The sequence below is a fragment of the Longimycelium tulufanense genome, from assembly GCF_014645795.1.
Lineage (GTDB): Bacteria > Actinomycetota > Actinomycetes > Mycobacteriales > Pseudonocardiaceae > Longimycelium > Longimycelium tulufanense.
Map to the genome: position 1 here is coordinate 1 of NZ_BMMK01000023.1, position 48629 is coordinate 48629.

The 48629-nt window shown below is 69.6% G+C and carries 44 protein-coding genes, 1 tRNA gene and 1 pseudogene; 25 read left to right on the forward strand and 21 right to left on the reverse strand.

Annotation, left to right across the window (positions count from 1 at the left end):
* Positions 1-318: 318 nt before the first annotated feature.
* From IEY55_RS21225 to IEY55_RS21245, 5 genes are all read left to right on the forward strand, one after another.
* Positions 319-1971 carry a peptide ABC transporter substrate-binding protein gene (locus tag IEY55_RS21225; protein ID WP_229686604.1) on the forward strand — a complete coding sequence of 551 codons (1653 nt, stop codon included), beginning with the start codon at positions 319-321 and terminating at the stop codon, positions 1969-1971.
* Between the two features lie 71 nt (positions 1972-2042).
* Complete coding sequence (locus IEY55_RS21230) at positions 2043-2969, forward strand: ABC transporter permease (RefSeq protein WP_189060277.1); 927 nt, start codon at positions 2043-2045, stop codon at positions 2967-2969.
* Positions 2962-3903, forward strand: coding sequence for an ABC transporter permease (locus tag IEY55_RS21235; protein ID WP_189060278.1), 942 nt, complete (start codon positions 2962-2964; stop codon positions 3901-3903). Before IEY55_RS21230 ends, IEY55_RS21235 begins: the two co-directional genes overlap by 8 nt.
* Positions 3904-3918: 15 nt before the next feature.
* Complete coding sequence (locus tag IEY55_RS21240; protein ID WP_189060279.1) at positions 3919-4917, forward strand: ABC transporter ATP-binding protein; 999 nt, start codon at positions 3919-3921, stop codon at positions 4915-4917.
* On the forward strand, positions 4910-5929 hold the full coding sequence (locus IEY55_RS21245; protein ID WP_189060280.1) for an ABC transporter ATP-binding protein: 1020 nt from the start codon (positions 4910-4912) through the stop codon (positions 5927-5929). Before IEY55_RS21240 ends, IEY55_RS21245 begins: the two co-directional genes overlap by 8 nt.
* Positions 5930-6005: 76 nt before the next feature.
* Here IEY55_RS21245 and IEY55_RS21250 read toward each other — a convergent pair whose 3' ends face one another.
* Entirely contained in the window at positions 6006-7493 is a 1488-nt protein-coding gene (locus IEY55_RS21250; RefSeq protein ID WP_189060281.1) for a S10 family peptidase, read from the reverse strand.
* 44 nt (positions 7494-7537) lie between these two features.
* On the opposite strand from IEY55_RS21250, the gene IEY55_RS21255 reads away from it, so the two are divergent.
* The 7 genes from IEY55_RS21255 to IEY55_RS21280 all read left to right on the forward strand — a co-directional run bounded on the left by IEY55_RS21255 (position 7538) and on the right by IEY55_RS21280 (position 13094).
* Positions 7538-8290, forward strand: a complete 753-nt coding sequence (locus IEY55_RS21255; protein ID WP_308424773.1) for a uracil-DNA glycosylase — start codon at positions 7538-7540, stop codon at positions 8288-8290.
* A 234-nt stretch (positions 8291-8524) separates the two neighbouring features.
* Complete coding sequence (locus IEY55_RS21260) at positions 8525-8731, forward strand: hypothetical protein (protein ID WP_189060283.1); 207 nt, start codon at positions 8525-8527, stop codon at positions 8729-8731.
* Positions 8732-9015: 284 nt separating this feature from the next.
* On the forward strand, positions 9016-10344 hold the full coding sequence (locus IEY55_RS21265) for an NAD(P)/FAD-dependent oxidoreductase (protein WP_189060284.1): 1329 nt from the start codon (positions 9016-9018) through the stop codon (positions 10342-10344).
* A 196-nt stretch (positions 10345-10540) separates the two neighbouring features.
* A complete protein-coding gene (locus IEY55_RS32610; protein ID WP_268239343.1) occupies positions 10541-10663 on the forward strand; it encodes a hypothetical protein in 123 nt (40 codons plus the stop codon).
* Between the two features lie 2 nt (positions 10664-10665).
* Positions 10666-11799, forward strand: a complete 1134-nt coding sequence (locus IEY55_RS21270; RefSeq protein WP_229686605.1) for an ATP-grasp domain-containing protein — start codon at positions 10666-10668, stop codon at positions 11797-11799.
* Complete coding sequence (locus tag IEY55_RS21275; protein ID WP_189060285.1) at positions 11780-12883, forward strand: SagB/ThcOx family dehydrogenase; 1104 nt, start codon at positions 11780-11782, stop codon at positions 12881-12883. Before IEY55_RS21270 ends, IEY55_RS21275 begins: the two co-directional genes overlap by 20 nt.
* Positions 12884-13020: 137 nt before the next feature.
* Positions 13021-13094: transfer RNA gene (locus IEY55_RS21280), tRNA-Leu, on the forward strand.
* 275 nt (positions 13095-13369) lie between these two features.
* Here IEY55_RS21280 and IEY55_RS21285 read toward each other — a convergent pair.
* The 4 genes from IEY55_RS21285 to pqqA all read right to left on the reverse strand — a co-directional run bounded on the left by IEY55_RS21285 (position 13370) and on the right by pqqA (position 16201).
* Positions 13370-14068, reverse strand: coding sequence for a hypothetical protein (locus tag IEY55_RS21285; RefSeq protein WP_189060286.1), 699 nt, complete (start codon positions 14066-14068; stop codon positions 13370-13372).
* A gap of 168 nt (positions 14069-14236) precedes the next feature.
* A complete protein-coding gene (pqqB, locus tag IEY55_RS21290) occupies positions 14237-15136 on the reverse strand; it encodes a pyrroloquinoline quinone biosynthesis protein PqqB (protein WP_189060287.1) in 900 nt (299 codons plus the stop codon).
* 137 nt (positions 15137-15273) lie between these two features.
* On the reverse strand, positions 15274-15975 hold the full coding sequence (pqqC, locus tag IEY55_RS21295; protein ID WP_189060288.1) for a pyrroloquinoline-quinone synthase PqqC: 702 nt from the start codon (positions 15973-15975) through the stop codon (positions 15274-15276).
* 100 nt (positions 15976-16075) lie between these two features.
* Positions 16076-16201: a pyrroloquinoline quinone precursor peptide PqqA gene (gene pqqA, locus IEY55_RS21300; protein ID WP_189060289.1), complete on the reverse strand. Its 126-nt coding sequence runs from the start codon at positions 16199-16201 to the stop codon at positions 16076-16078.
* A 335-nt stretch (positions 16202-16536) separates the two neighbouring features.
* Here pqqA and IEY55_RS21305 point away from each other — a divergent pair, with 335 nt between their 5' ends.
* Positions 16537-17601: a PQQ-dependent sugar dehydrogenase gene (locus IEY55_RS21305; RefSeq protein ID WP_189060290.1), complete on the forward strand. Its 1065-nt coding sequence runs from the start codon at positions 16537-16539 to the stop codon at positions 17599-17601.
* Between the two features lie 307 nt (positions 17602-17908).
* On the opposite strand, the gene IEY55_RS21310 is transcribed toward IEY55_RS21305, so the two are convergent.
* Positions 17909-18655 (reverse strand): class F sortase, encoded by a 747-nt coding sequence (locus IEY55_RS21310; protein ID WP_189060291.1) that lies wholly within the window; start codon positions 18653-18655, stop codon positions 17909-17911.
* Positions 18656-18675: 20 nt separating this feature from the next.
* Positions 18676-20112, reverse strand: a complete 1437-nt coding sequence (locus IEY55_RS21315) for an MSCRAMM family protein (RefSeq protein WP_229686606.1) — start codon at positions 20110-20112, stop codon at positions 18676-18678.
* A gap of 415 nt (positions 20113-20527) precedes the next feature.
* Here IEY55_RS21315 and IEY55_RS21320 point away from each other — a divergent pair, with 415 nt between their 5' ends.
* Positions 20528-21328, forward strand: a complete 801-nt coding sequence (locus tag IEY55_RS21320) for a Bax inhibitor-1/YccA family protein (protein ID WP_189060292.1) — start codon at positions 20528-20530, stop codon at positions 21326-21328.
* 657 nt (positions 21329-21985) lie between these two features.
* Here the strand turns inward: IEY55_RS21320 and IEY55_RS21325 are convergent.
* The 3 genes from IEY55_RS21325 to IEY55_RS21335 form a co-directional block, all read right to left on the reverse strand.
* Positions 21986-23203 (reverse strand): acetyl-CoA C-acetyltransferase, encoded by a 1218-nt coding sequence (locus IEY55_RS21325; protein WP_189060293.1) that lies wholly within the window; start codon positions 23201-23203, stop codon positions 21986-21988.
* Between the two features lie 112 nt (positions 23204-23315).
* A complete protein-coding gene (locus tag IEY55_RS21330) occupies positions 23316-24245 on the reverse strand; it encodes an SGNH/GDSL hydrolase family protein (protein ID WP_189060294.1) in 930 nt (309 codons plus the stop codon).
* Between the two features lie 171 nt (positions 24246-24416).
* Entirely contained in the window at positions 24417-25055 is a 639-nt protein-coding gene (locus IEY55_RS21335; RefSeq protein WP_189060295.1) for an NADPH-dependent FMN reductase, read from the reverse strand.
* Between the two features lie 249 nt (positions 25056-25304).
* Between IEY55_RS21335 and IEY55_RS21340 the strand changes: the two genes are divergently transcribed.
* The 4 genes from IEY55_RS21340 (at position 25305) to IEY55_RS21355 (ending at position 30518) form a co-directional block, all read left to right on the forward strand.
* Positions 25305-25637: a hypothetical protein gene (locus IEY55_RS21340; protein WP_189060296.1), complete on the forward strand. Its 333-nt coding sequence runs from the start codon at positions 25305-25307 to the stop codon at positions 25635-25637.
* 742 nt (positions 25638-26379) lie between these two features.
* Positions 26380-27750, forward strand: coding sequence for a cystathionine beta-synthase (locus IEY55_RS21345; protein ID WP_189060297.1), 1371 nt, complete (start codon positions 26380-26382; stop codon positions 27748-27750).
* Positions 27751-27962: 212 nt separating this feature from the next.
* Positions 27963-29180, forward strand: a complete 1218-nt coding sequence (locus tag IEY55_RS21350) for a hypothetical protein (protein WP_189060298.1) — start codon at positions 27963-27965, stop codon at positions 29178-29180.
* A gap of 198 nt (positions 29181-29378) precedes the next feature.
* On the forward strand, positions 29379-30518 hold the full coding sequence (locus IEY55_RS21355; RefSeq protein ID WP_189060299.1) for a cystathionine gamma-synthase: 1140 nt from the start codon (positions 29379-29381) through the stop codon (positions 30516-30518).
* Between the two features lie 91 nt (positions 30519-30609).
* On the opposite strand, the gene IEY55_RS21360 is transcribed toward IEY55_RS21355, so the two are convergent.
* Positions 30610-30879 carry a hypothetical protein gene (locus IEY55_RS21360; RefSeq protein WP_189060300.1) on the reverse strand — a complete coding sequence of 90 codons (270 nt, stop codon included), beginning with the start codon at positions 30877-30879 and terminating at the stop codon, positions 30610-30612.
* 124 nt (positions 30880-31003) lie between these two features.
* On the opposite strand from IEY55_RS21360, the gene ilvA reads away from it, so the two are divergent.
* A complete protein-coding gene (gene ilvA / locus IEY55_RS21365; protein ID WP_189060301.1) occupies positions 31004-32218 on the forward strand; it encodes a threonine ammonia-lyase in 1215 nt (404 codons plus the stop codon).
* 162 nt (positions 32219-32380) lie between these two features.
* Here the strand turns inward: ilvA and hppD are convergent, their stop codons facing one another.
* On the reverse strand, positions 32381-33580 hold the full coding sequence (hppD, locus tag IEY55_RS21370; protein WP_189060302.1) for a 4-hydroxyphenylpyruvate dioxygenase: 1200 nt from the start codon (positions 33578-33580) through the stop codon (positions 32381-32383).
* A gap of 171 nt (positions 33581-33751) precedes the next feature.
* Here hppD and IEY55_RS21375 point away from each other — a divergent pair, with 171 nt between their 5' ends.
* Complete coding sequence (locus tag IEY55_RS21375; RefSeq protein WP_189060303.1) at positions 33752-34255, forward strand: Lrp/AsnC family transcriptional regulator; 504 nt, start codon at positions 33752-33754, stop codon at positions 34253-34255.
* 408 nt (positions 34256-34663) lie between these two features.
* Here IEY55_RS21375 and greA read toward each other — a convergent pair whose 3' ends face one another.
* Together greA and IEY55_RS21385 are read right to left on the reverse strand one after the other, a co-directional pair.
* Entirely contained in the window at positions 34664-35152 is a 489-nt protein-coding gene (greA, locus tag IEY55_RS21380; protein WP_189060304.1) for a transcription elongation factor GreA, read from the reverse strand.
* Between the two features lie 177 nt (positions 35153-35329).
* Positions 35330-35797 (reverse strand): DUF4307 domain-containing protein, encoded by a 468-nt coding sequence (locus tag IEY55_RS21385; RefSeq protein ID WP_229686607.1) that lies wholly within the window; start codon positions 35795-35797, stop codon positions 35330-35332.
* A 145-nt stretch (positions 35798-35942) separates the two neighbouring features.
* On the opposite strand from IEY55_RS21385, the gene mca reads away from it, so the two are divergent.
* On the forward strand, positions 35943-36827 hold the full coding sequence (mca, locus tag IEY55_RS21390; RefSeq protein WP_189060305.1) for a mycothiol conjugate amidase Mca: 885 nt from the start codon (positions 35943-35945) through the stop codon (positions 36825-36827).
* Positions 36824-37141: a hypothetical protein gene (locus IEY55_RS21395; RefSeq protein ID WP_229686608.1), complete on the forward strand. Its 318-nt coding sequence runs from the start codon at positions 36824-36826 to the stop codon at positions 37139-37141. Before mca ends, IEY55_RS21395 begins: the two co-directional genes overlap by 4 nt.
* 260 nt (positions 37142-37401) lie before the next feature.
* On the opposite strand, the pseudogene IEY55_RS21400 reads toward IEY55_RS21395, so the two are convergent.
* Positions 37402-38706: pseudogene (locus IEY55_RS21400) on the reverse strand (AAA family ATPase); the annotation flags it as partial.
* A gap of 58 nt (positions 38707-38764) precedes the next feature.
* Between IEY55_RS21400 and IEY55_RS21405 the strand changes: the two are divergent.
* A complete protein-coding gene (locus IEY55_RS21405; protein ID WP_189060307.1) occupies positions 38765-40774 on the forward strand; it encodes a thioredoxin domain-containing protein in 2010 nt (669 codons plus the stop codon).
* A gap of 243 nt (positions 40775-41017) precedes the next feature.
* Positions 41018-41767 (forward strand): class I SAM-dependent methyltransferase, encoded by a 750-nt coding sequence (locus IEY55_RS21410; RefSeq protein WP_229686609.1) that lies wholly within the window; start codon positions 41018-41020, stop codon positions 41765-41767.
* Between the two features lie 199 nt (positions 41768-41966).
* Here IEY55_RS21410 and trhA read toward each other — a convergent pair whose 3' ends face one another.
* Positions 41967-42656, reverse strand: a complete 690-nt coding sequence (trhA, locus tag IEY55_RS21415; RefSeq protein ID WP_229686610.1) for a PAQR family membrane homeostasis protein TrhA — start codon at positions 42654-42656, stop codon at positions 41967-41969.
* Positions 42657-42937: 281 nt separating this feature from the next.
* On the opposite strand from trhA, the gene IEY55_RS21420 reads away from it, so the two are divergent.
* On the forward strand, positions 42938-43717 hold the full coding sequence (locus tag IEY55_RS21420) for an isoprenyl transferase (protein ID WP_189060308.1): 780 nt from the start codon (positions 42938-42940) through the stop codon (positions 43715-43717).
* A gap of 626 nt (positions 43718-44343) precedes the next feature.
* On the opposite strand, the gene IEY55_RS21425 is transcribed toward IEY55_RS21420, so the two are convergent.
* From IEY55_RS21425 to IEY55_RS21445, 5 genes are all read right to left on the reverse strand, one after another.
* Positions 44344-44613 carry a hypothetical protein gene (locus IEY55_RS21425; protein WP_189060309.1) on the reverse strand — a complete coding sequence of 90 codons (270 nt, stop codon included), beginning with the start codon at positions 44611-44613 and terminating at the stop codon, positions 44344-44346.
* Positions 44614-44985: 372 nt separating this feature from the next.
* A complete protein-coding gene (locus IEY55_RS21430; RefSeq protein WP_189060310.1) occupies positions 44986-45288 on the reverse strand; it encodes a hypothetical protein in 303 nt (100 codons plus the stop codon).
* Between the two features lie 400 nt (positions 45289-45688).
* Positions 45689-45988 carry a hypothetical protein gene (locus tag IEY55_RS21435; protein ID WP_189060311.1) on the reverse strand — a complete coding sequence of 100 codons (300 nt, stop codon included), beginning with the start codon at positions 45986-45988 and terminating at the stop codon, positions 45689-45691.
* A 400-nt stretch (positions 45989-46388) separates the two neighbouring features.
* Positions 46389-46697 carry a hypothetical protein gene (locus IEY55_RS21440; protein WP_189060312.1) on the reverse strand — a complete coding sequence of 103 codons (309 nt, stop codon included), beginning with the start codon at positions 46695-46697 and terminating at the stop codon, positions 46389-46391.
* A gap of 386 nt (positions 46698-47083) precedes the next feature.
* Entirely contained in the window at positions 47084-47353 is a 270-nt protein-coding gene (locus tag IEY55_RS21445; RefSeq protein ID WP_189060313.1) for a hypothetical protein, read from the reverse strand.
* Positions 47354-48629 lie beyond the last annotated feature (1276 nt).

The following is a 48629-nucleotide window of genomic DNA, read 5'->3' on the forward strand; positions in this document are numbered from 1 at the left end:
CTTTCTGACCTTGGCCGCCGCCCTCACCTGCTACAAGAGACTCACCAAGTGAGACACGCTCTAAGGAGCAAGGCATTCGGCCCACCACGTCGCCCCCGAAGGACGAAATTCCGCCGAACGTTCTCACGGTGCGACCCAATCAGCCTACGACCATCTACGGGTACCCCCGATCGTGACTAATTCGTGACGACATCTCCTATGACTGCCCTCACCCGGAATGACTAGGTTCCTCTCGCGTGCGGGCACCGAATCCCGCAGGGCTCGACGTGGCGCCCGGGCGACCTCGGGCTGGCCACCGACGGGGAGGGACGAGGGAACTTGGGCAGGAACACAGGTGCACGGAAGCCGTGGTGGCGCAGCATCTCCGTAGCCGTCCTTCCGGTTGCGCTGGTCGTGGCCGGGTGCGGCGGGGGCGGTTCCACCGGTGGTGGCGGGGCCGGTGACGGTGCCATCTCGGTGTTCGGCACCGAGCCGGAGAACCCGCTGGTGCCCGGGAACACCAACGAGGTCGGCGGTGGCCGCGTCGTGGACGCGTTGTTCACCCGGCTGTTCAGCTACGACAGTGAGAACGCGGAGCCGCGCAAGGCGATGGCCGAGTCGGTCGAGACCACCGACTCCAAGGTCTTCACGATCAAGATCAAGCAGGGCTGGAAGTTCCACGACGGCACCGAGGTCAAGGCCAAGAACTTCGTCGACGCCTGGAACACCACCGCCTACGGCCCGAACGGCTACCAGAACGCCAGCTTCTTCGAGCAGGTGCAGGGCTACGACGACGTGCACCCGGCGGACCCGGACGGCCGCAGCGGTCCGCAGCAGCCGCCGGAGCCCAGGGCCAAGGAGATGTCCGGCCTGAAGGTCCTCGACGACTACAGCTTCGAGGTCACGCTGAAGGAGCCGTTCTCGGTCTTTCCCACCAAGCTCGGCTACTCGGCTTATTCTCCGCTGCCGGACGCGTTCTTCTCCGACAGGGAGGCGTTCGAGAAGCACCCCATCGGCAACGGGCCGTTCGAGTTCGTCTCGCGCCAGGTCAACGCAGAGATCAAGCTGAGGCGGTTCGAGGGCTACCAGGGCGAGGACAAGCCGAAGGTCAAGGACCTGACGTTCCGGATCTACCAGAGCATGGAGTCCGCCTACCAGGACATCCTCGCCGGCACCCTGGACTTCATGGAGCAGGTGCCACCGGCCGCGCTCGCCGGCGGCAAGTACCGCACCGACCTGCCCGACCGCTACCTGGAGAAGGACACGCTGGTGATCGCCAACCTGTCCTTCCCGCAGTACCGGGACGAGTTCACCAATCCCGACCTGCGCAGGGCCATCTCCATGGCCATCAACCGCAAGGAGATCACCGAGCGGATCTTCGAGGGCACCCGTAAGCCGGCGACCGGCTGGGCGGCGCCCGGCCTGAAGGGGTACCAGCCCAACCAGTGCGGGGAGTTCTGCGAGTACGACCCGGAGAAGGCCAAGGAGTACCTGGCGAAGTCCGGGTACAGCGGCAAGATCACCATCCAGTCCAACTCCGACGGCGGGCACAAGGAGTGGATCGAGGCGACCTGCAACAGCATCAAGAACACTCTCGGCCTGGACTGCGTGTTCACCCCGACCACCAGCTTCGGTGAGTTCCGGCAACTGGTGAACTCGCACCAGATGGTCGGTCCGTACCGCACCGGCTGGAAGGCCGACTACCCCTCGATCGAGAACTTCCTCAACCCGCTGTACCGGACGGGTGCCTCGTCCAACGACAACGGCTACACCAACCCCGAGCTCGACGCCAAGCTGGCCGAGGCCGACCGGGCGACCGACGAGGACCAGGCGACCAAGCTCTACCAGGAAGCCGAGCGCATGCTGGCCAAGGACATGGCCACGATCCCGCTGTGGACCTACACATCCACGTCCGGCTTCTCGGACCGTGTCACCAACGTCAAGGTGAGTCCCCTGAACGAGCTGGACCTGGGCGCAATCCAGGTCAAGTGAGCCATGGTCGGCGGCCGGCCCGCGACATGCGGGCCGGCCGCTCGACCACGCCAAGCCGAAGGTGAGAGTGCATGGGTCGCTATGTCCTGCGGCGGCTGCTGCAGTTCATTCCCGTCTTCCTGGGCACGACGTTCCTGATTTACACGATGGTGTGGGCGGTTCCCGGGGACCCGTTCGCCGGCAAGTGCGGCGAACGTCCCTGCCCGGACGCCTTCGTGACGGTCATGACGGAGCGGTTCAACCTGAACGACCCGCTCCTGGTGCAGTACGTGAAGTACCTCGGCCAGCTGCTCCAGGGCAATTTCGGGGAGACGTTCTCCGGGGTCCCGGTGGGGCAGCTCATCGTGGACGCCTATCCCACGACGGTGAAGCTCGCCGTGGTGGCACTGGTCATCGAAGCCGTCATCGGCATCAGCGCCGGCCTGCTGACCGGCCTGCGTGGCCGGGGTTTCCTGGACAACCTGGTGCTGGTCTCGACGCTGTTCCTGATCGCGATCCCGACCTTCGTCACCGGCTACGTGCTGCAGATCCTGCTCGGCCTGAGGTGGGGAATCATCGACCCCACGGTGTCGTCCGAGGCCGCGTGGGGTGAGCTGCTCGTGCCCGGGTTCGTGCTGGGCAGCCTGTCGATGGCCTACGTGGCCCGGCTGACCAGGACCAGCATCGCGGAGAACCTCCGCGCGGACTACGTACGAACCGCGGTCGCCAAGGGCCTGCCCCCGCGCCGGGTCGTGGGGATCCATCTTCTGCGGAACTCGGTCATCCCGGTGATCACGTTCATGGGGACCGACCTGGGTGCGCTGATGGGTGGCGCCATCGTCACCGAGGGCGTCTTCAACATCCGGGGCATCGGTGGGCTGCTCTTCCGCTCGATCCTGACCAAGGAAGGCGTCACCGTCACGGGCGTGGTCACCTTGCTGGTGATCGTCTACCTGCTGATGAACCTGCTGGTCGACGTGCTCTACGCCGTCCTGGACCCAAGGATCCGCTATGACTGAGCCGACCGACGCCATCTCCAGCACGACGAGTCGTGGGGCCTACGCCGCCGCGACGACGGAGGGTCGGCAGCGCGGCCTGTGGTCGGACGCGTGGCGGAACCTGCGTCGCCAACCCACGTTCCTCATCTCGGCGGGGCTGATCCTGCTCGTGCTGGTGATGGCCGCGTTCCCGCAGTTGTTCACCTCGGTCGATCCGACCTACGGCGACCTGTCCCGGCAACGGCAGCTTCCCTCCGTCGACGCCTGGTTCGGCTACGACAACCAGGGCGCGGACATCTATGCCCGGGTGATCTATGGGACTCGGGCATCCGTCGTCGTCGGTGTACTGGCCACGGCAGGGACCGTGTTGATCGGTTCGACGCTGGGAATTCTCGCCGGGTACTACGGAGGATGGCTCGACGCGTTGATGTCACGGGTCGCCGACGTGTTCTTCGGTCTTCCCTTCGTACTCGGTGCGATCGTCATCCTCACCACCCTCAACGCGCCCGGTAGCACCCCGGGACCTGTGCGCATCGTCGCGCAGGTGGTGTTGTCGATCGCCCTGCTGTCCTGGCCGGTGGCGATGCGGATCATGCGTGCCGCGGTGATCTCCGCGAAGCAGAACGACTACGTGAAGGCGGCGCGGGCGCTCGGCGCGAGCTCACGCCGGATCATCTTCCGACACCTGCTGCCGAACTGCCTGGCTCCGGTGCTGGTGTACGCGACCATCGCCTTGGGCGCCTTCATCGGAGTGGAGGCCACCTTGTCCTTCCTGGGACTGGGCCTGCGATCGCCGGTGGTCTCCTGGGGCGTGATGATCAGCGATGCGCGGGACTACGTACGGATCGCCCCGCACCTGCTGCTCTTCCCGGCCGGCTTCCTGACCATGACCGTGCTCGCCTTCGTGATGCTCGGCGACGCCGTGCGCGAGGCGCTGGACCCGAAGCTGAGGTGAAGGATGTCCGCAAGCATGTCCAGAGTGGACGACCAGCCGTTGCTCGTGGTCTCCGACCTGCAGGTCGAGTTCCGGACCTCCGACGGTGTGGCGAAGGTGCTCAACGGGGTCAGCTACCACGTCGACGCCGGGGAGACCATGGCCGTGCTGGGCGAGTCCGGCTCGGGCAAGAGCGTCACGGCCCAGACCATCATGGGAATCCTCGACACCCCACCGGCCCACGTGACCGGCGGTTCGGTGCGGTTCCACGGTGAAGATCTGCTGACCGTGTCCCCGGAGCGACGCCGCGAGGTCCGCGGCAGCGGCATCGCGATGATCTTCCAGGACGCGTTGTCGGCGCTGAACCCGGTGTTCACCATCGGATTCCAAATCGCCGAACAGCTCCGGCTGCGACAGGGAATGACCCGGCGGGAGGCGCGGCGGCGCACCATCGAGCTGCTCGACCTCGTCCGCATTCCGCACGCGGCGCGGCGGGTGGACGAGTACCCGCACGAGTTCTCCGGTGGGATGCGGCAACGCGCGATGATCGCGATGTCGCTGGCGCTGGACCCGGAGGTGCTCATCGCCGACGAGCCCACCACCGCACTGGACGTCACGGTGCAGGCGCAGATCATGGACCTGCTCAAGGAGATCCAGGACGAGCGGCAGATGGGGCTGATCCTCATCACCCACGACCTGGGTGTGGTCGCGGAGGTCGCCGACCGGATCGCGGTGATGTACGCCGGGCGGATCGTGGAGGAGGCGGACGCCCGGTCGCTGTATCGTAGGCCCGCACACCCCTACACCGAGGCCCTGCTGGACTCGATCCCACGGCTGGATCTCAAGGGACAGCAGCTACGGACGATCCGCGGTACGCCACCGAGCCTGTTGAACGTGCCGCCGGGGTGCCCGTTCCACCCGCGGTGCCCGCGGGCGGCCGAACCGTGCCGCACCACACTCCCCACCCGCGTCGCCCTGGGCGTGGGCCGGGCGAGTGCGTGTCACTTCGCCGAGGAGGTGGTCAGCCGTGGCTGAGCCGATCCTGTCCGTCCGCAACCTGGTGAAGCACTTCCCGTTGCGGGTCGGCGTGGTGTTCAAGCGCGTGGTCGGCCACGTCCGGGCGGTCGACGGCGTCTCCTTCGACCTGCACCGCGGGGAGACCCTCGGCGTCGTGGGTGAGTCGGGCTGCGGAAAGTCCACGCTGGCGCAGGTGTTGATGCGACTCGAGCCGCCCACGTCCGGTGCGGTGACGTTCGAGGGCCGCAACATCTTCGACATGCGCGGCGCGGAACTGCGCCGGCTGCGGCGCGACATCCAGATCGTGCTCCAGGATCCGTACACCTCGCTGAACCCGCGGATGACCGTGGGCGACATTGTGGGTGAGCCGTTCGAGATCCACCCCGAGGTAGCGCCGAAAGCCTCCCGGCGGCAACGGGTCCAGGAACTCCTGGATGTCGTGGGCCTCAACCCGGAGCACATCAACCGTTACCCGCACCAGTTCTCCGGCGGGCAACGCCAACGCATCGGGATCGCCCGGGCACTGGCTCTTCGTCCCAAGGTTATCATCTGCGACGAACCGGTCTCCGCGCTCGACGTGTCGATCCAGGCGCAGGTCATGAACCTGCTCGGTGAGCTGCAAACCGAGTTCGGACTGTCCTATGTGTTCATCGCTCACGACCTGTCGGTGGTCCGACACCTTTCCGACCGGGTTGCCGTGATGTACCTGGGAAAGATCGCCGAGATCGGCACCGAGACGAGCATCTACGAACACCCGACTCACCCCTACACGCAGGCGCTGCTCTCGGCGGTGCCGGTGCCGGACCCGGAGTTGCGCGGCCGGCGCGAGGTGATCCGGCTCAGCGGCGACGTGCCCAGCCCGGTCGACCCGCCCTCGGGCTGCCGGTTCCGCACCAGGTGCTGGAAGGCCACCGACCTGTGCGCCGAGCAGGAACCCCCACTCACCCTGCGCCTGGACGGCTCCGATGCCGACCGAGAACACCCCAGCGCCTGCCACTTCGCCGAACCGCGGCCGCACGTGGTTGCCTGAGCGCCGGTGGTCCGGCACCGCGGCGCGCCGAATGGCGCGGGCGCGACGGCAGCACCCGTCGCGCCCGCGCCGCGGCTTACGAGGACGGCGTGGCGGACCGGAGAAACTCGGCGATGTCCGCCGACTGCTGAACCCGGCTCGGCTCGTGCACATACATCATGTGCCCGCCGTGGTAGTACCGGAACTCGATGTTGTCCCGCAGCTCGGCGGGGACGGCGAGACCGGCCATCGTGTGCTCGGCCGCGGCGAACGGTGTGGCGCCGTCGTGGTAACCACATCCAACGTGGACCCGAAGGTGCGGGTTGGCCCGCATCGCGTCGGCCAACTTGTCCGCCACGTTGACGTGGGCGCCCTCGAACTCCTTGTAGGACCACGGCTGCACGCGGTCGGTCAGGATCTCGTACGGCAGGTCGTTGCGATACTCCAGCTCGTTGTGCACGTAGTGGTTCAGTCCGGCCGTGTACGGGCCCATGATTGCTTGCAGGGACGGGTCGTCGGTGAAGTGCTCCCGGCCCGAGTCCGGATCCCACCCGACGAACCGGCCGTCCATCCGGCCCACGACCTGCCGCCGGTCGCGCAACAGCTCGGTGAAGAACCGGATGTGCTCCAGCCGCAGGTTGACCCGGTCCACGTAGTCCTCGCTCAAGCCGGCCAGCGCGGCAACCCGCCGCACCGCCTCGGCCCGCTCCTCCGCGGACAGCCGGGCGCCCCGCGCCAGCGCCCAGGGGTAGTCGCGCTCGGCGTACTCCACTGCCTCGGCCACGACCTCGCCCAGCGGACGGGAACCGTGACGACCGTGGTAGTGCGCGATCGCCGCATAGGTCGGCAGGAACAGGGCATAGGGTAGGTCGTTGCCGGGAGTGAACCGGATCGTGCCCATGTCCAGAACGGCGGAGATCAGGACCAGGCCGTTGAGGTACATGCCGTACCGGGACTGCAGGTGGTCGGCCAGCGCGGCGGCGCGCAGCGTGCCGTACGACTCGCCGGCCAGAAACTTCGGTGACATCCACCGCCCGTGCCGTGAGGTCCACAGCCGGATGATCTCGCCGACCGACTCCAGGTCGCCCTGGAAACCGTGGTAGTCGGCGGGTTTCTCGCCCTTGACCGTTCGCGAGTACCCGGTGGAGACCGGGTCGATGAACACCAGATCGCTGTGTGCCAACAGGGTCTCGGCGTTGTCGGCCAGGCCGTAGGGCGGCGGCAGCGGGTTGCCCGCGTCGCCCGTCAGCACCCGGCGCGGGCCGAACAGGCCCAGGTGCAGCCACACGCTGGACGAGCCCGGGCCGCCGTTGAAGGCGAATGTCACCGGGCGGCCGGTCGGGTCCGCGTCGTCGAGGGTGTAGGTGGTGACGAACACCTCCGCCTTCGGCAGGTGGCCGTCGAACTTCCCGTCGTTGAGCACCTCCTTGCGGAGCACCACACGCCCCGCCGTGGCGGTGTAGGCGAGCTCGCGCCCGGCCGCCCGCACGGTGTGCCGGGTGGTGACCAGGTCGTCCGCCGGCTCCACCTCGGCAGGCGCTGCGGGGGCGTCGGCCCGCTTCTCCGTCGCATCCTGCGTTGACATGAGGGCACCCTATGGGGGTAGCGACCGAGGGGGAGGATGAACGGGTGCACCGGCCACTGCTCGATCCCGCCGCCACCGCGGCGGCCGCGCCCGATCTGGACACCCTGGACGAACTGGTCACGCACTGCCGTGCCTGCCCGAGGCTGGTGCGGTGGCGGGAGGAGGTGGCCCGGGTACGCCGCGCCGCCTTCCGCGAGCAGGTGTACTGGGGTCGCCCGGTGCCGGGGTTCGGGCCGGCCGACGCGCGGATCGTGGTCGTCGGGCTCGCGCCCGCCGCGCACGGTGCGAACCGGACGGGCCGGATGTTCACCGGGGACCGCTCCGGCGACGTGCTGTACGCCGCGCTGCACGAGGTGGGGCTGGCCTCGCAGCCGGTCGCGGTGAGCCGGGACGACGGGCTGGAGCTGTTCGGCACCCGGATCACCGCGCCCGTGCGGTGCGCCCCGCCGGAGAACCGGCCGACCCCGGGGGAGCGGGACAACTGCCGGGCCTGGCTGGCCCGGGAGCTGGAGCTGCTACGCCCCAACCTGCGCGTGGTCGTCGTGCTCGGCGGGTTCGGCTGGCAGGCCGTCCTGCCGGTGCTCCACGCCGCCGGCTGGCCGGTGCCCACGCCGCGACCGCGGTTCGGGCACGGGGTGCACCTGACCCTGCCGAGCGCCGCGGGCGGGCGCGATCTGCACGTGCTCGGCTGCTACCACGTCAGCCAGCAGAACACGTTCACCGGCCGGCTCACCCCGGCGATGCTCCAGGACCTGTTGCGGGAGGCGGCTCGCCTCGCCGGGATCGAGGCTCGGTAGTGCTTCCCGGCTCGGGAGAAGCTCGGTTCGCCTGCTCTCGCTGTTCCGCGGCCCGTCCCGGGCGCTGACTCACGACCTTCGCCTGCTGGCCGTTCCCGAGCGCTCCACCGGATTCGAATACCTGCACTGCGGTTCCTCACCTCGGCCCCGAATGGCTAACCTCGGTCACGGCGCAGGACCGCCGCGCTGGGGGGTCAACGGGATGAGCCTTGGTGGTCGAAGGAGCCGTGCCTCGTGGCCGCGCTGTCCGCGGTTGGTCCCTGGCTGTTCCTGATGGCCCTCTTCCTGCTCCTCGCCTCGGCTTTCGGGTCGGCCCTGGCCTTGCTGAGCAAGATCCTCGCGACACCTGGCCGGGACGTGCGGGTCCGGGTCGGGCTGTTCCCCAGGCCGGGCATCGAGATCGACGTCAGGAATTCACCTCGACGTAAGGGTTCGCGGTGAGCTTTCCATGGTGACGGGAGGCACCGTCGGCGGTTGTCTCACCAGCGCTGCGCACGGATGTGCGCACCGGAGCCGCCCGACCGGCGGAGCACTGGTGACGCTATGTGGATCAAGGATCCGGGTCGATTTTTCGGCGCACACCCGTGCTGGATCCATTTGGCTGCGAGAAAGCACCAGGTCAGTGGGGGGGTCGCTGGACCGGTGTGATCTGGCTCTACAACCGGGATCACAGGGTTGTGGGCCGTGTCAAGCGACTGGTTGGGTGCGGTGCGACCATGTCAGCCATGGCAGCAGGTAAGAGCGGTCCCACCCGGATCCTCGTGGCCGGCGGTGGCTACGTCGGCATGTACACCGCGCTGCGGTTGCAGTCGAAGCTCCGGCGACGCGAGGCGTCGGTGACCGTCGTTGACCCGCAGCCGCACATGACCTACCAGCCGTTCCTCCCCGAAGCGGCGGCCGGGTCCATCGAGCCGCGGCACGTGGTCGTGCCGCTGCGGAAGGTGCTCCGCAAGTGCAACGTCCTGACCGGGCGGATCACCAAGATCGAGCACGGCCGCAAGACCGCGATCGTCGAGTCGCCGGACGGCCACACCGAGGAGCACTCCTACGACATCCTCGTGGTGGCGCTCGGGTCGGTCGCCAGGACGCTGCCGATCCCCGGGCTCGCCGAGCAGGGGATCGCCGCCCGGACCATCGGCGAGGCGATCTACCTGCGTAACCACGTGCTCTCCCGGCTGGATGCCGCGGCCACGACCAACGACGAGGAACTGCGCCGCCGGTTGCTGACGTTCCTGGTGATCGGCGGTGGCTTCGCGGGCACCGAGACGCTGGCCGAGCTCGAGGACATGGCGCGTTACGCGACGCGCTACTACCCGAACCTCGAACCCAAGGACATGCGCTGGGTCCTGGTGGACGCGGCCAACCGCATCCTGCCCGAGGTGAGCCCGAAGATGGGCGTCTACACCGTCGAGCAGCTGATGAAGCGCGGTATCGAGGTCTACCTGGAGACCCTGGTCAAGTCGATGGAGGGCGGCCACGTCGTCCTCAGTGACGGCACCGAGTTCGACGCCGACACGATCATCTGGACCGCCGGTGTCAAGGCCAACCCGGTGCTCGCCAACACCGACCTCCCGCTCGACCAGCGAGGCCGCCTGCGTTGCACGGCGTCCCTACAGGTCGAGGGGATGCCGGACGCCTGGGCGGCCGGCGACTGCACCGCCGTGCCGGATCTGTCCGCCACCGAGGAGGACCCGAACGCCACCTGCGTGCCCAACGCCCAGCACGCGGTGCGGCAGGCCAACCAGCTGGCGAAGAACCTGATCGCCACGCTGCGCGGGCGCAAGGCCAAGGATTACTACCACCGCTACGCCGGCTCGGTGGCCGGCCTCGGCCTCTACAAGGGCGTGGCCGACGTCTACGGGATCAAGCTCAAGGGCTACCCGGCGTGGGCGATGCACCGCGCGTACCACGTCAGCCGGATGCCGACGTTCAACCGGAAGTTCCGGATCATGCTCGACTGGGCGCTGGCGTTGTTGTTCCGCCGTGAGGTGATCTCGCTGGGCCAGATCAACGAGCCCAAGCGGGAGTTCGAACGGGTGGCCAAAGGCGCCTGAACGGAGTAGCGACGCACCCGCAGGGTGAGCGGCTGGCCGGAATCGGCCGCCCGACTTCCGCGCAGCGCGTGACAAAACTGAGCCGGTGCGGTGACGAACTCACCGCACCGGCTTGACTTTGCGTTAGGTGAAACCGAGACTACACAAGGTATATCACCTGAACGTGTGAACGCCGCGTGTGGGAGAGGTGAGCGCCATGTCGCTGCAGGAGCTGGCGGCCCGGGTTCGCCGGGGTGACGTCGCGGACGGCGCGCTGGCCGAGTACGCGTCGGAGTACGCCCGCGCGAACAAAATCTACGCCCGGAAGAAGGACGACTGACCGTGCCGGGGGCCGGGCGGGCCGGGCCGGACGATCCGCCCCCACCCGGTCCTCCGCCGGCACGCCTGGCCGCGGACGCCTGGCCCGCGCCGCTACTGCTGCAGGGGCAGGACTACTTCTTCCGCGCCCCCACCACGAACCTGGACTTCCAGGAACGTGTCCACCGCACCGGGCTGGTCACTGATCCGTCGGCCGAGCCGGTGCCCTGCGTGCTGGTCCTGGCCCGCGCGGCGGACATGGAGATGAACGAGCTGTCCCTCGCGCTGGCCGAGCACGGGGTACGGATGGCGCGCGTCGACGTCGACCGGTGCCTGGACCTCGCCCTCACCGTCTACGTCGACGCCCCGCTGCTGGAGCTGGAGCGGTGGCTGCTGCGGCCGGTGCTCACCTGGCGCCGGCACTTCGACATCACCGCGCTGCCGGTCGACCCGCGCACCGTCGCCGGCGCCTACGCGCGCGGGCAGTGGCAGGCCACCGCCGACTGGCTTGCCCGCCGCGCGGACTGGGAGCACATCAACCCCGTCGGTGCCGGTCAGCTGGACCGGCTCACCCAGCTCACCGACGCCGCCCGGTTCGGGCTGACCGTTCCGCGCACCGCCGTCACCACCTGGCCCGGCCGTAGCCGGCCGGGCGGCGACCGTTGCGTGGTCAAGAGCACCGGCCACCACCTGCTGGAGCCGCGCCCGGGCGCGATGCACGGGTTGTTTCCACGCCCGTTGGACGTCAACCGCGCCGGGGAGGCGCCGGAACCGGCGCCCGTCATCGTGCAGCAGTATTTCGAGGCCGAGTACGAGTTACGGGTGTTCGTCGTCGGTGAGCGGCTGATCGCATATCGGGTACGGAAGGCTGATCCGGCCCAGCTTTGGGTCGACCCGGAGGCCGTCACGGTGGACCGCACGCGTGTCGGGGAGGGGTTGGGTGCGAGACTTCTCGCGCTGGCACGGCACTGGCGGCTGCACGTCGCCGCCTTCGACCTGCTCGTCGTCGGCGGTGATCACGTTTTCCTCGAGGTGAACGTGAACTGCGACTGGCGCTGGTTCGAGCACCGGGCGGAGACCACCGAGGTCTCCGACGCCGTGCACTCGTGGGTGGTCCATCGGTTCGAGGAGCTGCGGTATGCGGGTCAAGGTCGCTGAGTACGCGGCCCTTTTCTACGACCGTGGCCGGCTGGTGTGGGACGACTACCTGCACCACCGGCAGTTCGAGCTGACCGAGGTCGCCGAGCGGGTCTGTCGCGCGTTCGCCCGCTTCGCCGACCCGGAGGACGTGTGCGCCGACCTCGAGCCCGAGGACGCCGCCGCGGTGCGCAAGGTGGTCGCCGAGCTGGTCGAGGCCAAGGTGCTGGTGGTGGAGGGCTCACCGGAGCATGGCGAGGAACAGGCGCTGCTGGCGGCCTGGGGCGACTGGGGCGCCTCGGCCCGGCACTTCCACTTCGCTAGCCGCACCCTCGGCGACAGCCGCTACGCCAGCTGGCAGGAACAGGACGTCGAGCTGGACGAGAAGCTGGCCGGCAGCCCACCGCCCCCGCCGTTCAAGAGCGTCGGGACGACGCCGGTGGAGCTGCCCAAGGGCAACGGGCTACCCGGGTGGGCGAACCGGCCGCTGCTGCACGTGCTGCTGGAGCGGCGCACCACCCGGCGCTTCGGCCCGGAGGCGCTGGACCTGGCCGAGCTGGGGCACCTGCTGCGCGTCGTCGGGGGTCCGCTGCCGGTGAAGGGCGCGATCAGCAGGTCCGGCACCGTGCTGAAGACCACGCCCTCGGGCGGCGGCCGACATCCCGTCGAGCTGTACCTGCACGCCTCGCGCGTCAGCGGCCTGGAACCGGGCTGGTACCACTATGACGCCGCCCGGCACGTTCTGGAGCCGCTGGGCGCGACCTGGACGCCGGAACAGGTCACGGCCTCGGCCGGGGACCAGGAGTGGGTAGGCGAGGCGGCCGCGGCGATCTACTACACCGCGGTGCTGGGCCGGACCCGGTGGAAGTACGACACCGCGCGGGCCTACCGGATCGTGCAGATGGACGTGGGGCACCTGTCGCAGACCGCCTACCTGGTGGCGACCGCGATGGGGCTCGGTGTGGGCTTCACCGCCGCGCTGCGGGACGAGTTGGTCGAGGAGGTCCTCGGCTGTGATCCCAACCACGAGATCGTGCTCGGGATCACCGCACTGGGTCGGCATGCGCGCCGGCGCGCCGGCGCGTCCCGCCCAGCACCGAGTTGATCAGCGGCGATGGTTCCTCCGGCAGGGGTGCGGCATTGCTCCATGCGGCCGAACGCGCACGCTTGGTGACTCGGCCGTGCGGGCGAGTTGTGCGGAACACGCTCCGCCAGAGGCGTCGAACGTCCTAGGCTCCCTCTGCCCCCGTAGCCCAATCGGTAGAGGCAGGCCCCTTAAAAGGGTCCCAGTGTCGGTTCGAATCCGATCGGGGGCACCCAGCGTGATCATGGATGATCGCCCCTCGACCGGGTCTGACCCGGTCGAGGGGCGATCCCGTCCAGTCCGGTGATCACCGGCGTTGTCCGGCCATGTCCGGCGATCCTTGCCATGTTTCTGCCCAAGTTTCGCGGCTACGCTCCGCGCAGGGCCTCCAGGATCCGGCGCTTGGCGGTCTGCTGCCCGGCCAGAACCCAGGCATAGATCCGGTTCAGGACCGTCAGGCTGTGGCCACTCCACTTGCCGGCCGTCTTGGGGGCAGCGTTCCGTGAGCTACCGCCGACGTGTGGGGTCGTATGCCTCGGCGAGCGCATCGACGTCCTTGCGGCGGAGGTTCCGCAGGTGAGCGGACTCCTCGCAGGTGAGGTCCAGGACATAGATGCTGTCGTAGTTCGCGTAGCGGCGGAAACCAATGCTCTCCCAGAGCGCGTCGAGCTTGACGCAGGCTTGCCTCCACTGCTCCTCCGCGGTGAGGCGCTCGTCGTCGCGACGCTCGGTGGGTCGTGGGGCGACGACAGCCGCACAGCAGCCGCCGCCGAGGGTCCAGATCGCTTCGGCCGCAAGGGCGGGGCCGATGCCGAAACCCCGCCACGCCTCGTCGAGACGAGCCCGATAGAGGACCAGGAGGTCACCGGAGGGGGACTCGACAGCGTCCTTGAACGGCTGGCGGTAGCCCCCATACCCCGCGTCAAAGATGCCCAGGACTGTGTTGCTCAGTTCCAGGTCATAGTCCTCGGCGGCGGACAAGGGGCAGTACCGGTCGTTCTCGCGCAGCCGGATCAGCGTCAGCGACCCGACCTCGCGTCCTTCCATGCGCCGCTGGCTGTCCTTCAGGACCACCGAGACCGTCCACTCCTCGAGAGCATCATGGAACTCCCAGGGCATCGCGGGCTGCGACAGCCGGTACTCCAGGTCCAACAGGCCGGGGTTGCCGGGTAGCTCGTCAGCAGCGCGTCGGGATGCGGCAGTCACCCGCAGAACCTACCCGCGGAAAGCGTCGGAGCGCGCAGGAGTTTGCGCAGGTGGATGGCGGGACCCGGGCAGACTGCCGGCGGGGCCGGGGGCGCGGTGTCTGCCGGGGGTCCGACGTCGCTCCGGAGGGGTCGGCCGGAGCGACGTCGGGGCCTTGAGGCGGCCGAGTCACAGTTCGAGCTCGGTGCCGTCGTCGAGGATCTCGACACCGGCGGCCAGGACGGTGGCGCGCTCGGGCGATGCAGCGTCGAGAACTGGATTGGTGTTGTTGAGGTGGGTGTAGATCCGGCGCAGCCGGGTGTACCGGGCCAACCGGGCCAGGCTGCCGTCGGGGCCATCGATGGGAACGTGCCCCATCGCCCGTTGCGCGCCATCGCCCACCTGCCGCCCGGTCGCCCCGGACATCTCCTCCGGTCCGTAGAACGTGCCGTCCAGCAGCAGGCAGTCGGCCGTGTCCAGCACCTCATCGAACCGATCCGGCCACTCGGCCAGGCAGGGCGCGTAGAGCAAAGTTCCACCGGTCACCGGATCGGTGACGCGGAAGGCGACGACCCACCAACCATCCACAGTGGATGACGCCGCGTACTTGGGTCGCTTCCGGCCAACCGGTATGGCGGCCACCTGCAAGCCATCAACCTCGAACTCCACGCCGGGCTCGACACCGACCCACCGGGCGCCGCCATAGCGATCCAGCAGCCCCTGGAGCGGCAGCTCCGACCGCAGCGCCGACAGGACCGGCTCGGTTCCGTACACCCGCGAGCCAACGCCCTCGCGCAACGACACAAGGCCCAACGCGTGATCCAGCTCCGCGTCGGTCAACAGCACGCCACGCAGCGGTGTCTCCCGCGGCCCGGGACCGGGCGCCAGCGGGGCGGCGGCCAACACCTGTGACCGGATATCGGGCGATGCGTTGAGCAACCACCAGCGCCGGCCGTCGGCGCTGACGGCCACGCAGTCCTGGCTTCGGGCCGGCAACCCGGGCTTGCCGGCCCGAACACACATCCGGCAGGCGCAGTTCCACTGCGGGAACCCGCCGCCCGCCGCGGTCCCCAGTAACACCACGCGCATTCCGCGTCTCCCTTCCTGCCCAGCTCAGGCATCGAATCTGAGGAGGCGAGGCGTGAGTGCGGTGGAGCCGCGGGGCGAGATCACATGCCGTGATCACGCATCGCGGGTGCCCGTTTACGCCCGCGACAGCCACCCTGTCACGACTGCAGTTGCTTGCAGGCGTAGTCAATGCTGTCCAGCACCGCCTGCAACACGTCGCACTTGAAAGCCAGCGCAGCCACCGCGGCGTCCTGCTGCTCCCTCGTCTCGCAGCTCCGCACGACAATGTCCAAGGTGGACCTGCCTTCGCCGGAGATCACCCCGAGCCGGGACATGAAGTAGGCGAAACCCGCCTCACCGATCCACGGGTAGTGCAGGCGCATATCGGCCAGCCGGCGCCGCATCAGGTTCGGCGAGAACATCTCGGTCAACCCGGAGGCGACCCCCTCGATCCAGGACCGGGTGCGGGCGAACGTCACGTAGGCGTCCACGGCGAACCGCACCCCGGGCAGCACGTGCCGCTGGTCCAGCACCTCCGCCCGGTCCAGGCCGACCGCCTCGGCCAGCCGCAGCCAGTTCTCCGCGCCCCCCTCACCCGCTGCCCGGCCGTCGTGGTAGACGATCCGCTCCAGCCACATCCGGCGCACCTCCGGCACCGGGCAGCTGGCGATGATCGCGCCGTCCTTCTGCGGCAGCTGGCACTGGTAGTACCACCGGTTCGCCGCCCACAGCTGCAGTTCGGGCTTGGTCAGCGCCCCGGCGTGCAGCCGACGGTGGAAGGGGTGACGGTCCCAGTAGCGGTCGGAGAGATCGCGCAGCGCGGCGATGAAGTCGGCTTCGGACAGGAGTTCACGTGCCATTCCGAACACGTCGGCGATCCGCACCGGTCGGGTGAAGCGGTGGCCGGAGGTGTTCACTTCTTCGAGTGATCATCCGGCCACCGCAGTCGGCGATCCGGCGTCACCGCCGGGCGACGTACCCCGTCACCTCCATGGGCGTGTCGTACTCGGTGACGTCCGGCCGGACCCAGCTGGGCCGGGTGTCCTCGGCCGGGGCGGGGGTACGGGTCGGGCGGTCCTCGGTCATCTGCCTCACTCCCTCGAGGTCGCGACGGCGTGGAAGTCCCGGACGCCAGCGGCTACGCCGGGCGGCCCAAGGTAGTTCGGCCGTGCCGGTGGCGGACAGAACTGCCCGGGTGAAGCAGGCCCGCGCGCCGGGTGAGAACGTGGTGACCGTTCGTGATCACGCGGCCGATCGGGCGCCGGCCGCGGCGGACGTTCCGGTGCCGTTGCCGCGTGATCCGGCGCACCACACCTTGCGGTGATACAGCCGGCCGGTCGATCACCCGATAGGGCACTGAGGGTTGATCGGCGACCGAGCGTCGCCGGCCACCCGACCGGTTGGAACCCCAGGAGGTGTAAGTGAGCATCAGACGCAGCGTCGTTGGTGCGGCACTGGCCGCCGTCGCGACCGCGACCGGCCTGTGCGCCGCCCCCGCCGCCACCGCTGCGCCGCCCATCCCGGGTGGGTTGGGGGAACGCACCATCGCCGACAACCTGTCGGTGCCGTGGGGCATCGCGTTCCTCCCCGACGGAGCCGCACTGGTCACGGAGCGGAACACCGGCCGGATCCTGCAGGTCAAGGACGGGCAGGTCACCGAGGTGCAACGCATCGCCGACTCGGTGGCCTACGGCACCGACGGCGGGCTGCTCGGCATCGCGGTCTCGCCCGACTACGCCCAGGACGGCTGGATCTTCGTGTTCTACACGACCAACACCGACAACCGGATCGCGCGGTTCAAGCTGGGGCAGCAGCCGCAGCCGCTCGTCACCGGGATCAAGCGCGGCCTCTACCGCAACGGCGGGGCGCTCGCGTTCGGGCCGGACGGCATGTTGTACGCGGGCGTCGGCGACGCCTACAACTACAACGCATCGCAGAACGTGCACGCCTTCAACGGAAAGATCCTGCGGATGACCAAGGACGGGAAGCCGGCCGCCGGCAACCCGTTCGCCAACTCGCTGGTGTGGTCCTACGGCCATCGCAACGTGCTGGGCATGACCTGGGACGAGGCCGGGACGATGTACGCCACCGAGGTCGGTGAGAGCACGTGGGACGAGGTCAACGTGATCAAGCCCGGGGCGAACTACGGTTGGTCGAAGTGCGAGGGGTACTGCGAGCAGCCGGACGGATCCGTCGAGCCGATCGTCGTCATGTATCCGGAGGAATGCGTTCCGGCCGGTGTGGCGCACCGCAACGGGATGCTCTACGTCTCGTGCCTGCGGGGTGAGCGGCTCGTGCGCGTGTCGGTGCAGAATGGAAAGTCACACGGTGACGTGTCCGATGTCTACACCTCACACCACGGCCGGCTGCGGGCAGCGGTGAACGCACCCGATGGCACGTTGTGGGTGTCGACGTCCAACCGCGACGGTCGGAGCACCGTCGTTCGCAATGACGACGACCGTGTGATCAGCCTGAACGCCATCTAGTTCGGCGCACGCCCACCGGGCCGGGTTCGACGGTCAGTACGGTTTCCAGCTGGGGCGCTGGAAGCCGCACCGGCGCGGTCGGACCCGCCCGGTCGGGTCGACGACCTGAAGCCGTCGGCCGGTGGCGGCCGGCTCGCCGGCCCACGGCGGATGACTCCGGACGGATCCGCGTTACGGGGGTGCCTCTCCACCTGCGCCCCGTCGATGTCATCGAGCTGTTCAGTGGTCCCAACCGGGGCGTGAACGACACCGGGAAGACATTGCGGCGCCGGCGATCCGAATGTTCGGGGCCCGAAGAGAACGTCCGTCACAGCGGCGTGGCCACGACGATGCGGTTCTCGTCGTAACCGAGCTCGCCGCCCACCCAGCGGCCCCCACACGTCACAAGCACGAGCCGGTGCGCGCCATCCTGCCCGAACAACTCCGTCGCACGCGTTGGCAGGTCATGCTTGTCAACGGTGACGATCTCGGAGATCTGGTACCGCCACGACGCACCCGCGGCGTCGACGACCGTCACCACCTGGCCGCGCTTCACCCACCACAGCTCCGCAAATGGTCCTTCCACGCCACGCCAGTTCACGTGTCCGGCCAACACGGTCGCGCCGCCGGACGTGTTCAGCCCGGCGCCCCACCAGGTGGCGTCCCGAACGCCATCCGGAATCGGCAGTACCCCGTCGTGGCGCACCTCCTTGCGCACCAACCGAGCAGTGCCGCCATGAGGCAGCCGCACGGTGCCCGGCCGCTGCGCGGTGGGCCGCGAAACCTGCGCTTGCTCCGGCGATGGTATGGCCGAGGGCTGCGGGGGCGGCGCGCCACCTGGCAACCCCCACCGCCTGTCCAGGGCACCCGGCGCGGCGAGGCTGTGCGCCGGATGGTCCGGCACACGCTCAGCAGCCACCGGGGTTCCCGTCACGGCCGGTCCGGGAGTTGCCCACACCACCGCACCGGCCAGCCCGGCGGTGCAGAGCAGGGCAAGCCCGGCCGACCGCCACGGTGGCCGGCCGGCCGGGCCGCGGCGCCCGCGGCGCGGGTGGGACGGCAAGGGATTCGGCATGGTCGGCGCGCTCAGCCGCGTCACCGCCCGCCCAACCGCCTTGCGGCGATCCGCCGCCAGCAGAGCGCCCCGACGAGCCCAGCGGCGAGCAGTCCGAGGCCACCCAACCCGACCAGCCCGGCCGGTGTCAGCACCTGCCGGGTAGCGGCGCTGGCCAGCACGACGTCCGCACCGGCCGGGATGGTTATTGGTACGACGGGTTGCTCGGGCACGTTGGCCTTGTTCGTCAAGGTGAGCGCGAGCGTTCCGCCCGGGGTGACCGTTCCGCACACCGTCGGTGGGTGGTGCGGGTCGAAAGCTTCGTCGTAGCCATCCGGCACCGCAGTCTCGATGAGGCATATCTCCTGCGGTGCCTTCAGATCCGGCACGGACACCGTGCCATCCTGCCCGGTCCGCAACACCACGGGCTCGCCGTCGGGGCCGGTGAGCTTGCTGTCGTCGTGCTTGCGGGCCGGGCTTTCCTTGTCCGCGCCGGTCAACCGAAGCGACACGCCACTGATGGTGGCGCCGGAAGCAGCATCCACTTTGGACAGTTTGACGACGCCGGGCGCGTGGCGTGCGGGTACCGTCCCCTCCTTGGAGAGCGGAGTTTCCCCACCCGTGGTGATGATGCGCTGTGTCATGGGCTTGGAGGGCACCAGCAGCACCGGCTGTGGACTCGGGCCCCGCGCGGTGACGGTGAGCTTCGGATTGTTCCCGGAGGGAGTGACCGGTACCGCGAGCGGGCTGCCATCGGTCGGGGTCCTGGCGGTGCCGCCTGCCGCGTCGCCGCCGAGCGTGCCCTCCGTGACGGAGAGCTCGACCCGGACCCCGCCGACCGGTTTGCCCGTGGCCGTGGTGACCTGGACCATCCACGTGTCGGCTTCCCCGATGGTCTGCGCCTCCTGCGGCGGGGTGAGGGTGAGGCGCCACGGCCCGCGGTGCTCCTCGGCATCGATGTTCAGTCGCTGTACGGCCGCTTTGGCGTTCTCCGGCAGGCCGTTGTAGTGGTGCCGCTCGTGGTATCCGATGGTTTCCGGGCCGTTCGTCCTGGCAAGTTTCTTCTCGTCGGTTGTGCCGGCGGTCCAGGCGTGGAGCAGGTGGGCCATTGCCGCGGCCTCGTCGGCGGACGTGGTGTGCTGGTACCGCAACAGCAGGTAGGAGATCTTGGCGGCGACCTCCTCGCCCAACGGTTCGCCGTCCTTTCTGGTCAACGGTCCGCCAGGCGCATAGTCCACGTCATCGGCCGGCTCGTTGAGAGCGAACTGGACGCACCACACCTGTCTGCCCTTCCAGGTGTAGGAGCCGAGCCAGTCGTCGGGGTGGTTCGTGGGCCTGCCGTCATACGCCTGCCCGGGTACCCAGTGCCCCAACTTCTCCCCGGCGGCGTGTGCGTTACCGGGAAGAGTGATGAGTGTCACACCTGTGAGCAATGTCGATCCGGCCAGGCAGGTGAGCACCCTGCGGAGTCCCTGCATGTCGTTCCCCGTTCCGGCGAAGGAAGTCCGTGTGGCGGGACGGTCGACACGGGGACGCGGGTTGCGGGGCGGCGCCCGGGATCCCCGGCGGCGGGCGACCGTGCCGGTCCTCAAGGCTTGCGAGGCCCCCGTGCCCCCACAAGCCGCCAGTGGGCGGATCGCGGCGGTGACGCAGCGCGGGCAGGTTCGCCCTGGTGCCGCCGGGTGACACCCCGGAACGGATCAGTGGTGCCCCCGACCGGTGGGGTCGGCAGCTACGCTGCGAGATCATTCCGGGGGCCGGCATCAGTTCTGCGTAATGATGCGCGTCACTTCCGGCGGGACGAGTAAAGTCTGCTTTACCGTCGGGGGAACCGGCCGACGGCAGCGGCCGTTCTACCCGTGACGGCGCAACCACGCTCCAGGAGGACTCGAGGTGCGCACCACCAGCAATCCCGCGTTCCGTAACCTGCCGTCCGGCGGCGGCTACGCGACGTTCCAAGACCAACCGAGTACCGCCCAGGGTTACCCGTACGCCGCGGGACCGGTCACCACCGAGCGGCCGATGACGATCGACGACGTGGTGACCAAGACGGGCATCACGGCCGGTGCTGCCCTGCTGGCCGGCATCGCGACGGCCTACTCCGGGGCCGTCTTCCTCGCCCTGCCGGCGCTGATCATCGGCCTGGTGCTCTCCCTGATCATCATCTTCAAGCAGAGCGCGAACCCGGGCCTGATTCTCGGCTACTCGATCGCCGAGGGTGTGCTGCTCGGCGCGATCACCGTGGTGTTCGACAACTTCGTGAGCAAGGGAGGCGCCACCAGCTTCCTGGAGGGGCTCGGGTTCCAGGCCATCGTCGGGACCGGCGGTGTGTTCGCCGGCATGCTGATCGTCTACAAGACGGGCGCGATCCGGGTCACGCCGAAGCTGACCCGGTGGATCGTGGGCGCCACCATCGGTGTCTTCGTGCTCATGCTGGCCAACCTGGTGACGAGCTTCTTCAACACCGGTGGCCTGGGCCTGCGGGATGGCTCGCCGCTGGCGATCGGCTTCAGCCTGCTGGTGATCGGCGTTGCCGCCTTCAGCCTGCTGCTCGACTTCGACGCCGCCGACCAGGCGATCCGCTCCGGCACCCCGTCGAAGTACGCCTGGTACATCGCCTTCGGCCTGATGACCACGCTGGTCTGGCTGTACATCGAGATCGTGCGGCTGCTGTCCTACCTCCGGCAGGAGTGACGCCGTAACGGATTCCTGGTTGCGCGGGGCCCCCGGCACGAGTCGGGGGCCCCGCGCCTTTCCAGACGACCGACTTCGCCGGGCGAGGGGTGGCGCATCAACGGGCATGTGGTGCAAGCCACATCTCGTGGCCGTAGGGAGAGCTGGATTCGCTGCCCGGTGACGAAATGCGACAGCCATGGGAACAGTCCGAAAACCGCTTCTCATGGCACATGGTGCCGTTGCTTTGTTACAGGCTCACGCTCCGCTGGCAGGCGGATGGGCACAGTTAGTGCGTCGACCATCGGCCCCGGCTGACCACTATCTCAGCGTCCATTCCGGACTCTCCGCAGCACTCCACGGCTCTGGAGCCACGCGGCGATCCGATCCAGTCCAGCCCACAACGCGGAGGGAGACTCGCATAGGCGGAGGAGTGGTCCTGCTGGCGCCTGCAAGGACGGAACGCGATTGCGGTCCGCGGCGTAGTTGTAGGGAGTGTTGGGAAAATCGAAGCCTGGCTAGGCGTGGCCACTTGGTCGTGGCGCGCTCGGCCAGACCACTCGGGCCCATCCAGCCACTCGTGGCTGATTCGCACGTCCTCCCCGCCGTTTCCGAGCATGCAGTAGGAGGCCCGACCCAACCGTCCGTTTCACGCCGCGGGTCGGGCCTCCCGCCGTGTCAGCTCAGGCGCTCGATGATCATCGCCATGCCCTGGCCGCCACCCACGCACATCGTCTCCAGGCCGAAACGCTTGTCGTGGAACTGCAGCGAGTTCAACAACGTGGTGGTGATCCGGGCGCCGGTCATGCCGAACGGGTGGCCGACCGCGATCGCGCCACCATTGACGTTCAGCTTCTCCAGCGGGATCCCCAACTCCTTGTACGACGGGATCACCTGCGCGGCGAACGCTTCGTTGATCTCCACCAGATCGATGTCGTCGATGCTCATGTTCGCGTTGGCCAGCGCCCGCCGGCTCGCCTCGACCGGCCCCAACCCCATGATCTCCGGCGACAACGCGGACACCCCGGTCGCCACGATCCGGGCCAGCGGCGTGATCCCCAACGCCTTGGCCTTGTCGTCGCTCATCACCACCAGCGCGGCCGCACCGTCGTTGAGCGGGCAGCAGTTGCCCGCGGTGACCCGGCCGTTCGGACGGAACACCGGCTTGAGCCCGGCCACCTTCTCGTAGGTCGTGCCCGGCCGCGGCCCGTCGTCGGCGCCCGCCACGCGACCGTCGGGCAGCTCCACCGGCGTGATCTCGCGGGCCCAGAAGCCGTTGGCGGTGGCCTTCTCGGCGAGGTTCTGCGACCGCACACCGAACTCGTCCATCTCCTGCCGGCTCACGCCCCTGGCCAGTGCCAGGTTCTCCGCGGTCTGGCCCATGGCGATGTAGATGTCCGGTACGGCGCCGTCCTCGCGTGGGTCGTGCCACTCTTCGGCGCCCTCACCGGCCTTCGCGGTGCGTGCCTCGGCTCCTTCGAACACCGGGTTGTGCGTGTCCGGCCAGCTGTCGGAGTTTCCCTTGGCGTAGCGGGAAACGGCCTCCACACCCGCGCTGATGAACACATCTCCCTCTCCGGCCCTGATGGCGTGGAAGGCCATCCGGGTCGTCTGCAGGCTGGAAGCGCAGTAACGGGTGATGGTGCAGCCGGGAAGGTGGTCGTAACCGAGCAGCACCGACACCACGCGGCCCATGTTGAAGCCCTGCTCGCCGCCGGGCAGGCCGCAGCCCAGCATCAGGTCGTCGATCTCGGTGGGGTCGAGCTGCGGCACCTTGTCGAGCGCGGCCCGCACGATGCGGGCGGTCAGGTCGTCCGGGCGGACGTCCACCAGCGAGCCCTTGCCGGCACGCCCGATGGGGGAGCGCGTGGCGGCGACGATCACGGCCTCGGCCATTACGGAACTCCTTCGTCCTGTTCTGGTGCCGGTGAGGGTAGTGTCGCTCGCCGCGCCCACCAGTGCGATAGTCGCCACGTCCGGCCAGGACACCGCGGGTTTCCCGCCGAAACTAGGGCTCGATCGGCTGGGTACGCCGCAACAGTCGGTTCAGCCGCGCCACCAGCCTGGCGGTGGGCCGACGCGCCTCGGCCGCCGCCGACCTGGTCGGGGCCTGCGGCACCGGGCCACCCCACAATCCACCGGCCACGCACAGCACGGGTAACAGCACGTCGACCGCGGCCTGGTACCCGGCCGCGGACGGGTGGAACTGGTCGGTGCTGAACAGCTCGGTGGGGCGGGCCAGGAACTCTCGGGCCAGCAGGTCGGCCAGGGGCACCGCGTGTCCGCCCACGGCGGCCACCGCACGGCGCTGTGCCCGGCTCAGCGCCAGGCTCCAGGACCGGGCCACCGACCGCAGCGGCTGTGGGATCGGGCGGATCGCGCCCAGGTCGGGACAGGTGCCCACGACCACCTCGACGTCGGCATCCCGTAGCAGCGCGACCTGGGCGCCCAGCAGCGCGGCCGAGGTGCGCACCGACAGCTTCGTGGTGACGTCGTTCGCACCGATGATCATCAGGGCCAGCGCGGGCGGGTCGTCCAGGGCCGCCGCCACCTGGTCGGGCAACTCCTTGGTGGTGGCGCCGACGACGGCGTAGGTGACGAGCCGGACCGGCCGCTCCGCCTCCGCGGCCAGGCCGCGGGCGAGCAGCACGCCGGGCAACTCCTCGGGCGAGTCCACGCCCAGGCCGGCCGCCGAGGAGTCGCCGAGGACGGCGAACCGCACCGGCCCGTCCGAGCACCGCGGGTTGTCGGCGGGCAGCGGGCCGGTGCCGTCGGGCAGATAGACGCCGTCCGCCCGATACGGTGGCGCCGTCGGCACTCCAATGACTCTCCGTGCACGACGGGACTGTTCCGTGAGCAGACCGTAAGCGGCCCCGGACAGCCCGCCGAGCGCTCCGGTTGCCAGCGCGGCCGCCCGCAACGCCCGTGCCCCGATCATCTCGACCCCCTCCCGCGGGCCACCTCGTTCTCCAGCGGCGTACCGGGCCCGGGGATCGTCGGGGCCCGCACGGCAAGTTTCGCCCCTGATGCACCGGAAATTAACGCACGACCCGATCAACCCGTTGCGTTTCACCGGTCGGGTGACCCGGATGGGCCGGATGTGCCCTGCTCAGGCCGGGGTGGCCCGGCCCTCGCCGAGGAACTCGCGCCACTCGCCGCGGGCGTGCGGATGCTCGCCGCACCCCTCCACCCAGTCGATGAAACCGGCGACCATCCCCTCGAACCAGCGTCGCAGCGTGGGGTCGACCAGCCGGCCGGCGCGGTCGAACGCCCGGTCGGCGCGGGCGAGCGCGAACATGTCGGGATACAGCCGGGCGCCCAGGTGCTCCAGCGGCACCCGCAGCGCCCACAGCCCCCGGTTTCCCCCGACCGGGGACGGGGAGGCGGACATCAGCAGCGCGTGCCGCTCGTAGAAGGGCTGGGGCCGCATGCGGGAGACCCAGTCGATGGCGTTCTTCAGCCCACCCGGCATCGAGAAGTTGTACTCCGGGGAGCTGATGACAAACGCGTCGCTGGCGGCCAGGCGGCGAGCGAGTTCGGTCGGCCCGGGCGGGAAACCGGCCAGCTCCGCCACGTCCTGGTCATAGGAGGGCGCGTCGAACTCGTGCATCGAGCCGAAGTCCACCTCACCACCGAGCGCCTCCACGAGGTTCGCCGTCAGGAATGCCAACCGGTAGTTGAGTGAGCCGGCGCGCAGCGATGCCGGGAACACGAGGAAGCGGGCCAGGCGGTGGGAACTCTGCGGCATGATGACCTCCTCGCGCGGGTGACAGCCTGCTCGTGTGGGTGAAATCGTCCCACGAAAGAGGTTATGGAAGGGCCGGTAGGCGCCGCTCGGTGAAAAGCGAATCGCCCGCCGACCGGCCAGGTGGTTACACCGTTCGACCAGGTGAATCCCGTGTGTCGTGTGCGCTTGGTGGGCGCGTTGCGGTCTTTGATCGCCCGCAAGATCCAGTTGCCTGGATCAGCAATGACGACAACACCTCGGGAGCGTCAGATGCGGAAAATTCTCGAATTCGCCGTCGTTACCCTCGCCGGAATCGGGCTCGCCCTCGCCGGGTCCGGGGTCGCCAACGCCATGGGGACCACCGACGAGCCGGCCATGGAACCGGCCACCGAGCACATCGACGTCAGCCAGCTGGGCTGGACCTTCAACACCGGCCCCACGGAGCTGAGCATGAGGCCGGACGGCTGGATCCACTCCGCCTGCGTGCCCCCGGAGATGATGGCCCGGATGGGCCAGGAGTCCTCGGAACCGGAGTTCACGATGCCTCCCTGCCACGTGCTGGAGATGAGCCCCTACGTCGGCTGGTCGGTCACTCACTGGTGACCCGCGAGGTTTCGGTGGGCGCTCCGGTTGTCGTCCGGGGCGCCCACTTCCTTGTTGGGCGGGGCCGGGAATTCCCGGAACGCCGATGACCTCACGGAAGCGCGGTCGGCCGGTGCCGCCACCTGCGGGCAGCTCGTCCGTAGCCGAGCGTGCCGGCCGCGTCCTCGCTACCGCCCCCGCACCCTACTTGGCTTCCTGGGTCGCCGTGATCCCGCGTAGAGGGGGCTAACAACTGTTGCCGGGTCTGTGAGCATTCGTGAGTGTGGATGATCGAATGTGAGCGCGCGGCGGGTTGTCGGTGTTGTTGGGCACCGTTCGTTCCTGCCGTGTTGATCGTGCTAGGGGCCGCCGCGTGGGGAAGTTCGAGCCTCGCCCTGGGTTCACGGTGGCCGCGCCCCGGTTCGCACTCGACCCGAACGCGGCTACGGCCCGGCGGCTGGCGGCACATTGTGGTGTCGCGCGGTTCGCCTACAACTGGCCGGAGACCCGCAGCCTTCGGGCTGGAACGGACGAGGGAGCTGAGGTAGGACCCCGCCCAGCGGGGCAGACGGCCTTGACCCTCCACCCCGCAGCGCCTCAGCGCAGAGGACGGGGACCGTCCACCGGTCACGGTGGACCGCCTGACCTGGACAAACTCACATTTGCTCACGTTTTGGGCAACGCATTGTCGACCACCGCCTGTACGGCGTCACCCGGACGGCATAGGCTCGGCGCAGTGTCTCAACTACTGGGAGGAGCGTCGGTGGAGTACGTCGAGCACGTCCTCGATCTGATCGGGAACACCCCGCTCGTGCGGTTGGGGCCGGTGGCCGACGGGTTGTCTCCACTGGTGCTGGCCAAGGTCGAGTACTTCAACCCGGGCGGCAGCGTCAAGGACCGCATCGCGCTCGGCATGATCGAGGCCGCCGAACGTTCCGGTGAGCTCAAGCCCGGCGGCACCATCGTCGAACCCACCTCCGGCAACACCGGGATCGGCCTGGCCATCGCCGCCCAGCGCAGGGGCTACAAGTGCGTCTTCGTCTGCCCGGACAAGGTCAACGAGGACAAGCGCAACGTGCTCAAGGCCTACGGCGCCGAGGTCGTGGTCTGCCCGACCGCCGTGCCGCCGGACCACCCCGACTCCTACTACAAGGTCTCCGACCGCCTGGTGGAGGAGATCCCCGGCGCCTGGAAGCCCAACCAGTACGCCAACCCGGAGAACCCGCGCAGCCACTACCTGACCACCGGTCCGGAGCTGTGGCGGCAGACCGAGGGCCGCATCACCCACTTCGTGGCCGGCGTCGGCACCGGCGGCACGATCTCCGGCACCGGGCGCTACCTCAAGGAGGTCAGCGACGGTCGGGTGAAGGTGATCGGCGCCGACCCCGAGGGCTCGGTCTACTCCGGCGGCAGCGGCCGTCCCTACCTGGTCGAGGGTGTCGGCGAGGACTTCTGGCCGACCACCTACGACCCCAAGGTCTGCGACGAGGTCATCGCGGTCTCCGACGCCGACTCGTTCCACATGACCCGGCGGCTGGCCCGCGAGGAGGGCCTGCTGGTCGGTGGCTCCTGCGGCATGGCCGTGGTGGCCGCGCTGCGGGTTGCCGAGCGGTGCGGCCCCGACGACGTGATCGTCGTGCTGCTTCCGGACAGCGGCCGCGGCTATCTCACCAAGGTCTTCAACGACCAGTGGATGTCCTCCTACGGCTTCCTCTCCGTCGACCACTCCGGCGCCACCATCGGCGACGTGCTCCGGCGCAAGGGCGGTGACATCCCCGAGCTGGTGCACGTCCACCCGAACGAGACGGTGGCGGACGCGATCACGATCATGCGCGAGTTCGGTGTCTCGCAGATGCCGGTGGTCAAGGCCGAGCCGCCGGTGATGGCCGCCGAGGTGGCCGGCGCGGTCAACGAGAAGGACCTGCTGGACGCCCTGTTCAACGGCAAGGCCCGGCTCGTCGACCGGCTGGAGCTGCACATGTCGACCCCGCTGCCCACGGTGGGTGCCGGCGAGCCGATCAGCGCCACCATGACACCGCTGTCCGCGGCCGACGCCGTGCTCGTGCTGATGGACGGCAAGCCGGCCGGTGTCGTCACCCGGCAGGACGTTCTCAGCTACCTCGCCGGCCGCTGATCGACCCGCTGATCGGCGTTGCCGCCAAGCGTGCTGATTTGCCCGAAATCGTCATGCCGAGGCTCGGCACCAGGTAGACAGGACTGCACGGATCCGATGGTCGTGCGGGGGCGGGTTCGGTGGGTACCGGCCTGTTCCGGCAAGGTCCGTTCGGAGCATCCGATAGGTTTTGGCGCGATCGTGAACGGCACGGCCAAGGGGGTTGGAACCCGATGACCACTCCACAGCCGCCCCAGGAAGGTGCGGCACCGGCCGAGCAGGCCGGCGCGCTGGCGCCCGCGGAGCCGACGGCCCAGCAGCCTGGCGGCACTGGGTCGCTCTCCCCGGCCGCACCGGACCAGCCGGCGGGGGCCGGGGCGGAGAACCCCGACCGCACCCAGGTGGTGGCATCGGCGCTGGAGGGCAAGCCCGCCGGAGCAGCGGATGCGGGGACGGCACCCTCCGCCGCGCCCGCCGCACCGGAGGGGCAGGACGCCGGAGTAACGCAGGTGGTGCCGCCCGCTGCGGCCGGACAGCCCCAGGCCGCGTCGGCCGGACAGTCCCAGGCCGGCCCGAGCCAGGACGACCAGGGCGATGACGCCGGGGTCACCCAGGTGGTCTCGCCTTCCCAGGCGGCCGCGCTCGGCTCGCCGGCGCCGGACTCGGGCACCACCCAGGTCGTGCCGCCGTCCCAGCCCGGCGCGCCCGTGCCGCAGCCGCCGATGGGTGTCCCCCACCCCGCCGGCCAGCACCCCCAGGCATGGGGAGGCGTCCCCGGCGCCTACCCGGGGGCGCCGATGCCGGGCATGCCGCCCGGGATGCCACCGCAGCCGGGCCAGTGGGGTGCCGCCCCGCAGCCTGGCGCCCCACAGCCGATGCCGCCGGGTGCGTCCCAGCCCGGCCAGTGGGGCGCACCGCCCCAGTTCGGCCATCAACCCCAGCAGTTCGGGCAGCAGCCATACGGCGCGCCGGGCGTCCAGGGTTGGGGTGCGCCGCCTCCGGGCCAGTGGGGTGGCCAGCCCTACGCTGCCTACCCGCAGCACGGCGGATACGGCCAGCAGCCCGCCGGTGGGGGCGGAACGCTGCCCGTGGCGATGTGGGCCACTGTTGTCGTAGCGGCTTTCGGGGTCGTGTGGAACGCGTACTCGCTGATTCGCCTTGCCAGCTACGGCGCCATGGGCGGTTTTGCGATCATCCCGATCCTGGCGATCATTCTCCTGCTGGGCCTGGGGGGTTGTGCTCTCGCGGCAGGCAAGGGGCAGGACTGGGCGCGGATCGTCGTCACGATCGTGCTGGTCCTTGCGGTGTTGGGTGCACTCATCTCCCTGGGCGCGGCTGCGCTCCTCGGCATTGTCTTCCTGCTCGCTTACGCCGGCTTGCTCGTGCTCTGGTGGCTGCCCTCGACCACGGCGGGCATGAAGGCGAAGCAGGCCGCCCCGGCTGGTTACTGAGCCCCTGGTCGACCGTCAGCCCCGGTCCACCGCCGGGGCTGACGTGTCTGGGAGGCGGGCGGAGGTGCCGCACTGGCCGCGCTGACTGGCCCCGGCCAGGTTCCTGGCCTGCTGAAGAGCTGGAAACCGTCAGTTCGCCCGGGTCCCTCGGGCCCAGGGGTCAACCCTTCCTCACACGACATTCCCTAGGCTGCTCCCATGAGCGACGGATTCGCGACCCGGGCCATCCACGTCGGCCAGGAGCCCGACCGCAGCACCGGCTCCGTGATCGTGCCGATCCACGCCACCTCGACCTACGCCCAAGACGGGGTGGGCGGGCTGCGCGACGGGTTCGAGTACTCCCGCACCGGTAACCCGACCCGGCGGGCCCTGGAGGAGTGCCTGGCCTCGCTGGAGGGTGGCCGCCACGGCCGGGCCTTCGCCTCCGGCATGGCCGCCACCGACGTGGCGTTGCGGGCCCTGCTCCGCCCGGGCGACCACGTCGTGATCCCGGACGACGCCTACGGCGGCACCTTCCGCCTGGTGGACAAGGTGTTGCGGGAGTGGGGCATCGAGCACACACCGGCCACACTGTCCGATGTGGACGCCGTCCGGGCGGCGATCCGCCCCAACACCAGGGTGGTCTGGTGCGAGACACCGACCAACCCGCTGCTGAACGTGGTGGACATCGCGGCGCTGGCACATCTCACCCACGACGCGGGCGCCAAGCTCGCGGTGGACAACACCTTCGCCTCGCCGTACCTGCAGGCGCCGATCGAGCTGGGCGCCGACCTGGTGCAGCACTCCACCACGAAGTACCTGGGCGGCCACTCCGACGTGGTGGGCGGCGCGCTCGTCACCAACGACGACGAGCTGGCCGAGCGGATCGCCTTCCTGCAGAACTCCGCGGGCGCGGTGCCCGGGCCGTTCGACGCCTGGCTCACCCTGCGCGGCATCAAGACGCTCGCGCTGCGCATGGAGAAGCACTCCGACAACGCCGAGCGGGTCGTCGAGGCGCTGCTCGGCCATCCCAAGGTGGGTAGGGTGCTCTACCCGGGGCTGCCCGGGCACCCCGGCCACGACGTGGCGGCCAAGCAGATGCGCCGGTTCGGCGGGATGGTGTCCTTCACGGTGGAGGGCGGTGAACAGGCCGCGCTGGATGTCTGCGCCCGTACCCGGCTGTTCACCCTGGCCGAGTCGCTGGGCGGGGTGGAGTCGCTGATCGAGCACCCGGGCCGGATGACGCACGCGAGCGTCGTCGGCTCGGCGTTGCAGGTGCCGGACGAGCTGATTCGGCTGTCCGTGGGCATCGAGGAGGCCGACGACCTGATCGCCGACCTCACCGAGGCGCTCGGCTGAACACCACCGCGTCCGGGTGCCTTCCGGCGGTGGTCGCCCGCTGTCGGGGGGCATCCGGGTGCTGGGGAGAAGCGGCCGGTCCCTGCCCCGGTCAGGGCAGGTGGGACTCCAGCGAGTTCGACTTGACTCCGTCGGAGTGCGGGCCGATCGTGGTGCGTTCGTCGCGGGGCAACCTGTCCAGGTCGCTGCGCGTCACACAGCCGCCGACCAGCTCGAAAACTGTGCCGTGCTGCTCGTAGCGGCCCGGGTCAGCGCACCCGGCCTGTGCGGCGGTGAACACCGCGGCCCCGGTTAACGCCGCAGCCGCGGCGACGGCTACCACCAGCGGGGTGGTGCCGGTTCCGCGTCCCAGGCGCCTCATGGCGAACCTCCAGCAGCCACTCGGACGGTCGGGCGAACCGCCGGCGCGACCGTGCGGCCCCGAGGGTACCGGTCCGCTGGCGCTCGCGTCGCCGGAACGGGTGGACCTACCCCACCATGGGCATATGGACCAGCTCGTCAGCCTCGACCGGGTCCGTGCCGCACGGGAACTGCTCACCGACGTGGTCCGCCGGACTCCGCTGGAGTACTCCCGCGCACTGGAACGGCGGGCCGGCGTTCCGGTGTTCCTGAAGTGCGAGAACCTGCAACGCACCGGCTCGTTCAAGATCCGCGGGGCCTACGTCCGGCTGCACGGGCTCGGCGACGCGGAGCGTGCTCGCGGTGTGGTGGCCGCCAGTGCTGGCAACCACGCGCAGGGGGTGGCACTGGCCGCGTCGTTGCTCGGTATCAAGTCGACCGTGTTCATGCCGGAGCGGGCGCCGCTGCCGAAGCTGGCGGCCACTCGCGGCTACGGCGCCGACGTGTACCCGCACGGGGCGGGGCTGGCGGATGCGCTGGCCGTGGCGTGCGAGTTCGCCGAGCGCACCGGTGCGGAACTGGTCCACCCCTTCGACCACCCGGACGTCGTGGCTGGTCAGGGCACGGTGGGGCTGGAGATCCTCGAGCAGCTTCCGGACGTCGGCACCGTCGTCGTGCCCACCGGGGGCGGCGGGCTGGTCAGTGGGATCGCGGCCGCGGTGAAGCGACTCCGGCCCGCGGCGCGGGTGGTGGCGGCGCAGGCCGCGGGTGCGGCGGCGTGGCCGCCCTCGCTCGCGGCCGGCCATCCGGTGCGGCTGGGCGAAACCCACACCATGGCGGACGGGATCGCGGTGCCGGAGCCGGGCCCGCTCACCTATGCGCACGTCTCCCGGCTCGTCGACGACGTCGTGTTGGTGGACGAGGAGGCGTTGTCCGAGGGACTCCTGCTGTGCCTGGAGCGCGCGAAGCTGGTGGTGGAGCCGGCGGGTGCGGCCGCGGTGGCCGCTGTGCTGCGCAGTCCCGGCCAGTTCCCGGCGCCCGTGGTCGTCGTGCTCTCCGGCGGCAACATCGATCCGTTGCTGTTGTTGCACGTCATCGAGCACGGAATGACGGCCAGCGGGCGGTATCTGGCGATGAGCGTGCGCATCCCGGACGAGCCGGGCTCGCTGGCCGCGCTGCTGACCCGGGTCGGCGAGCTGGGGGCGAATGTGCTGGACGTGGAGCACTCGCGGGTCTCCGGTGCACTCGCCCTCGGTGAGGTCGAGGTCGCGATCAACCTGGAGACGCGGGGACCCGACCACCGCCACGAGGTCGTCTCCGCGCTGCGCACCGCCGGACACACCGTCACCGAGCTGCCCTGAGGGCCTCCCGGGAGGCGATGGCTCACCTGCCGGTGGCGAGCTGGGCAGCCGGTGGCGGGGACACACGGTCCGACCCGAATCGAGGAGTCAGCGTGTTCACCCACCACCGGCGGCAGGCCCCAGCCTCATGGGAGACCAGCCCCGACCGGCCCGCTGCGGTCGTCAGAGGTTCCCGCGCCGCTCCTGCTCGCGCTCGATGGCCTCGAAGAGCGCCTTGAAGTTGCCCTTTCCGAACCCGAGCGAGCCGTGCCGTTCGATCAGCTCGTAGAAGACCGTCGGCCGGTCGCCGATGGGCTTGGTGAAGATCTGCAGCAGGTAGCCGTCCTCGTCGCGGTCGACCAGGATGCCCCGCTTCTTCAGCTCCTCGATCGGGACCCGCACCTTGCCGATGCGGGCCCGCAGCTCCGGGTCCTCGTAGTAGGAGTCCGGAGTGTCGAGGAACTCCACGCCCGCGGCGCGCATGTTGTCCACCGTGGCCAGAATGTCGTTGGTGGCCAACGCAATGTGCTGGCAGCCGGGCCCGCCGTAGAACTCCAGGTACTCGTCGATCTGGGACTTCTTCCGCGCGATCGCGGGCTCGTTGAGCGGGAACTTCACGCGGTGGTTGCCGTTGGCGACCACCTTGCTCATCAGCGCCGAGTACTCGGTGGCGATGTCGTCGCCGACGAACTCGGCCATGTTCACGAAGCCCATGACGCGGTTGTAGAACGCCACCCACTCGTCCATGCGACCGAGCTCGACGTTGCCCACGCAGTGGTCGACCGCCTGGAACAGCCGCTTCGGTGCCCCCGCGGGCTTGACGTACCGCCCGCGCCGCTCCACGTAGCCCGGCAGGTAGACGCCCTGGTACCGGGACCGGTCGACCAGGGTGTGCCGGGTCTCACCGTATGCGGCGATCGCGGCGATCCGGACCGTGCCGTGCTCGTCGGAGACGTCGTGCGGCTCCTCGAGGATGGTGGCGCCCTGGGCGCGTGCGTGCGCGATGCACTTGTCGACGTCGGTCACTTCCAACGCCAGGTCCACCACGCCGTCGCCGTGCCTACGGTGGTGGTCGAGCAGCGGGCTGTCCGCGGCCACGCCGCCCTTGATCACGAACCGGGCGGAGCCCGACTTCAGGACGAACGCCTTGTGGTCGCGGTTGCCGGTCTCCGGTCCGGAGTAGCCGACCTGCTCCATACCGAACGCCCACTGGTAGTAGAGCGCCATCTGGGTGGCGTTGCCGACGACGAAGACCACCGCGTCCATCGCGCGGACCGGGAACGGGTCCTTCGACTCGTCGTAGTCGACCAGCCCGACCAGCTGTTTGAGCTGGTTCAGGTCGACATCGTCGACCCCGCTCGCGCGGTTGATCATCTCGGTCATGGTGCCCTCCCCATGCCTGTCCGGGCGGATCGCTCACCCGGCCCCGGTGTCTGGCCGCAGCATGGATCCACCGGGCAAGCTGGGCAAGGGACGGCAGAATGACTGGACAACATGATCGGTAGATCCGGGTTCTCACCCGGCAAGGTGGGCAGACTGCCCAGGAGGTGTGACATGGCTCCCAGTGCGGCCGACAGCGGGGCCGTCGACGAGCTCGACGCCCGGCTGCTGCTCCTGCTGACCGACGAGCCGCGGCTGGGGGTGCTGGAGTGCTCGCGGCGGCTCGGCGTGGCCCGGGGGACGGTGCAGGCCCGCCTGGATCGGCTGGTCCGTCGCGGTGTGCTCCGGGGCTTCCCGCCGGAACTGGACCTGGCCGCGATGGGGTACGGCCTGACCGCCTTCGCGGTGCTGGAGATCGCGCAGGGGCGGCGTGGCGCGGTGGCGGAGCGACTGGCAGCGATCGACGAGGTGTGCGAGGTGCACGCCACGACGGGGCAGGGTGACCTGCTGGTGCGGATGGTGGCACGGTCCAACGCCGACCTGCAACGCGTGATCGACGAGGTGGTCGATGTGGAGGGTGTGATGCGGACATCGACGTCGATCGCGTTGTCCACGCCGATTCCGCACCGGGTCCGACCCTTGCTGGAGCGTGCGCTGGACACCAGCGAAGAGCCGTGACCCGACAGGGGGTGGTGCGTGGAAGTCAGAAAGGCGCTCGCGTTTTTGCCGCACTCAGTGGGAAGGCACGCCCCCGCCCTCCCAGGGTCTCGCGAGCCCAAGTCGAGCGTAGTGATCAGCAACACCGCAGGTCAACAGTACGATCGTGCACTGTGGACAGATCGCTGGCCTGTGGACAGCCGGGGTTGGTCTGCGGGGTACGTCCGCACGGGGCCGCAGCTCCGGGATGATGGCCCGCAGGATGGGGTGACGGGCGCCCCGGGACGTCAGGGCATCGAGGAATTCCCTGCTGTGCCTGAGTATCTGGCGATTCCCGGCCGCGGATGTGACGCGGGACCCGCGCACCCGGCGCGGGTCCCGCGTCACATCGGGGAAGATCGAGCAGGCCGACGGTGCCGGCCCGGTGGCTCAGCCGCGGTACGGTTCCGCCTTGAGCAGGGTCACCTTCATGGTGCCGCCGTTGGGCAGCTCGTACTCCCGGGTCTCGCCCTCCTTGGCACCCACCAGGGCCGAGCCCAGCGGCGAGTTGGGGGAGTAGACCTCCAGGTTGCCGTGCGAGCCCTCCTCGCGGGCGGCGAGCAGGAAGGTCTCGGTCTCGTCGTCGTCCTCGTAGCGGATGGTGACGACGCTGCCGGGGTGAGCGACACCCGACTCGGTGGGGGCCTCGCCGACCTTGGCGGTCCTCAGCAGCTGCTGCAGCTGCCGGATCCTCGACTCCTGCCGGCCCTGCTCCTCGCGCGCGGCGTGGTAGCCGCCGTTCTCCTTGAGGTCGCCCTCCTCGCGGCGCGCGTTGATCTCCGCGGCGATGGCCGGGCGATTGGCGATGAGCTCCTCCAGCTCGGTCTTGAGCCGGTCGTAAGCCTCCTGGGTCAGCCAGGTCACCTGGGTCTCGCTCACGGTCACCACTCCTCGTCGACTCCGGGCCCGCGGTTGCGGGTCGGCAGGTTCCGGGCGGGTGCCCGCCTGGAACGGAAAAACACGGCCCGCAGCGGGGCCGTGCTGACGGCGAGAGTAACACGTAGACAACGACCCGTGTCCGAAAAAAGCGCGGACAGGGCCTCTCGGAGCCGCCTTTCACCCGCTTGGCCGCGGCTCGCTCGACAAGTATGCAGGAACCTGGTACGAGCAGCCGAACACCTCCCCCGTGACGGCCCGCTTGGCCGTCCTGAGCAGCGTCGTCGTCACCGTCTGTCGCTCGCCCGGTGCGACCAGTACTTCCTTGCGGCCCGCCTCGTCCCCGTCCTGTGCACGCGCGCGCACAATGCAGAACGCGGCATCCCGCGGACGGTCCCGACGCACCTCGAAACTGATCTCCACCCTGTCGTCGGCAATGACACGGAAAGCGACCTGCTTTCCCTCGATCGGGGGTGGACCGAGGTTTCGATACGTGACGAACGAAACGACCGCGCCGATGACCACGACCACCCCGAGCAACACCGGGTAGAGCCAACGCGGGCCGCGCCGGCCCGCCCGCCGGCCGTAGCGGTCGGCGAGCGCGGCCGGGCTGCCGCCCGGCGGGGTGCTGTCGTCGATCTCGGCCACGGGCCGTCCGGACCTCCCAACGCCGAAGAGTCGTGGCAACGGGGACAATATGGGCCGACGCCCAAGTCCAACACGCCGAGTATCTCCCGTGCCGCCGCGCGTCCCGCGCCCGGCCCGGCACGGGGAGGAGGGACACCGGTCACCGATGGCCGAGAAGCTGCGTCTGATGACGGTGCACGCGCACCCGGACGACGAGTCCAGCAAGGGAGCGGCAACGACCGCCCGCTACGTGGCCGAGGGCCACGACGTGATGGTGGTCACCTGCACCGGTGGGGAGCGGGGCAGCATCCTCAATCCGAAGATGGATCGGCCCGAGGTGGCCACGAACCTGACCACGGTCCGGCGCGAGGAGATGGCCAGCGCGGCCAAGATCCTCGGGGTCCGGCACCACTGGCTGGGCTTCGTCGACTCCGGCCTGCCCGAGGGCAACCCGCTTCCGCCGCTGCCGGAGGACTGCTTCGCCGTGGCACCGCTGGCCGAGTCCACGGCGGCCCTGGTGCGGGTCATGCGGGAGTTCCGCCCGCACGTGGTGATCACCTACGACGAGAACGGCGGCTACCCGCACCCGGACCACATCCGCTGCCACGAGGTCTCGGTCGCCGCGTTCGACGCCTGCGGCGACCCCGACCGGTTCCCGGCGGCGGGCGAGCCCTGGCAACCGCTGAAGCTCTACTACTCGCACGGCTTCTCCCGGGCCAAGCTCACCGCCTTCCACGAGGCGTTGCAGGCCCGCGGCCTGGACTCGCCCTACGGCGACTGGCTCAACCGGTGGGACCCGGACCGGGCCGACGTCCTGGAGCGGGTGACCACACGCGTCGAGTGCGCGGACTACTTCGACCAGCGCGACGACGCGCTCAAGGCGCACGCCACCCAGATCGACCCGGACAGCCGCTGGTTCGCGGTGCCGCGCGAACTGGAGCGCGAGGTGTGGCCGACCGAGGAGTACGAGCTGGTGCGCTCCCTGGTGGACACCACGTTGCCGGAGGACGACCTGTTCGCCGGCGTTCGGGAGAAGGTGCGGGTCGCATGAGCGGCCCCGGCGTCGGCGCACTGTTGTCGGCCGGCTCGCCCGTGCCGGAGTCGATCGCGCTCGTCCAGCAACCCAGCCCCACTCCTACCCCCACCGAGCCCGGCGGACGCGGGGAGGACTTCGGCAAGTCCTCCCCGGTCGGACTGCTGCTGTTGATCCTGTTCTTCATCGCGGTCGCGCTCCTGGTCCGCTCGATGACCAAGCACCTGCGTCGGGTCCCGGCGAGCTTCGAGGAGCCGACGGAGGAGACGGGCAAGGAAGGCGGTCCGAAGGAGGACACGGGCGACGGCCCGGACCAGCCGAGCAAGGGCTGAAGCTGTCGGCCGGGGCCGCGGCCGAGCAGCACCACCGGGTCCTGGCATGCCAGTCACCCAGGGTCGAAACCAAGATCAACTAGGTGCGCTGGTGACCCACGACTTGATGTGGCCCGCCATCCATGGCGGCCATGGCGATGGACGGGCCACACCAATCCCCTCATCCGGTCGGATGACACCGGGTTGGCTCTGCCGGTCGCCCACCGTGCCACTCACGGCGCGGCTCCGGCCCGTCCGGCGCCGTCCCAGCACTCGGTTCATCCCAGCGGTCTTGGCTCCGGGTACTCCGGGACGAGCGGGCTGGTCGGCTGCGACCAGACCCGGTGCGCCAGCACCGAGACGACTTCCCGCTCCGGGTAGCGCAGGGCGGTGAGTGAGCCGCCGAACACGCAGCCGGTGTCCAGGCACATCGTGTTGTTCACCCACTCCGCCCGCGCGACCGGAGTGTGCCCGTACAGCACCATCGCCGGGCCGTGGTAGTCGCGGTACCAGGGCAGCCGGATCGGCAGCCCGTGCTCGTCGACCTCACCCCGTGCGTCGCCGTAGAGCGCGAAACTGCGCACCCGGTTCGACTCCTTGCCGTGGAACCGCTGCGGCAGACCCGCGTGCGCCACCACCAGGCGGCCGCCGTCGAGCAGGTAGTGGGGCTGCAGCCCGGCACAGAACTCCCGTACGCGCTCGCGGAACTCCGCGCTCTCGGTGTCCAACTGCTCCAGTGACTCGGCCAGCCCGTGCCGCACCTGCACCGCCCGGCCCGCCAGAGCGCGGGCGAGCTTGTCGTCGTGGTTGCCCCGCACCACCAGAGCCAACCCGGCGTCCACCATCCCCATGACCAGCCGCAGCACCCCGGGCACGTCCGGTCCGCGGTCCACCAGGTCGCCGAGGAACACGGCCTGCCGCCCCTCCGGGTGCCAGGCTCCCACCGCGCGGCCGCCGGCGTCCCGACGTAGCACCCAGCCGAGCCGCTCCAACAACTCCTCCAGCTCGGCCCGGCAGCCATGGACGTCGCCGATGACATCGAACGGCCCGGTGTCGGCCCGCCGGTCGTTGGGCAGTGGTTCCACCACGACCCGTGCCGCGTCGACCTCCTCGACCGTACTCAGCACGTGCACGATCTTGAAACCCTCGCCGGGCAGCCCGTCCACCGCACCACGCAGCAGCTCGATCTGCCGCCGCACCACGTCGGCCTCGACCGGGCGGGCCACCCGGCCGGTGGCGCGGACCCGGCACACCTCCTCGGGCAACGCCAGCACCACCGCGACCCGGGACACGTCGTGCTGTCGGCCCAGCCGCACCAGCGGCTCCCGTGCCCGCCGCTCGACGTTGGTCGCGTCGACCACGGTCAGCCGGCCGACCGCGAGCCGCTTGCCCACGGCACGGTGCAGCAGGTCGAAGGCGTCCAGCGTGGCGGTCTGGTCGCCGGGGTCGTCGGCGACCATCGCCCGGAAGGCGTCGCTGGACAGCACCTGGGTCGGTGTGAAGTGGCGGTGCGCGAACGTCGACTTGCCCGACCCGGCGGCACCCATCAGCACCACCAGCGAGCGGTCCGGGATCCTCAGCTCCACACCCCCAGTGTCGGCCGGGGAAGCTGCATCTCGCCGGCCGGGCTGGGAGGCTGGGGACATGGCGAACCGGCTAGCCGACTCCACCAGCCCCTACCTGCTGCAGCACGCGGACAACCCGGTCGACTGGTGGCCGTGGTGCCCGGCCGCGTTCGACGAGGCGCGGCGGCGGGACGTCCCGGTGCTGCTGTCCGTCGGCTACGCGGCCTGCCACTGGTGCCACGTGATGGCGCACGAGTCGTTCGAGGACGACGAGCTGGCCGAACTGATGAACGCCCACTTCGTCAACGTCAAGGTGGACCGGGAGGAACGGCCGGACGTCGACGCCGTCTACATGGGCGCCACCCAGGCCATGACCGGGCAGGGCGGATGGCCGATGACCTGCTTCCTGACCCCCGACGGCGAGCCGTTCCACTGCGGCACCTACTACCCGCCCACGCCCCTGCACGGCATGCCGTCGTTCCGGCAGCTGCTCGAGGCGGTGCACGACGCGTGGCAGGAGCGCGGCGCGGAGGTGCGCTCCGCGGCGAGGCACGTGGTGGAGCAACTCACCACCCACGACCACCCGCTGCCGGTGTCCACCATGGACGAGCAGGTGCTCGAGGACGCCGTGGCCCGGCTACGTGGGGAGTTCGACCCGGGCAACGCCGGCTTCGGCGGCGCACCCAAGTTCCCGCCGTCCATGGTGCTGGAGTTCCTGCTGCGCCACCACGAGCGCACCGGCTCCGACACCGCGCTGGCCATGGTGGACGCCACCTGCGAGGCAATGGCCCGCGGCGGCATGTACGACCAGCTCGCCGGCGGTTTCGCCCGGTACAGCGTCGACGCGGCATGGGTGGTGCCGCACTTCGAGAAGATGCTGTACGACAACGCGCTGCTGCTCCGCGTCTACGCCCACCTGGCACGGTGCACCGGATCGGCACTGGCCCGGCGCGTTGCCGAGGAGACCGCGGGGTTCCTGCTCCGCGACCTGCGCACCCAGGAGGGCGGGTTCGCCGCCTCACTGGACGCCGACACCGACGGTGTCGAGGGCCTGACCTACGTGTGGACCCCCGAGCAGCTGGTCGAGGAACTGGGGGAGGAGGACGGGCGCTGGGCCGCGCGCCTGTTCACCGTCACCGAGGAGGGCACGTTCGAGCACGGGACCTCCACCCTGCAGCTCCCGGAGGATCCGGGGGACGTGGGCCGCTGGGAACGCGCCCGCTCGACGTTGTTCCAGGCCCGGTTCCGGCGCCCCCAGCCCGGCCGGGACGACAAGGTGGTCACGGCGTGGAACGGGCTGGCCGTCACCGCGCTCGCCGAGGCGAGTACGGCCCTGGAGCGACCGGAGTGGGTGGCCGCCGCGGTGGCCGCGGCCGAGCTGGTCACCGAGCGCCACCTGGTGGATGGCCGGCTGCGCCGCAGCTCGCGGGACGGGGTCGTGGGCGCCGCCGAAGCGGTGCTGGAGGACCACGGCTGCATGGCCGAGGGACTGCTCACCCTGCACCAGACAACCGGCGAGGCACGCTGGCTGGACCGGGCATGCGCGGTGCTCGACGCCGCGCTGGGGCGGTTCGCGCGGCCGGACGCCCCGGGCGCGTTCCACGACACCGCCCACGACGCCGAGGCCCTCGTGCAGCGACCCTCCGACCCGGCCGACACCGCCAGCCCCGCCGGCGCCTCCGCGGTGACCGCCGCGTTGGTGGCCGCTTCAGCGCTAGCCGGCCCGGAGCGAGCCAACCGGTACCGGGAGGTCGCCGAGGCGGCGTTGGGACGGTCGGGGCTGCTCGCGGCGCGGGCACCCCGGTTCGCCGGGCACTGGCTCACCGCGGCCGAAGCCGTCCAGCACGGGCCGCTCCAGGTGGCCGTGGCCGGGGAGGGCCCGGCGGCGGGGGAACTGGTGGCGGCGGCACGCGGTGCGGCACCCGGGGGTGCCGTGGTGGTGGCCGGTGCGCCGGACGCCCCCGGAGTGCCGTTGCTCGCGGACCGGCCGTTGGTCGACGGGCAGCCCGCGGCATACGTGTGCCGCGGCTACGTCTGCCACCGCCCGGTCACCTCGGTCGCCGAGCTCCGCCAGGAACTGACCGGCTGAGCCCGCTCCCGGTGACCGAGCGCGCCTTCACCAGCGGTGGCCATACCCCCGCCCTCACCGGGGGCTCGCGCCCCGCGTCGAGCTTAGTGATCAGTAAAAGCGCGGGTCAAAGGGCTATCCACAGGCTCGAGGGGTTGTCCACAGTGCAGGCTCGCGCACTTGACAAGGTGGTTCCAGACAGGGCGCGGAGCGCTCTGTCCCGCCCGGGGCCGACCCGGCCCGGGCCTCGGGGAGCCCTCCGTCATGAGCGTGGCCGAGACACGTCCCTCCTCCGACGGCGGACACATGGCGTTGAAGTCTGCGTTGACGGGGGAGTTCATGAACGCGACCTGGAGATTGCAGCAGTGGTTGACCGAACCGAACAATCCGAGATCACTGTCGGCGAGAGCCAGGGCGAAGCGCTGGCGGGAGTTCATCTCCCGGTTCCCCGACCTGTCCGCGATGCGGGTACTCGACCTCGGTGGCCTGCCCTCGTTCTGGCGCACGGTTCCCCAGCATCCCGCGCAGGTCGTCACGGTGAACATCGCTGACGCCGAGGTGACCGCGCCGTGGTTGCGCCACGTCGTCGATGATGCCTGCGCCCCGAACAGCCTCCGGGGTGAGCGCTTTGACCTGGTGGTGTCCAACAGCCTGCTGGAACACGTCGGCGGATACGCACGTCGCCGCGCATTGGCGTCGGTGATTCACGAGTACGCCGACCTGCACTGGGTGCAGACACCGTACCGGTTCTTTCCGATCGAGCCGCATTGGGCGTTTCCCGGCATGCAGTTCCTGCCGGTGCGGTTGCAAACCGTAGCGGCGCGACACTGGCCACTCTCACACGGTAAGGCACCTGATCACCACAATGCGGTGGACGCGGTGCTCGGCACCGAACTGCTGTCGCTGACCGAGATGCGGCTGCTCTTCCCGAAGTCCACGATCTGGCACGAGCGGGTGCTGGGCCTGACCAAGTCCCTGGTCGCCGTGCAGGACCGTCCGGCGTCGCCGGCGTAGCCGGACCGGACCGACGGCCGGAAAAGTTGATCGTCAGCTCGGGCCAGCGCGGCACCCTTGCCGATGCGCCCCGTCAGAACCTCTCAAACCCTCACTGGCCTCAAGCCGGTGGGGGATTGAGACCAACCGGGTCCGGGAGGGCTGGTGAGTCTGCGATGACCTGACGTCCAGCGAGGTCAACGAGATGACGAGCCGCAGGTCAGGGGTAGAGCGCGAACCAGATCGCGATGTAGTGGCAGATGGCGGCCACGACCGTGGCCGCGTGGAAGAACTCGTGGTACCCGAACACCTTCGGCCACGGGTCCGGCCAGCGGGAGGCGTAGAAGACCGCGCCCGCCGTGTACAACACGCCGCCCACGAGCAGCAGCACCAGCGCGGTCACACCGACGTGGTGCAGTAGCTGCGGCAGCACGAACACCGCCACCCAGCCCAGCGCGACGTAGATCGGCACCCCGAGCCAGCGCGGCGCGTGCGGCCAGGCCAGCTTGAGCGTCACCCCGGCCAGCGCGCCGGCCCACACCACGGCCAGCACGATCGCCCCGGTGTGGGCGGGCATCGCCAGCAGCGAGAAGGGCGTGTACGTCCCCGCGATGAACACGAAGATCATCGAGTGGTCGAGCCGCTTCATCCACGTCCGCGCGACCGCGCTCGCCCAGTTCCGGCGGTGGTAGAGGGCGCTCACCCCGAACAACCCGCAGACGGTCACCGCGTAGACGGCGGTGCCGAGGGCGGCCTTCGCCGAGACGGTGGTCCCCGCCAGCGACACCAGGCTGGCACCGGCCAGCACCGACACCACGAACGACCAGAAGTGGATCCAGCCACGAGCCCGTGGCTTCAGGATCGGTTGCAGCCCTTCGCCCTGCCAGACGGCCCCTGTCGCGGTGGTCACGAGCACGAGGCTACGGGACCGTAGGTGGGGCTTCCCCGCTCTGTGCTCGGCAGCACACGGGGCGAAATCCGGGTTCCACGGCAAAGAGAGCGGGTTACGCACTCTCCCCGAGTCTTCCGGATCACGGAACGACCTTTACCGCGCCAACCGGTGGCCCGCCGCTGGCAGCGGCACACCACAATCGGCCCTGACACCGCCCTCCTCGCGGTGCGTACCGGACGGACTGCGCAGGGCGAGTGTCCCCGAATGCGGCTGCGGCGGTCGGCGTAGTCTGCCCTGACGTGGGGTTGCGTTCACGAGTCAAGGACGTGCTGTACGGCTTCTACGAGCGGCGCCTGCGCCGCGAGCTGGAGGGCGCGCAGCGGCCCAGGCACGTGGGCGTCATCCTGGACGGCAACCGCCGCTGGGCCCGTGAGGCCGGCTTCACCGACGTCAGCCACGGCCACCGGGTGGGCGCCCAACGCATCGCCGACCTGCTCTCCTGGTGCCGGGAGGCCGGCGTCGAGGTGGTCACCCTGTGGCTGCTCGCCACCGACAACCTCAAACGGCCGGACGAGGAACTCCAGCCTCTGCTCGAGATCATCGCCGACGTCGTCGACGAGATCACCGAACCGGGCACGTCGTGGCGGGTGCGTGTCGTGGGTGCCATGGAGATGCTGCCCACCGGGATCGCGGCTCGGCTCTCGGCCGCCGCACTGCGTACCGAGGGCCGCGCCGGCATGCAGGTGAACGCGGCGGTCGGCTACGGCGGCCGGCAGGAGATCGCCGACGCCGTCCGCAAGCTCCTCCTCCGGCACGCCGAGGCCGGCACCACGATCGAGGAGCTGGCCGAGGTGCTCGATGTCGACCACATCGCCGAGCACCTCTACACCTCCGGCCAACCCGACCCGGACCTGGTCATCCGCACCTCCGGCGAACAACGGCTGAGCGGGTTCCTGCTCTGGCAGTCCGCGCACTCCGAGTTCTGGTTCTGCGAGGCGTACTGGCCGGCCTTCCGCCGGGTGGACTTCCTGCGCGCCCTCCGCGACTACGCCGCCCGACACCGCCGATTCGGTTCGTAGCAGCGAAATCCCCCTTGCCCCGGGGAAGAAGAGCTCGACTGCTCATCGCTGCGGCGCGAAGCACGGCCCCTACATGACCGGCCACGTCCCCCACTCTGACCGGAGGATCCTCGCGATCCGCGGTGCGCTGTCGCACGAATCAGTTACTGCGGTTCGACCACTGCGGTGACCACTCACCGTCGACAGGCTGGCAGCACTCACGCACCCCTGGCGACAGCACTCGCGCAGACTCGGTGAACGTTCCTGGACACCGCACCGGGGAACTGACCCACAGCGCCGCGGGCCGGAGCGGTGAGGGCGTGACCTCATCCGCAAACTTCCCCCGCCGTCGGCGGCGGTGAACCACACCTTCCTCATGATCGGTGACGAGCAGCCAGACGGTGACCGCCTCGGCGCCGACCTCCCGGCATCGTGAGATGGAGGGCGTTGCTTCCCGAAGCCGCAGGGAAACAGCCGGCCGTCCCAGGCTCAATGGCCCCACACGGGCTCGAGCACAAATGCCACCACAGACTCGCTGCTGTGCCGCGCGGAAACGGCCCACGAACAGAGACAGGGGCGCCGGGCACAAGCCCAGCGCCCCCGCCTCGTGGGACACCTCAACCGGGAGACACCGGTCGAAGCGAGTCTCAGCTCTCCAGGGCCGCCTTGGACTCGGCGCAGGTGCCCATGAACATCGGGGACAGGATCGGCACCGCGGCACCCAGCACGCCGATGTTGTTCTGCGCGACGCAGATCGGGATCTGGATCTGGTTGGCGTTCAGGATGTTGACCGCGCCGTTCCAGTCGTTGTCCTCGATCTCACCGTGGTGGCCGTACCCCCCAGCCATGGCCGGGGCAGACATCATCGCCAGACCGGCAGCAGTGGCGGCGACGACGCCAGCGGTCTTCTTGAGCATTGAGCTCTCCTCTTTCCCTCTTTCTGGGAGTCCTCGGCACACGTCTCGACAATGAGCCAGGTGTCTCCGAGGTCTGCTGTAGGGGATTCCGAGAGGTGTCCCCTCGGAACAGATGCGCCACGGTCGTTCAAGGTCGGGACCGGTGGGCAGGTGTGACATTACCGGGATCGGGGCGAAAACAAAAATCCAGTCGCTCGATCGTGGGTATCGGCGCCCCTGACCTGGGCTTTCCCCGTTGGTTGATAGTCGGTGCAACCATCGGAATGGCCGTTCCTCGATCACCTGGTGGAGTGTTGACCGAATTGATATCTGTGCGCATAACGAAAAGGGCGGGGGAGCACGCTCCCCCGCCCTTTTCCCGGCGTGCCGACCTCAGCGCCGGTGGTGCTTCTTGTGGCCCTTGTGGAGGTGCATGTCGTCGGTCATCACCGCGGTGGACTCGGCGCAGGTGCCCATGAACATCGGGGACAGGATCGGGACGGCGAACCCGATCAGCGCGCCGACGTTGTTCTGCGCCAGGCAGACCGGGATCTGGACCTGGTTGGCGTCGACCAGGTTGATCGAGCCGTTCCAGTCGTTGCTCTCGGCGTCGATGTGGCCGGCCATCGCGGGCCCGGCCGTCATGGTCAGGACACCGGCGGTCGCGACAGCGGCTCCAACGGTCTTCTTGAGCACTGCGCTCTCCTTGCTGTGTGACATCGCGTCCGGTTGGAGAACGAACGCGAGAGGGGTGAGAGGGAAAACTTTGCTGGGCTTTGCTGGGCTCGGGTGCGGGTGGGAGGCCCTGGGAATCTTCGCGGGTGGGCCGCTGGGGAGGGCGGTTCGCCATTCACCGGGCGGGTTATCGGTAGCGGGGGAGGCGTGGCTGCCGATGGTGGGTGGCTGGAGGGTCAGCAGCCGGTGGACGTCGTCGCGACTGACGGAGTGCGACAGTGTTTGGGGAGTTCACTCCGGTAACTGCCGCAGTCCCGTCGCAGCGTCGGGGTTCGCCAACCGCACTGTTCGGGCCTCGTGACCAAGTGCGGGGCAAGGGCGTGTGAGAAACCGGAAACCCTTGCCCCGCACCGGTCTCGGCTCAGCGCCGGTGGTGCTTCTTGTGGCCCTTGTGGAGGTGCATGTCGTCGGTCATCACCGCGGTGGACTCGGCGCAGGTGCCCATGAACATCGGGGACAGGACCGGGATCGCGGCACCCAGCACGCCGATGTTGTTCTGCGCCAGGCAGATCGGGACCTGCAGCTGGTTGGCGTCGACCAGGTTGATCGAGCCGTTCCAGTCGTTGCTCTCGGCGTCGATGTGGCCGGCCATCGCGGGCCCGGCCGTCATGGTGAGGGCGCCGGCGGTGGCGGCAACGACGCCAACGGTCTTCTTGAGCACTGCGCTCTCCTTGCTGTGTGACATCGCGTCCGGTTGGAGAACGAACGCGAGAGGGGTGAGAGGGAAAACTTTGCTGGGCTTTGCTGGGCTCGGGTGCGGGTGGGAGGCCCTGGGAATCTTCGCGGGTGGGCCGCTGGGGAGGGCGGTTCGCCATTCACCGGGCGGGTTATCGGTAGCGGGGGAGGCGTGGCTGCCGATGGTGGGTGGCTGGAGGGTCAGCAGCCGGTGGACGACGTCGCGACTGACGAAGTGCGGCAGTGCTCGGTGGTTCGTGCCGGTACTGCACGCAGTCCCGTCGCAGCGTCGGGGTTCGCCAACCGCACCGTTCCGGTCTTGTCACCGGTCGCGGGGCAAGGGCTCAGGCCTAGCCAGGAAACCCTCGCCCCGCACCGGATCCAGGTCAGCGCCGGTGGTGCTTGTGGTGCTTCTTGTGGCCCTTGTAGACGTGCATGTCGTCGGTCATCACCGCGGTGGACTTGGCGCAGGTGCCCATGAACATCGGGGACAGGATCGGCACCGCGGCACCCAGCACGCCGATGTTGTTCTGCGCGAAGCAGATGGGAACCTGCAGCTGGTTGGCGTCCAGCAGGTTGATCGAGCCGTTCCAGTCGTTGCTCTCGGCGTCGATGTGGCCGGCCATCGCGGGCCCGGCCGTCATGGTGAGGGCGCCGGCGGTGGCGGCAACGACGCCAACGGTCTTCTTGAGCACTTCGCTCTCCTTCGTATTTCCCTCGTCCTGGGAGCCCCGGCCCACGCTGCGGAGCCGAGGAGATCGGGCGAGGGGTTCGGCGAACCCCTCAACCGAAGAAGATGGGTACCGGTGCGCCGATCGGTGGTGATCGGTGGCCGGCGAGCGGTGAGGCTACTAAAGCCAGGGCCGAGGGAAGAAATTGGTTACCACCATAGTGGGATCTCCCGTGAGCTGTGAGCTTCTGTCCGCTCGCGTGTTTCTCAAGCGCACCGGAATTAAAATTATGAAAGAAATATCGGCGGTACAACCATCCGCCTAAATGGCTCGATGGGGTGATCTGTAACCGCCGCTGCCGCACGTGGAAGGCGCTGGATCCGTCATGGCCCAGCGCCTTCCACGGAGGATCAGCTCTCCAGGACCGCCTTGGACTCAACGCAGGTACCCATGAACATCGGCGAGAGCAGCGGCAGCGCGAGGCCCAGCGCGCCGACGTTGTTCTGCGCCAGGCAGATCGGGATCTGGATCTGGTTGGCGTCGACCAGGTTGATCGAACCGTTCCAGTCGTTGTCCTCGATCTCACCGTGGTGGCCGTACCCCCCAGCCATGGCCGGGGCGGAAGCCATCGTCAGACCGGCAGCAGTGGCGGCCACGACGCCGGCGGTCTTCTTGAGCATTGAGCTCTCCTTCGAAACGTGCGGGAAACGACGACCGACGCGCCAGTGACTGACGTCGGTGGCAGGGAACCCGGCAGGGGAACCCCACTCTTGCCGCGGTCTTTCCCCATCGGTGGGGCCGCGCGGCGCGGATGCAGGTTACTGAAGTCCCGGCGGGGAGAAAAATTCTGTTCCACCATTGTGTGATCTTCGTCGAGAAGTCACCACGAGGAATTGCAGAACCCGGTCGTGGCGCATACCGGAAAGGGTGACGTTATCTTCGGTCGTCACGACAGGTAGCTGCCGGGTGGGTCCCGACCCAACCCTGCTCGCCGAAACGGCTGGTACGGGGGGCATCCGTGGAACCATGCCGAAGCCTTTCACGTCGAGCCGTGCCGCGGCGTGAATCGTCACGGGGTCTGGGGAGGTCCGGGCCGCCGCACTCGCTCCGGAGACGTTGCGGTTCCGGGTATGCCACGACCTGTCCACCTGCGGCAAGGGCACTTTCCCCGGTGCGGTGGGAGCCGGGCTGAGGTGTCGGACGTGCCCGCCGGGGCCTGCCGCGGGGCAGCCGACAAGAACCTCGTTGGCGAGCTCGTGGTGGACGGCGGTGTGGTGGGAACGGGGCGAGGAGCGCCCGGGTCGGAATGGTCCGGCGGGTGACCGGGGCTTGCCGAAAGTTGGTGCGGAGCAGGCAGGACCCGACCGCGGTCGGGTGTCGATGCTGGCACGGCCCACCCTCGGACGGCCGGGTGCGCGAGGCCCAACGCGAGCCGCGTCAGGTGTTGGGCGACCACGAGCCCGGTCAGCGCGGAGGTGTCATGCAGGACCAGGATGCTGGCCACCTGCTCGTCCCAGTAGGTCACGGTGCGCTCGAACCCGATGAGCGGTGAGAACGGGTTCGGAAGGCTGTCCAGCGCAGCATCGGCCGCGAGTGGCGAGGAGGGTGCGGTGGCGGGGCCCCGGAGCGCGGGATCGATGGGTCACCGGTCCGACCAGGGCTCTTCCTGCGATCGCTGAGAGAGAATCGGGAAAGTCGTTGGATGGCGCGGCGTTGACTGGGAGAGAGGCGCAGCGCGCTAGGAGCCCGCCACAGGCAGCCGGGCCAGGATCGAGCTCTTCATACCGCTTACCGGCTAGAACTGTGCCGCGAGTAGCAGTCAGCCCGCCGATCGTGGCCGTGGTACGCGGCACCCGGTTGTCGACGGCCTGATCGAGCGATCAATCGGGTCGGCGTAGGACTTTCCTACGTGCCCGGGCGGTCCCGGATGCGTCGAGGCGCCGGACCCGCGGGTCC

What these genes read in the sequence shown, in the direction of transcription:
- IEY55_RS21335 (WP_189060295.1), bottom strand. Translation starts at nt 25,055, where the DNA reads ATGCCGCAGAGTTCCCACCGCCTGGCCCGCTTCCTCGTGTTCCCGGCA.
- pqqC (WP_189060288.1), bottom strand. Translation starts at nt 15,975, where the DNA reads ATGGCACGTGAACTCCTGTCCGAAGCCGACTTCATCGCCGCGCTGCGC.
- IEY55_RS21275 (WP_189060285.1), top strand. Translation starts at nt 11,780, where the DNA reads ATGCGGGTCAAGGTCGCTGAGTACGCGGCCCTTTTCTACGACCGTGGC.
- IEY55_RS21310 (WP_189060291.1), bottom strand. Translation starts at nt 18,655, where the DNA reads ATGCCGAATCCCTTGCCGTCCCACCCGCGCCGCGGGCGCCGCGGCCCG.
- IEY55_RS21240 (WP_189060279.1), top strand. Translation starts at nt 3,919, where the DNA reads ATGTCCAGAGTGGACGACCAGCCGTTGCTCGTGGTCTCCGACCTGCAG.
- mca (WP_189060305.1), top strand. Translation starts at nt 35,943, where the DNA reads ATGGCCGAGAAGCTGCGTCTGATGACGGTGCACGCGCACCCGGACGAC.
- IEY55_RS21395 (WP_229686608.1), top strand. Translation starts at nt 36,824, where the DNA reads ATGAGCGGCCCCGGCGTCGGCGCACTGTTGTCGGCCGGCTCGCCCGTG.
- hppD (WP_189060302.1), bottom strand. Translation starts at nt 33,580, where the DNA reads ATGACCGAGATGATCAACCGCGCGAGCGGGGTCGACGATGTCGACCTG.
- IEY55_RS21360 (WP_189060300.1), bottom strand. Translation starts at nt 30,879, where the DNA reads ATGAGGCGCCTGGGACGCGGAACCGGCACCACCCCGCTGGTGGTAGCC.
- IEY55_RS21375 (WP_189060303.1), top strand. Translation starts at nt 33,752, where the DNA reads ATGGCTCCCAGTGCGGCCGACAGCGGGGCCGTCGACGAGCTCGACGCC.
- IEY55_RS21330 (WP_189060294.1), bottom strand. Translation starts at nt 24,245, where the DNA reads ATGATCGGGGCACGGGCGTTGCGGGCGGCCGCGCTGGCAACCGGAGCG.
- IEY55_RS21265 (WP_189060284.1), top strand. Translation starts at nt 9,016, where the DNA reads ATGGCAGCAGGTAAGAGCGGTCCCACCCGGATCCTCGTGGCCGGCGGT.
- IEY55_RS21230 (WP_189060277.1), top strand. Translation starts at nt 2,043, where the DNA reads ATGGGTCGCTATGTCCTGCGGCGGCTGCTGCAGTTCATTCCCGTCTTC.
- pqqA (WP_189060289.1), bottom strand. Translation starts at nt 16,201, where the DNA reads ATGACCGAGGACCGCCCGACCCGTACCCCCGCCCCGGCCGAGGACACC.
- IEY55_RS21340 (WP_189060296.1), top strand. Translation starts at nt 25,305, where the DNA reads ATGCGGAAAATTCTCGAATTCGCCGTCGTTACCCTCGCCGGAATCGGG.
- pqqB (WP_189060287.1), bottom strand. Translation starts at nt 15,136, where the DNA reads ATGCGCGTGGTGTTACTGGGGACCGCGGCGGGCGGCGGGTTCCCGCAG.
- ilvA (WP_189060301.1), top strand. Translation starts at nt 31,004, where the DNA reads ATGGACCAGCTCGTCAGCCTCGACCGGGTCCGTGCCGCACGGGAACTG.
- IEY55_RS21250 (WP_189060281.1), bottom strand. Translation starts at nt 7,493, where the DNA reads ATGTCAACGCAGGATGCGACGGAGAAGCGGGCCGACGCCCCCGCAGCG.
- IEY55_RS21325 (WP_189060293.1), bottom strand. Translation starts at nt 23,203, where the DNA reads ATGGCCGAGGCCGTGATCGTCGCCGCCACGCGCTCCCCCATCGGGCGT.
- IEY55_RS21315 (WP_229686606.1), bottom strand. Translation starts at nt 20,112, where the DNA reads ATGCAGGGACTCCGCAGGGTGCTCACCTGCCTGGCCGGATCGACATTG.
- IEY55_RS21235 (WP_189060278.1), top strand. Translation starts at nt 2,962, where the DNA reads ATGACTGAGCCGACCGACGCCATCTCCAGCACGACGAGTCGTGGGGCC.
- IEY55_RS21410 (WP_229686609.1), top strand. Translation starts at nt 41,018, where the DNA reads ATGAGCGTGGCCGAGACACGTCCCTCCTCCGACGGCGGACACATGGCG.
- IEY55_RS21355 (WP_189060299.1), top strand. Translation starts at nt 29,379, where the DNA reads ATGAGCGACGGATTCGCGACCCGGGCCATCCACGTCGGCCAGGAGCCC.
- IEY55_RS21445 (WP_189060313.1), bottom strand. Translation starts at nt 47,353, where the DNA reads ATGCTCAAGAAGACCGCCGGCGTCGTGGCCGCCACTGCTGCCGGTCTG.
- IEY55_RS21405 (WP_189060307.1), top strand. Translation starts at nt 38,765, where the DNA reads ATGGCGAACCGGCTAGCCGACTCCACCAGCCCCTACCTGCTGCAGCAC.
- IEY55_RS21350 (WP_189060298.1), top strand. Translation starts at nt 27,963, where the DNA reads ATGACCACTCCACAGCCGCCCCAGGAAGGTGCGGCACCGGCCGAGCAG.
- IEY55_RS32610 (WP_268239343.1), top strand. Translation starts at nt 10,541, where the DNA reads ATGTCGCTGCAGGAGCTGGCGGCCCGGGTTCGCCGGGGTGACGTCGCG.
- IEY55_RS21425 (WP_189060309.1), bottom strand. Translation starts at nt 44,613, where the DNA reads ATGCTCAAGAAGACCGCTGGCGTCGTCGCCGCCACTGCTGCCGGTCTG.